Annotated in this window: 53 protein-coding genes and 1 tRNA gene (1 of these 54 running past the window's edge); 44 read left to right on the top strand and 10 right to left on the bottom strand. The window is 63.5% G+C overall.

Annotated elements, in window-relative coordinates; all coding sequences use genetic code 11:
* The 15 genes from rplF to GTP44_RS19960 form a co-directional block, all read left to right on the top strand.
* Positions 1-221 carry the 3' end of a 50S ribosomal protein L6 gene (gene rplF / locus GTP44_RS20030; protein WP_090192439.1) on the top strand. 313 nt of this gene lie to the left of the window's left edge, so only the last 221 of its 534 coding nucleotides appear in the window; its start codon lies off the left edge, out of view; the stop codon is at positions 219-221.
* A gap of 13 nt (positions 222-234) precedes the next feature.
* The gene (gene rplR, locus GTP44_RS20025) at positions 235-597 is read left to right on the top strand and encodes a 50S ribosomal protein L18 (RefSeq protein WP_090192438.1); all 363 of its coding nucleotides are present in this window, start codon (positions 235-237) and stop codon (positions 595-597) included.
* Between the two features lie 9 nt (positions 598-606).
* Positions 607-1,125 (top strand): 30S ribosomal protein S5, encoded by a 519-nt coding sequence (rpsE, locus tag GTP44_RS20020; RefSeq protein ID WP_090192437.1) that lies wholly within the window; start codon positions 607-609, stop codon positions 1,123-1,125.
* A gap of 10 nt (positions 1,126-1,135) precedes the next feature.
* Entirely contained in the window at positions 1,136-1,318 is a 183-nt protein-coding gene (gene rpmD, locus GTP44_RS20015) for a 50S ribosomal protein L30 (RefSeq protein WP_090192459.1), read from the top strand.
* A gap of 25 nt (positions 1,319-1,343) precedes the next feature.
* Positions 1,344-1,775, top strand: coding sequence for a 50S ribosomal protein L15 (rplO, locus tag GTP44_RS20010; RefSeq protein ID WP_090192436.1), 432 nt, complete (start codon positions 1,344-1,346; stop codon positions 1,773-1,775).
* A 30-nt stretch (positions 1,776-1,805) separates the two neighbouring features.
* The gene (secY, locus tag GTP44_RS20005; RefSeq protein WP_090192435.1) at positions 1,806-3,140 is read left to right on the top strand and encodes a preprotein translocase subunit SecY; all 1,335 of its coding nucleotides are present in this window, start codon (positions 1,806-1,808) and stop codon (positions 3,138-3,140) included.
* A gap of 20 nt (positions 3,141-3,160) precedes the next feature.
* On the top strand, positions 3,161-3,379 hold the full coding sequence (gene infA / locus GTP44_RS20000) for a translation initiation factor IF-1 (RefSeq protein ID WP_005663428.1): 219 nt from the start codon (positions 3,161-3,163) through the stop codon (positions 3,377-3,379).
* A 34-nt stretch (positions 3,380-3,413) separates the two neighbouring features.
* Positions 3,414-3,527 (top strand): 50S ribosomal protein L36, encoded by a 114-nt coding sequence (gene rpmJ / locus GTP44_RS19995; RefSeq protein ID WP_005663407.1) that lies wholly within the window; start codon positions 3,414-3,416, stop codon positions 3,525-3,527.
* 27 nt (positions 3,528-3,554) lie between these two features.
* Entirely contained in the window at positions 3,555-3,920 is a 366-nt protein-coding gene (gene rpsM / locus GTP44_RS19990; protein ID WP_090192434.1) for a 30S ribosomal protein S13, read from the top strand.
* 14 nt (positions 3,921-3,934) lie between these two features.
* Positions 3,935-4,339, top strand: a complete 405-nt coding sequence (gene rpsK / locus GTP44_RS19985) for a 30S ribosomal protein S11 (RefSeq protein ID WP_072786827.1) — start codon at positions 3,935-3,937, stop codon at positions 4,337-4,339.
* A 201-nt stretch (positions 4,340-4,540) separates the two neighbouring features.
* Positions 4,541-5,164: a 30S ribosomal protein S4 gene (gene rpsD / locus GTP44_RS19980; protein ID WP_092280154.1), complete on the top strand. Its 624-nt coding sequence runs from the start codon at positions 4,541-4,543 to the stop codon at positions 5,162-5,164.
* 110 nt (positions 5,165-5,274) lie between these two features.
* Positions 5,275-6,252 (top strand): DNA-directed RNA polymerase subunit alpha, encoded by a 978-nt coding sequence (locus GTP44_RS19975; protein ID WP_160992638.1) that lies wholly within the window; start codon positions 5,275-5,277, stop codon positions 6,250-6,252.
* 175 nt (positions 6,253-6,427) lie between these two features.
* Entirely contained in the window at positions 6,428-6,823 is a 396-nt protein-coding gene (gene rplQ / locus GTP44_RS19970) for a 50S ribosomal protein L17 (RefSeq protein WP_090192432.1), read from the top strand.
* 155 nt (positions 6,824-6,978) lie between these two features.
* Complete coding sequence (locus GTP44_RS19965) at positions 6,979-9,105, top strand: TonB-dependent siderophore receptor (protein WP_229256995.1); 2,127 nt, start codon at positions 6,979-6,981, stop codon at positions 9,103-9,105.
* A gap of 28 nt (positions 9,106-9,133) precedes the next feature.
* Positions 9,134-10,375 (top strand): PepSY-associated TM helix domain-containing protein, encoded by a 1,242-nt coding sequence (locus GTP44_RS19960; RefSeq protein WP_161020798.1) that lies wholly within the window; start codon positions 9,134-9,136, stop codon positions 10,373-10,375.
* A gap of 51 nt (positions 10,376-10,426) precedes the next feature.
* On the opposite strand, the gene GTP44_RS19955 is transcribed toward GTP44_RS19960, so the two are convergent.
* Positions 10,427-12,091, bottom strand: a complete 1,665-nt coding sequence (locus tag GTP44_RS19955; RefSeq protein WP_161020797.1) for a M20/M25/M40 family metallo-hydrolase — start codon at positions 12,089-12,091, stop codon at positions 10,427-10,429.
* Between the two features lie 135 nt (positions 12,092-12,226).
* Between GTP44_RS19955 and dsbD the strand changes: the two genes are divergently transcribed.
* Positions 12,227-14,161 carry a protein-disulfide reductase DsbD gene (gene dsbD, locus GTP44_RS19950; RefSeq protein ID WP_161020796.1) on the top strand — a complete coding sequence of 645 codons (1,935 nt, stop codon included), beginning with the start codon at positions 12,227-12,229 and terminating at the stop codon, positions 14,159-14,161.
* On the opposite strand, the gene GTP44_RS19945 is transcribed toward dsbD, so the two are convergent.
* On the bottom strand, positions 14,162-14,692 hold the full coding sequence (locus GTP44_RS19945) for a Spy/CpxP family protein refolding chaperone (protein ID WP_160992634.1): 531 nt from the start codon (positions 14,690-14,692) through the stop codon (positions 14,162-14,164).
* Between the two features lie 214 nt (positions 14,693-14,906).
* On the opposite strand from GTP44_RS19945, the gene GTP44_RS19940 reads away from it, so the two are divergent.
* From GTP44_RS19940 to GTP44_RS19920, 5 genes are all read left to right on the top strand, one after another.
* The gene (locus GTP44_RS19940; protein ID WP_160992633.1) at positions 14,907-15,635 is read left to right on the top strand and encodes a response regulator; all 729 of its coding nucleotides are present in this window, start codon (positions 14,907-14,909) and stop codon (positions 15,633-15,635) included.
* Complete coding sequence (locus GTP44_RS19935) at positions 15,632-16,987, top strand: ATP-binding protein (RefSeq protein WP_371867279.1); 1,356 nt, start codon at positions 15,632-15,634, stop codon at positions 16,985-16,987. The genes GTP44_RS19940 and GTP44_RS19935 overlap by 4 nt, the downstream gene beginning before the upstream one ends.
* 148 nt (positions 16,988-17,135) lie before the next feature.
* Entirely contained in the window at positions 17,136-18,290 is a 1,155-nt protein-coding gene (locus tag GTP44_RS19930; protein WP_160992632.1) for an efflux RND transporter periplasmic adaptor subunit, read from the top strand.
* Positions 18,291-18,293: 3 nt separating this feature from the next.
* On the top strand, positions 18,294-21,443 hold the full coding sequence (locus GTP44_RS19925; protein ID WP_161020795.1) for an efflux RND transporter permease subunit: 3,150 nt from the start codon (positions 18,294-18,296) through the stop codon (positions 21,441-21,443).
* Positions 21,444-21,760: 317 nt separating this feature from the next.
* Complete coding sequence (locus tag GTP44_RS19920; protein ID WP_161020794.1) at positions 21,761-22,663, top strand: cell envelope integrity TolA family protein; 903 nt, start codon at positions 21,761-21,763, stop codon at positions 22,661-22,663.
* 35 nt (positions 22,664-22,698) lie between these two features.
* On the opposite strand, the gene hemB is transcribed toward GTP44_RS19920, so the two are convergent.
* Both hemB and yihA read right to left on the bottom strand, forming a co-directional pair.
* Positions 22,699-23,700 (bottom strand): porphobilinogen synthase, encoded by a 1,002-nt coding sequence (gene hemB / locus GTP44_RS19915; RefSeq protein ID WP_161020793.1) that lies wholly within the window; start codon positions 23,698-23,700, stop codon positions 22,699-22,701.
* Complete coding sequence (yihA, locus tag GTP44_RS19910; RefSeq protein WP_160992628.1) at positions 23,693-24,406, bottom strand: ribosome biogenesis GTP-binding protein YihA/YsxC; 714 nt, start codon at positions 24,404-24,406, stop codon at positions 23,693-23,695. Before yihA ends, hemB begins: the two co-directional genes overlap by 8 nt.
* A gap of 159 nt (positions 24,407-24,565) precedes the next feature.
* On the opposite strand from yihA, the gene GTP44_RS19905 reads away from it, so the two are divergent.
* From GTP44_RS19905 to msrQ, 5 genes are all read left to right on the top strand, one after another.
* On the top strand, positions 24,566-25,234 hold the full coding sequence (locus GTP44_RS19905; RefSeq protein WP_161020807.1) for a c-type cytochrome: 669 nt from the start codon (positions 24,566-24,568) through the stop codon (positions 25,232-25,234).
* Between the two features lie 148 nt (positions 25,235-25,382).
* Positions 25,383-27,476 (top strand): cytochrome c biogenesis protein ResB, encoded by a 2,094-nt coding sequence (locus tag GTP44_RS19900; RefSeq protein WP_161020792.1) that lies wholly within the window; start codon positions 25,383-25,385, stop codon positions 27,474-27,476.
* 13 nt (positions 27,477-27,489) lie between these two features.
* Positions 27,490-28,653: a c-type cytochrome biogenesis protein CcsB gene (gene ccsB / locus GTP44_RS19895; protein ID WP_160992626.1), complete on the top strand. Its 1,164-nt coding sequence runs from the start codon at positions 27,490-27,492 to the stop codon at positions 28,651-28,653.
* A 69-nt stretch (positions 28,654-28,722) separates the two neighbouring features.
* Positions 28,723-29,700, top strand: a complete 978-nt coding sequence (gene msrP / locus GTP44_RS19890; RefSeq protein WP_161020791.1) for a protein-methionine-sulfoxide reductase catalytic subunit MsrP — start codon at positions 28,723-28,725, stop codon at positions 29,698-29,700.
* Positions 29,700-30,293, top strand: a complete 594-nt coding sequence (msrQ, locus tag GTP44_RS19885; protein ID WP_161020790.1) for a protein-methionine-sulfoxide reductase heme-binding subunit MsrQ — start codon at positions 29,700-29,702, stop codon at positions 30,291-30,293. The genes msrP and msrQ overlap by 1 nt, the downstream gene beginning before the upstream one ends.
* 86 nt (positions 30,294-30,379) lie before the next feature.
* Here msrQ and lysA read toward each other — a convergent pair whose 3' ends face one another.
* The gene (gene lysA / locus GTP44_RS19880) at positions 30,380-31,657 is read right to left on the bottom strand and encodes a diaminopimelate decarboxylase (protein WP_161020789.1); all 1,278 of its coding nucleotides are present in this window, start codon (positions 31,655-31,657) and stop codon (positions 30,380-30,382) included.
* 5 nt (positions 31,658-31,662) lie between these two features.
* Positions 31,663-31,836: an LPS translocon maturation chaperone LptM gene (lptM, locus tag GTP44_RS28270; RefSeq protein WP_371867278.1), complete on the bottom strand. Its 174-nt coding sequence runs from the start codon at positions 31,834-31,836 to the stop codon at positions 31,663-31,665.
* Positions 31,837-31,878: 42 nt separating this feature from the next.
* Here lptM and cyaY point away from each other — a divergent pair, with 42 nt between their 5' ends.
* Positions 31,879-32,217 carry an iron donor protein CyaY gene (gene cyaY, locus GTP44_RS19875; protein ID WP_160991283.1) on the top strand — a complete coding sequence of 113 codons (339 nt, stop codon included), beginning with the start codon at positions 31,879-31,881 and terminating at the stop codon, positions 32,215-32,217.
* Here cyaY and GTP44_RS19870 read toward each other — a convergent pair.
* Complete coding sequence (locus GTP44_RS19870) at positions 32,214-34,553, bottom strand: penicillin-binding protein 1A (protein WP_160991284.1); 2,340 nt, start codon at positions 34,551-34,553, stop codon at positions 32,214-32,216. The genes cyaY and GTP44_RS19870 overlap by 4 nt on opposite strands.
* A gap of 252 nt (positions 34,554-34,805) precedes the next feature.
* On the opposite strand from GTP44_RS19870, the gene GTP44_RS19865 reads away from it, so the two are divergent.
* From GTP44_RS19865 to GTP44_RS19825, 9 genes are all read left to right on the top strand, one after another.
* Entirely contained in the window at positions 34,806-35,888 is a 1,083-nt protein-coding gene (locus GTP44_RS19865; RefSeq protein WP_161020788.1) for a pilus assembly protein PilM, read from the top strand.
* Positions 35,888-36,490: a PilN domain-containing protein gene (locus GTP44_RS19860; RefSeq protein WP_161020787.1), complete on the top strand. Its 603-nt coding sequence runs from the start codon at positions 35,888-35,890 to the stop codon at positions 36,488-36,490. Before GTP44_RS19865 ends, GTP44_RS19860 begins: the two co-directional genes overlap by 1 nt.
* The gene (locus GTP44_RS19855) at positions 36,490-37,167 is read left to right on the top strand and encodes a type IV pilus inner membrane component PilO (protein WP_161020786.1); all 678 of its coding nucleotides are present in this window, start codon (positions 36,490-36,492) and stop codon (positions 37,165-37,167) included. Before GTP44_RS19860 ends, GTP44_RS19855 begins: the two co-directional genes overlap by 1 nt.
* Positions 37,164-37,700 (top strand): pilus assembly protein PilP, encoded by a 537-nt coding sequence (locus GTP44_RS19850; protein WP_160991288.1) that lies wholly within the window; start codon positions 37,164-37,166, stop codon positions 37,698-37,700. The genes GTP44_RS19855 and GTP44_RS19850 overlap by 4 nt, the downstream gene beginning before the upstream one ends.
* A complete protein-coding gene (locus tag GTP44_RS19845; protein WP_161020785.1) occupies positions 37,697-39,871 on the top strand; it encodes a type IV pilus secretin PilQ in 2,175 nt (724 codons plus the stop codon). The genes GTP44_RS19850 and GTP44_RS19845 overlap by 4 nt, the downstream gene beginning before the upstream one ends.
* Before the next feature lie 28 nt (positions 39,872-39,899).
* Positions 39,900-42,074, top strand: coding sequence for a beta strand repeat-containing protein (locus GTP44_RS19840; RefSeq protein ID WP_161020784.1), 2,175 nt, complete (start codon positions 39,900-39,902; stop codon positions 42,072-42,074).
* 12 nt (positions 42,075-42,086) lie between these two features.
* Positions 42,087-43,730 (top strand): bifunctional shikimate kinase/3-dehydroquinate synthase AroKB, encoded by a 1,644-nt coding sequence (aroKB, locus tag GTP44_RS19835; protein ID WP_161020783.1) that lies wholly within the window; start codon positions 42,087-42,089, stop codon positions 43,728-43,730.
* 5 nt (positions 43,731-43,735) lie between these two features.
* Complete coding sequence (locus GTP44_RS19830) at positions 43,736-44,872, top strand: deoxyguanosinetriphosphate triphosphohydrolase (protein WP_161020782.1); 1,137 nt, start codon at positions 43,736-43,738, stop codon at positions 44,870-44,872.
* Positions 44,873-44,985: 113 nt separating this feature from the next.
* Positions 44,986-45,249 carry a CCDC90 family protein gene (locus tag GTP44_RS19825; protein ID WP_161020781.1) on the top strand — a complete coding sequence of 88 codons (264 nt, stop codon included), beginning with the start codon at positions 44,986-44,988 and terminating at the stop codon, positions 45,247-45,249.
* Here GTP44_RS19825 and mutY read toward each other — a convergent pair.
* The 3 genes from mutY to mutM are packed head-to-tail and all read right to left on the bottom strand — an operon-like array spanning position 45,246 to position 49,186.
* Positions 45,246-46,376: an A/G-specific adenine glycosylase gene (gene mutY / locus GTP44_RS19820; RefSeq protein ID WP_161020780.1), complete on the bottom strand. Its 1,131-nt coding sequence runs from the start codon at positions 46,374-46,376 to the stop codon at positions 45,246-45,248. The two genes, GTP44_RS19825 and mutY, sit on opposite strands and share 4 nt — an antisense overlap.
* A 13-nt stretch (positions 46,377-46,389) precedes the next feature.
* Entirely contained in the window at positions 46,390-48,318 is a 1,929-nt protein-coding gene (locus GTP44_RS19815; protein ID WP_161020806.1) for a dynamin family protein, read from the bottom strand.
* 34 nt (positions 48,319-48,352) lie between these two features.
* On the bottom strand, positions 48,353-49,186 hold the full coding sequence (gene mutM / locus GTP44_RS19810; protein ID WP_160991295.1) for a bifunctional DNA-formamidopyrimidine glycosylase/DNA-(apurinic or apyrimidinic site) lyase: 834 nt from the start codon (positions 49,184-49,186) through the stop codon (positions 48,353-48,355).
* Positions 49,187-49,309: 123 nt separating this feature from the next.
* Between mutM and GTP44_RS19805 the strand changes: the two genes are divergently transcribed.
* The 8 genes from GTP44_RS19805 to GTP44_RS19770 all read left to right on the top strand — a co-directional run bounded on the left by GTP44_RS19805 (position 49,310) and on the right by GTP44_RS19770 (position 56,534).
* Positions 49,310-51,115 carry a tetratricopeptide repeat protein gene (locus tag GTP44_RS19805; protein WP_202424154.1) on the top strand — a complete coding sequence of 602 codons (1,806 nt, stop codon included), beginning with the start codon at positions 49,310-49,312 and terminating at the stop codon, positions 51,113-51,115.
* Complete coding sequence (locus GTP44_RS19800) at positions 51,116-51,724, top strand: outer membrane lipoprotein LolB (protein WP_161020779.1); 609 nt, start codon at positions 51,116-51,118, stop codon at positions 51,722-51,724.
* A gap of 10 nt (positions 51,725-51,734) precedes the next feature.
* On the top strand, positions 51,735-52,613 hold the full coding sequence (gene ispE / locus GTP44_RS19795) for a 4-(cytidine 5'-diphospho)-2-C-methyl-D-erythritol kinase (RefSeq protein WP_161020778.1): 879 nt from the start codon (positions 51,735-51,737) through the stop codon (positions 52,611-52,613).
* A gap of 85 nt (positions 52,614-52,698) precedes the next feature.
* A tRNA-Gln gene (locus tag GTP44_RS19790) sits at positions 52,699-52,775 on the top strand.
* A gap of 150 nt (positions 52,776-52,925) precedes the next feature.
* Positions 52,926-53,876 (top strand): ribose-phosphate pyrophosphokinase, encoded by a 951-nt coding sequence (locus GTP44_RS19785; RefSeq protein WP_154360328.1) that lies wholly within the window; start codon positions 52,926-52,928, stop codon positions 53,874-53,876.
* A gap of 134 nt (positions 53,877-54,010) precedes the next feature.
* Positions 54,011-54,613 (top strand): 50S ribosomal protein L25/general stress protein Ctc, encoded by a 603-nt coding sequence (locus GTP44_RS19780; RefSeq protein ID WP_160991299.1) that lies wholly within the window; start codon positions 54,011-54,013, stop codon positions 54,611-54,613.
* 76 nt (positions 54,614-54,689) lie between these two features.
* Positions 54,690-55,271 carry an aminoacyl-tRNA hydrolase gene (gene pth, locus GTP44_RS19775; protein WP_161020777.1) on the top strand — a complete coding sequence of 194 codons (582 nt, stop codon included), beginning with the start codon at positions 54,690-54,692 and terminating at the stop codon, positions 55,269-55,271.
* Between the two features lie 9 nt (positions 55,272-55,280).
* On the top strand, positions 55,281-56,534 hold the full coding sequence (locus GTP44_RS19770; RefSeq protein ID WP_161020776.1) for an amidohydrolase: 1,254 nt from the start codon (positions 55,281-55,283) through the stop codon (positions 56,532-56,534).
* Positions 56,535-56,708: the final 174 nt, after the last annotated feature.

The raw sequence follows: 56,708 nt of genomic DNA, 5'->3' as shown, positions 1-56,708 counted from the left end.
TGTCGCTGGGTTTCTCGCACCCGGTCGTCCACGCCATGCCAGAAGGCGTGACCGTGACCACCGCCACCCCGACCGAGATCGTCATCAAAGGCATCGATCGTCAAAAGGTGGGTCAGGTTGCCGCAGAAGTTCGTGCTTACCGCGCTCCGGAGCCTTACAAAGGCAAGGGCGTCCGTTATTCGGACGAAGTGGTTAAGATCAAAGAAACCAAGAAGAAGTAATTAGGGGCTGACGATGGATAAAAAAGAATCTCGTCTGCGTCGCGGACGTCAAACCCGGATCAAGATTGCTCAGATGAAAGTGAACCGCCTGTCGGTTCACCGCACCAACCTGCACATCTACGCAAACCTGATCAGCCCGGAAGCCAAAGTACTGGTTTCGGCCTCGACCGCGGAAGCGGAAGTGCGCGCCGAACTGGCTGGCCAATCGGGCAAGGGTGGCAACGCCGCCGCCGCCGCACTGGTGGGCAAACGCGTAGCAGAAAAAGCACTCAAAGCCGGTATCACCGAAGTCGCCTTCGACCGTTCCGGTTTCCGTTATCACGGCCGTGTGAAGGCGCTGGCTGAAGCCGCGCGTGAAGCCGGTCTGAAGTTCTAAGGAACGATCATGGCAAAAATGCAAGCAAAAATGGCAAGCGACAAGCCGGATGATGGCATGCGCGAAAAAATGATCGCGATCAACCGCGTGACCAAAGTGGTCAAGGGTGGTCGTATCATGGGTTTCGCCGCGCTGACCGTAGTCGGTGATGGCGATGGCCGCATCGGCATGGGCAAGGGCAAGTCGAAAGAGGTACCAGTCGGTGTGCAGAAGGCAATGGAAGAAGCCCGTCGCAACCTGATCAAAGTACCGCTGAAAAACGGCACGCTGCACCACACCGTCCTGGGTCGCCACGGCGCCTCGAAAGTCATGATGTCGCCTGCTAAACCAGGTACCGGCGTCATCGCTGGCGGCGCGATGCGCGCGATCTTCGAAGTCATGGGCGTGACCGACGTGGTCGCGAAATCGACCGGTTCGAGCAACCCGTACAACCTGGTTCGCGCCACGCTGGACGGTCTGGCCAAACTGCACACTCCTGCCGACATCGCTGCTAAACGCGGCAAGTCGGTCGAAGAGATCCTGGGTTAAGGTGAACGACATGACTACGAAAACCGTCAAAGTACAACTGGTGAAGGGCCTGATCGGCACGCGTCAAGACCACCGCGCCACCGTGCGTGGCCTGGGCCTGCGTCGCGTCAACTCGGTCGCCGAGTTGCAAGACACCCCATCGGTACGCGGCATGATCAACAAAGTGTCGTATCTCGTTAAAGTAGTTGCGTAAGCCCCGGCTTACTCACGGAGAAATCATGGAACTGAATACCATTCAACCAGCCGAAGGCGCCAAGCACTACAAGCGTCGCGTCGGCCGCGGTATCGGCTCCGGCCTGGGTAAAACCGCGGGCCGCGGCCACAAGGGTCAAAAATCGCGTTCGGGCGGCTTCCACAAAGTCGGCTTCGAAGGCGGTCAGATGCCCCTGCAACGTCGTCTGCCTAAGCGCGGTTTCAAGTCGCTCAACGCCACCTTCAAAGCTGAAGTGCGTCTGTCCGACCTGAACAACCTGGCCGTTGGCGACGTCGACATCCTGGTGCTGAAGCAAGCTGGCGTACTGAGCGTGCTGGCACGCGACGTGCGCGTCATTCTGTCCGGCGAGATCACCAAAGCGGTGAACCTCAAAGGCCTGAAAGTGACCGCTGGCGCGAAAGCCGCCATCGAAGCCGCCGGCGGCTCGGTAGCCTGAGCAACCGCACACAGCTGATCGGAGCGAAAATTGGCGACTAATCCACAATTGGCAAAAAGTGCCGCGGCTGGTTTCCCTTGGGGCCGGCTCTGGTTCCTGCTTGGCGCATTGGTGGTTTATCGTATCGGCGCTCACATCCCGGTTCCCGGGATCGATCCGGTACGATTGGCAGAGCTGTTCAAGTCGCAAGAGGGCGGCATCCTGGGCATGTTGAACATGTTCAGCGGTGGCGCGCTGTCGCGCTTCACGGTGTTTGCGCTCGGCATCACGCCTTACATCTCGGCCTCGATCATCATGCAGTTGGTGTCGATCGTCTCGCCGCAGATGGAAGCGTTGAAAAAAGAGGGCGAGGCAGGCCGTCGCAAGATCACCCAGTACACCCGGTATTTCACGGTGGTGCTGGCGCTGTTCCAGGCGTTCGGCATCGCCGTCGCGCTGGAGTCGCAGCAAGGTCTGGTGCTGGATCCAGGCATTGCCTTCCGTTTCGTGACGGTCGTTACGCTGTTGACCGGCACCATGTTCGTGATGTGGTTGGGCGAGCAAATTACCGAGCGTGGTCTCGGTAATGGCATCTCGATCATCATCTTCGCAGGTATCGTGGCCGGCTTGCCGGGCGCGCTGGGTGGCCTCGGCCAGTCGGTGTCGACCGGTCAGATGGGCGCGCTGTCGGCGATCATCATCATGATCCTGGTGGTGGCGGTGACGTTCCTGGTGGTATTCGTGGAACGTGGCCAACGCAAGATCCTGGTCAACTATGCGAAACGTCAGGTGGGTAACAAGATTTACGGTGGACAAACGTCGCACCTGCCATTGAAGTTGAATATGGCCGGCGTGATCCCACCGATCTTCGCTTCGTCGATTATCTTGTTCCCGGCAACGATCGTGGGCTGGTTCACGACGGGCGCCGACACGGCCAACCCGGTCGTCCGGTTCCTGAAAGATTTGGCTGCATCGATGGGGCCAGGCGAGCCCATCCACGCACTGTTGTACGCCATTGCGATCGTGTTTTTCTGTTTCTTCTATACAGCGCTGGTCTTCAACAGCAAGGAAACAGCGGATAACTTGAAGAAGAGCGGGGCCTTTGTGCCAGGGATTCGTCCCGGTGAGCAGACTGCCCGTTACATCGACAAGATTCTGACCCGATTGACACTGGCTGGCGCCCTCTACATCACTTTGGTGTGTTTGTTGCCGGAATTCATGCAAGCCGAGTGGAAGGTACCGTTCTATTTTGGTGGTACCTCTCTGTTGATTATTGTGGTTGTGACCATGGACTTCATGGCCCAAGTACAAAACTACGTGATGTCGCAGCAATATGAATCGCTGCTGCGCAAAGCAAACTTCAAAGGCGGAATTCCGACGCGATAAGCGCGGTTTCAATACACCGAATGGCAAAAGACGACGTCATACAGATGCAGGGCGAGATCCTGGAAAATCTCCCTAATGCAACATTTCGAGTAAAGCTGGAAAACGGCCACGTGGTGCTGGGGCATATTTCAGGTAAAATGCGGATGAACTATATCCGCATCCTGCCTGGCGATAAGGTGACGGTCGAACTGACACCTTACGACCTGTCCCGCGCCCGCATCGTGTTCCGGACCAAGTAAATTTAGATAATCGAACCTTAGAAGAGAGTTCATCATGAAAGTTAACGCCTCAGTCAAGCGGATCTGCCGCAACTGCAAGATCATCAAGCGCAAAGGCGTTGTTCGCGTAATCTGCGTCGAACCACGTCATAAACAGCGTCAAGGTTAATAACCGTTATTTATCGAGGAATAACGAATGGCACGTATTGCAGGGGTTAATATCCCAAATCACCAGCACACCGTTATCGGCCTGACGGCCATCTACGGTGTAGGCCGCCCACGCGCGAAGTTCATCTGCGCGCAAACGGGTATCGCGACCAATAAAAAGGTCAAAGATCTGGACGACAGCGAACTGGAAAAGCTGCGCGATGAAGTCGGTAAATTCATCGTCGAAGGCGACCTGCGTCGCGAACTGTCCATGAACATCAAGCGTTTGATGGATCTGGGTTGCTACCGTGGTATGCGTCACCGTAAGGGCCTGCCGGTCCGCGGTCAACGCACCCGCACCAATGCACGTACCCGCAAGGGCCCGCGCAAAGCCGCTCAATCGCTCAAGAAATAATCTAGGGAAATCACATGGCTAAGCAACAAAGCAGCGCAGCAGCAGCTCGCGTACGCAAGAAGGTCAAGAAGAACGTCGCCGAAGGTATTGCGCACGTTCACGCTTCCTTCAACAACACCATCATCACCATCACCGACCGTCAGGGCAACGCTCTGTCGTGGGCGACCTCCGGTGGTGCTGGCTTCAAGGGTTCGCGTAAATCGACCCCGTTCGCGGCGCAGGTTGCTGCTGAAGCCGCTGGTAAAGTCGCGATCGAATGCGGCGTGAAGAACCTGGAAGTGCGCATCAAGGGCCCAGGCCCGGGCCGTGAATCGGCAGTGCGCGCGCTGAACAACCTGGGCATCAAGATCACCGAGATCCAGGACGTGACGCCAGTTCCGCACAACGGCTGCCGCCCGCCAAAGCGTCGTCGTATCTAATGGCGTGACCGGCGAAGTTCTCGTAACTTCCCGGTCGTGCTGTTACACAATTCAGCTGGTGCAGGAAGCCGGGAACGGCTATACTGCCCGGCTATTGTCGTCTGTCTCCATGGCAGATGCCGCCACCGTCTGGCTCGCCGCAGACCAGACTAGCGTTCACCCGTGTGGGTTGGGACGTCATTATTTTAAAAGGAAAGCACCGTGGCACGTTATATCGGACCAAAAGCAAAACTCTCCCGCCGTGAAGGCACTGATCTGTTCCTGAAAAGCGCCCGCCGCTCGCTGGACAGCAAATGCAAACTGGACGTCAAACCAGGTCAGCACGGCGTCAAGTCGGGCGCCCGTACCTCGGACTACGGCAACCAACTGCGCGAAAAACAAAAAGTCAAACGTATGTACGGCGTGCTGGAACGTCAGTTCCGTCGCTACTTCGCCGAAGCCGACCGCCGCAAGGGCAACACCGGCGAAACCCTGCTGAAGCTGCTGGAAGCCCGTCTGGACAACGTCGCCTATCGCATGGGCTTCGGTTCGACCCGCGCTGAAGCACGTCAGCTGGTATCGCACAAAGCCTTCACCGTGAACGGCAATGTGGTCAACATCGCTTCGTACTCGGTCAAAGTCGGCGACGTCATCGCCGTGCGCGAAAAAGCCAAGAAACAAGTGCGGATCGTGGAAGCGCTGTCGCTGGCTGAACAAGTCGGCATGCCAGCCTGGGTATCGGTTGACGCCAAGAAAATGGAAGGCACCTTCAAGTCCCTGCCAGAGCGTAACGAAATCGCCAACGACGTCAACGAATCGCTGATCGTCGAGCTGTACTCGCGTTAATCTGTAGTCTAAGTAGCATCAAAACCCGCCCGCTTTTTCAAGCGGGCGTTTTCACTAATGCCATCAGCCTTATCGGCCTAACGCGCCGAGGGTATTGAAGAGGACATTTCATGCAAAACAGTTTGTTGAAACCACGTATTATCGATGTCGAGGCGCTGGGCGCCGGTCACGCCAAAGTCGTGATGGAGCCGTTCGAACGCGGCTACGGCCACACCCTGGGTAACGCGCTGCGTCGCGTGCTGCTGTCGTCGATGGTCGGCTACGCGCCAACCGAAGTGACGATCGCCGGCGTGGTGCACGAGTACTCGTCGCTGGACGGCGTGCAAGAAGACGTGGTGGACCTGCTGCTGAACCTGAAGGGCGTTGTGTTCAAAGTGCACAACCGTGACTCCGTCACCCTGACCCTGAAGAAAGAAGGCGAAGGCGCCGTGCTGGCTTCGGACATCGATCTGCCACACGACGTGGAACTGATCAACCCGAACCACGTGATCGCCCACCTGACCGCCGGCGGCAAACTGGACATGCAGATCAAGGTCGAAAAAGGCCGCGGCTATGTGCCGGGCAACGTCCGTCGCCTGTCGGAAGACACCAACAAAACCATCGGCCGCATTATCCTGGACGCGTCGTTCTCGCCAGTGCGCCGTGTGTCGTACTTCGTTGAGTCGGCTCGTGTGGAACAGCGTACCGACCTGGACAAGCTGATCATCAACATCGAAACCAACGGCGTGATCTCGCCGGAAGAAGCGATCCGCCAGTCGGCCCGCGTGCTGGTTGACCAACTGAACGTGTTCGCCGCGCTGGAAGGCACCGAAGCCGCCGCCGAAGCGCCATCGCGCGCTCCGCTGGTCGATCCGATCCTGCTGCGTCCAGTGGACGACCTGGAGCTGACCGTGCGTTCGGCCAACTGCCTGAAAGCCGAAAACATCTACTACATCGGCGACCTGATCCAGCGTTCGGAAAACGAGCTGCTGAAGACCCCGAATCTGGGCCGCAAGTCCCTGAACGAGATCAAGGAAGTCCTGGCTTCGCGCGGCCTGACCCTGGGCATGAAGCTGGAAAACTGGCCGCCTGCAGGTCTGGAAAAGTAAACAGCTTGGTGACAGTGCTGGACATCGCCTGGCGATGTTCTGCCCTGGCGCCAACTGATTAGAATTTTGCACCACCGCCCCGGCATTTCGCCGGAGCGTTCATCACTAAAACCGGTCCGCGCTCATGTTGAGCGATCGAAGAACTCGGATTTAAACATCATCGAAAGGAAGTACCATGCGTCACCGTCACGGCCTCCGTAAACTGAACCGTACCTCGTCCCACCGTCTGGCAATGCTGCGCAACATGACCGTTTCGCTGCTGCGTCATGAAGCCATCAAAACCACGCTGCCAAAAGCCAAAGAACTGCGCCGCGTGGTTGAGCCGATCCTGACCCTGGGCAAGACCGACACCCTGGCTAACAAGCGTCTGGCATTCGCCCGTCTGCGCGACCGCGAAATCGTAGGCAAACTGTTCTCGGAACTGGGCCCACGTTTTGCAAACCGTAATGGCGGCTACCTGCGCATCCTGAAAATGGGTTTCCGCGTTGGCGACAACGCTCCAATGGCTTACGTTGAGCTGCTGGACCGTCCAGAAGTCACCGCCATCGAAGACGCACCAACCGCTGAGTAATCAGCCGGTCGTCCCGTAGCACTGAAGAGCCAGGCCTAGCCTGGCTTTTTTTTCGTCTGTTAGTCAGATTCCATTGACATAAAAATGCGAATCATTATCATTACCGTTTCGATGAGGGTATCACGACTGGGGAAATGATGAATAAGCAGTTGAAAATGAGGCGACTGACCGTGCTGGTCAGTCTGGCCCTGCCGTTGCTGGCGCAGGCGGAAGCCGACGGCGGCGCGGTGTTGCCAACGGTGCAGGTCACCTCGCAGAAGCTGGGCGAGACCAGCTATACGGCCGCCAAAGCCAAGGGCGGCACGCCGCTGGACCTGTCGCTGCGCGATACGCCGCAGTCGGTCAGCGTGGTGACGCAGCAGCGCATGCAAGACCAGGGTCTGCAAACCGTGACCGACGTGGTCAACAACGTGGTCGGCATTTCCGTCAACCAGTATGAAACCAACCGCGCCGGCTTCACCGCGCGCGGCTTCGACATCGACAACCTGCAGATCGACGGCGTGCCGACCACCTGGGAGCAGTCGTGGAGTTCGGGCGAAGTGGCCAGCAGCCTGGCGCTGTACGAGCGGGTGGAGGTGGTGCGCGGCGCCACCGGCCTGATGACCGGCGCCGGCAATCCGTCGGCCGCCATCAACCTGGTGCGCAAGCGCGCGACCGCGAGGGAACTGACCGGCTCCGCCGAGATCGGCATCGGCAACTGGAACGCGCGCCGCGCCCAAGCCGACGTCTCCACCGCGTTGACCAAGGATGGCTCGGTGCGTGCCCGCGTGGTCGGCGAGTATACCGATGCCGACAGCTGGGTCAACTTGCTGGGCAATAAGAGCAAGACCCTCTACGCCACCGTCGAAGCCGACCTGACGCCAAACACCGTGCTGGACGTCGGCTTCAGCCGTCAGGAAAACAACGTCAAGAGCCCGATGTGGGGCGGCCTGTCGTACTGGTACACCAACGGCAAGCAGACCAACTGGGACGTCTCCAAGACCGCGGCGGCCGGCTGGACGCACTGGAACAACTCCTACAACAACGCTTTCGCCAATCTGCGGCACACCTTCGACAACGGCTGGAAACTGGATGCCAGCCTCACGCGCGGCGACCGCCGTGGCGACTCGCAGCTGCTCTATCTGTATGGCTACGCCGACGCCACCACCGGCGTTGGCCTGTCCCCGTTCGCCGGCTCGTATCTGACCCGCACCGAGCAGACCAATGCCAACCTGCAGGTCTCCGGCCCGTTCCAGTTGGGCGGACGCAAGCATGAAGCGGCGTTCGGCTATATGTACTCCAAGGCGGACTTCACCTCTGACCGCCGTCCGGAAGGCGCGCTGGCCGACATCGGCAATTACAACAACTGGAACGGCGCCGCCTATCCGGAGCCAACCTGGGGCGCGGCCATCCGCTACGCGGACAGCGTCACCAGGCAGGAGGCCGTGTACGGCGTCGCGCGCTTGTCGATCACCGATCCACTGAAACTGATCGTCGGCGCCCGTGTGACCAACTACAAGAAAACCGGTCAGGAGACTGGAAGCGCCGCCTACGCGCTGAAGAACGATAACGAGATCACGCCGTATGGCGGTCTGGTCTATGACATCAACGATACCTACTCCGCCTACGCCAGCTACACCAGCATCTTCCAGCCGCAGAATTACCGGAGCAGGAGCGGCAAGACGCTAGATCCGGTCACCGGCAAAAGTGGCGAAGTCGGCGTCAAGGGCGAATACCTCGACGGCAAGGTGAATGCCTCGCTGAGTGTGTTTCACATCAAGCAGGACAATCTGGCGCAGTCCGATGGCCTTGGCACCGATGGCAACCCGGTCTACAAGGGTGTGGACGGCGCCACCAGCCGTGGCCTTGAGCTGGAGCTGAACGGTGAATTGGCACGCGGCTGGAACGCCAGTGCCGGCTACAGCATCTTCCGCGCCAAAGACGCCACTGGCGCCGATTTCAACAGCATTTATCCGCGCAAGCTGCTCCGTGTCTTTACCACGTATAACTTTGCCGGCGAGCTGAGCCGGCTGACCGTGGGCGGCGGCGTCAACTGGGAAGGCCGGACTTACACGACCGACCCGAATGCGCCGGACTTCGCCGCCAACCATGGGCTGATCAACCAAGACAGCTTTGCGACGGTGAACCTGATGGCGCGCTACGACATCAGCAGCAAGCTGTCGGCCCAGCTGAACGTGGCCAACGCGACCGACAAGCAGCACTTCGGCATGTTTGCGGCCTATGGCGCCATTACTTATGCCGCACCGCGCACCACCTCGCTGACCTTGAAATACAAGTTCTAACGCCAACGCCAATTTTTGAGGATGACCCATGCGCGCCTTTTGGACCTTGGTACACCGATATCTCGGCCTGCTGACCGCAGGGTTTTTGTTTATCAGCGGCGTGACCGGCGCCATCATCTCGTGGGATCACGAGCTGGACGACGTGCTCAACCCGCACCTGATGGAAGCCCATACGCCCGGCACGCCGCAACCGTCACTGGCGCTGGCCAGGCAGGTCGAGGCGCGCTATCCGCAGATTCTCGTCTCCTTCATTCCGATTCAGATCGAGAAGGGTGACGCGATCGCCTTTGGCGTATCGCCACGATTGAACCCGGCCACCGGCAAGCTGTACGAGCCTGGTTTTAACCAGATATTCATCGATCCGGTTAGTGGCGCCGAGTTGGGCAAACGGGAATGGGGCGCGGTGTGGCCGATTACCAAGGAAACGTTTGTCTCGTTTCTGTATCGCCTGCATTACACACTGCATATTCCAGAAATATGGGGCATCGACCGCTGGGGTATATGGCTGATGGGTGGTATAGCGATGATCTGGGTGGTGGATAGTTTTGTTGGTTTCTATCTGACTCTGCCATTGCGCCGTAAAGAGGCCAGCAAACCATGGCTACAACGCTGGAAACCCGCCTGGAAAGTCCGCTGGAAGGGCGGCAGCAATAAACTGAATTTCGATTTGCATCGCGCATTCAGTTTATGGACTTGGGGATTGCTGATTATTTTGTCCTTTACCGCATTCTCGCTGAATCTGTATAGCGAGATTTTCTATCCGGTCATGAGCAAAATATCCAAAGTCACGCCTACGCCTTTCGATACCATTCCCATGGCTCCATTAGATCAGTTGCATACGCCAAAAGTGAGTTATGCCGTGGTGGTGGAAACGGCGGCGCAGGAAGCCGCACAGCGCAAATGGGAAGAGCCGGTCGGCGCGGTTTTCTATGCCAACGCATTTAATGTATATGGCGTGAGTTTCTATAAACCAGGTGACGATCACGGCGCCGGCGGCGTTGGTCCGGCTTATTTATATTATGACGGCGCCAACGGCAAGCTACTGGGTGAACGTCTGCCGTGGAAAGGCACGGCGGCGGACATCTTTGTGCAGGCGCAATTCCCGCTGCATTCGGGCCGCATCCTGGGAATGCCGGGCCGCATCCTGATGTCGGTAATGGGCGTCGTGGTGGCGATGCTGAGCGTGACGGGCGTGATCATCTGGTGGCGCAAACGCGCATCGCGTGTGGTTACGGCAGAGCGACGCGCCGGTGATTTGGCGGAGGCTTAATGCAGAGTGCGTGCCAGAAATTGGCACGTACTCGCTAATTTTGAGCGTGAATTACTTCAGGCGGCGGTCGCCGGCGGCTTTGAACTCGGAGCCGGCATGCCACGTTGGCGTGACGCCCTGGGCAATATCCAGCCCGACCTGGAACAACAGCTGGATATCTTGTACGCCGCCGCTGAAGTCCCAGTCGGTGCGGAAGCTGTCAGTCACCTGATGGTAATCGTGCGTGAAATAGTTATTCACCACTTCGGTGGCGTAGTTATCCGGCTTATTCAAATAGCCGCTGCGCGCCTTGGTATATAAAACCGGCACGCCGGCGCGCGCAAATTCCAATTGATCCGCGCGGTAGAAACTTCCCAATTCAGGACGCGAATCTTTTTCCATTAAACGGCCCTGCGTTTTGGCGTATTTTTCCAGTATTCCATCGATGCTGGAATGGCCGGAGGTGACGTTTTCTATCTGTCGCGTTTTGCCCCAGGCGTTGATGCCATCGATATTGATATTGGCGACCGTGTTTTTCAGCGGATAAAGCGGATGTGCGGCATAATATTTCGCGCCGAGCAAACCTTTCTCCTCGGCGGTGGTGGCGATAAACAGGATCGAGCGCTTCGGTGCTTTGGGCAGAGCTTTATATGCCTTCGCCAGTTCCAGTAATGCGGAAACACCGGAGGCGTTATCCAGCGCGCCATAATAGATCTTGCCTGTTTTGCCATCCACGCCTAAATGGTCCCAGTGGGCGCTGTAAATCACATACTCGTTTTTTAGTTTGGGATCGCTGCCTTCGATTTTCGCCACCACGTTATTCGAATTCACGGTGCGCGAAATATTCGCCACGTTGAAATCGGCCGTGCCTTTCAGGCTGACCGGGCGGAAGTCCTTGCTCAGCGCCTGTTTTTTGAGCGTGTCGAAATCGTAGCCGGCGGCGGCCAGCATCGCTTTGGCCTTGTCCAGCTGAATCCAGCCCGGCACCGCCGGCGCGTCCGGATCGTCGCCGTCGCGCAGCAGGCTGAACTGTTCGCTGTTGCCGCCGCTGCGCACCACGTCCCATGGATAGGCGGCCGGTTTGGTTTCATGAATGATGATGGCCGCCGCCGCGCCCAGCTTGGCGGCGATTTCGTATTTGTAGGTCCAGCGGCCGTAGTAGGTCATGGCCTTGCCCTTGAACATGTTCGGGTCCAGCTCGGCGGGATGGTTCGGATCGGGGATGGCGGGGTCGTTAATCAGCATCAGGATGGTTTTGCCGCGCACATCGACGCCCTTGTAATCGTCCCAGCCGTACTCCGGCGCCTGCACGCCGTAGCCGACGAAGACGAGTTCCGAGTTGTTAACGTTGACGGTCGATGGCTGGCTGGTCGAATGCGCGACAAAATCGTCCTCGAACTTCAGCGCGACTTGCTTGCCGCCGATGGTGTAACTGAAGTCCGGCGACGGCTTCTGGCCGCGCATCGGCACCGCCTGCACCCAGCCGCCGTCCGGATTGCCGGGCTTGAGACCCAGTTTCTTGAATTCCTGCCGCAGGTAGGCGACGGTTTTGGCTTCGCCGGGCGTGCCGGGGGCGCGGCCTTCGAATTCGTCGGAGGCCAGGGTTTGGATGTGGGCGGTCAGATCCTGGGCGGAAATGGCGTTCAGGGCCTTGGCCGGCGCCTGCGCGCAGGCGGGCAGGGCGCTCAGCGCGCTCAACGCGAGCATGGTCAATAGCAGGGGACGGCGAGGGGACATGGGCTGGAACTCCTTGCGATGAAAGAAACAAGTTTCGCATATATCAAGCTTTTAAGGCCGCGCTCAGGCGGGAAAAACGTCATCGGTGTACTATGCGGTTGCTCCAACGAACAGTTCCCTTGAGAGAAAGCCGTCATGCTCCGTTTCGCCCGATTGTTTGCGCCCCTGCTGGCGCTGATTGCGCTGCTGTTGCAGCCCGCCCATGCCGCTGATGAATTCCTGGATCCGTCGGAGGCGTTCAAGTTTTCGGCGCGCATGGTGGATGGCCACACGGCGCAGGTGACGTTCCAGATCGCCGACGGCTACTACATGTATCGCGAGCGTTTCAAGTTCAGCGCGCAGGGCGCCAAGCTGGGCGCGCCGCAAATCCCGCCGGGCACGGTGCACTATGACGAAACCTTCGCCAAGGATGTCGAGACCTATCGCAAGAGCGTGACGATCACGCTGGCGGTGGACGGCAACGGGCCGTTCACGCTGCTGGTGGGCGGGCAGGGATGTTCCGAGAAGGGGCTGTGTTACGCGCCGCAGGATTACAAGGCTTCGCTGACCGCCAGCGGCGCGGTGCCGATTCCGGCCGCCGCCCCGGCCGTTCCAGCCGCGACAGTCGCTTCTGAGGCGGCCGCGACGCCGCCCGCCACGCCCGCCAAGGTCGCCGCAGGGCAGGGCGCCGTCAACGAGGGCGTCAATGGCGGCAAGGCCGCCGCGCTGACGCCGGGCGTCAAGATTTACACCATCCCCAACCCGACCGCGACCGACATCGTGCCGCCAGCCCCCGCCGCCGTCGCGCCGGCGCCGGCGCCGGTCAACGAATCCGGTCGCCTGGAGGCCGCTCTGAAATCCGGCAAGCTGCTGGTGATCCTGCCGCTGTTCGCCCTGCTGGGCCTGGGGCTGTCGTTCACGCCCTGCGTGCTGCCGATGGTGCCTATCCTGTCGTCGATCATCGTCGGCGAAGGCGCCAATACCACCCGCGGCCGTGGCTTGGCGCTGTCGGCGACGTATGCGCTGGGCATGGCGCTGGTCTACACCGCGCTGGGTGTGGCCGCTGGTCTGGCCGGCGAAGGCCTGGCCAGCGCGCTGCAAAATCCATGGGTGCTCGGCGCGTTCGCCCTGCTGATGGCGCTGCTGTCGCTGTCGATGTTCGGCTTCTACGAGCTGCAAGTTCCGGCGGCGCTGCAAAGCAAGCTGAGCGCGGCGTCCAATCGTCAGGCCTCCGGCAAGCTGGCCGGCGTGTTCATCATGGGCGCGATTTCCGCGCTGATCGTCGGCCCGTGCGTGGCCGCGCCGCTGGCGGCCGCGCTGGTCTACATCAGCCAGTCGCGCGACGTGGTTATTGGCGGCGCCGCGCTGTTTGCCATGGCGGTCGGCATGAGTGTGCCGCTGTTGCTGGTCGGCGTTTCGGCCGGCACGCTGCTGCCCAAAGCCGGCGTGTGGATGGACAACGTCAAGCGCTTCTTTGGCGTGCTGATGCTGGCGGTCGGTTGGTGGCTGGTGTCGCCGGTCTTGCCGGGCGCCGTGCAGATGATGGGCTGGGCCGCGCTGCTGGTCGGCTACGGCATGTATCTGCTGCTAAACAAAGGGCAATGGATCGCCAAATCGGTCGGCCTGATCGCCGCCGTGCTGGGCCTCATGCAACTAGTCGGCGTGGTCAGCGGTGGCCGCGATCCGCTGGCGCCATTGGCCCACCTCGGCGGCGCGAACGCCGCGCACGAAGCGCCGCTGGCCTTCCAGCGCGTCAAGACCGTGCAGCAACTTGACGCCGTTCTGGCGCAGACCAACGGCAAAACCGTGATGCTGGACTTCTACGCCGACTGGTGCGTGTCCTGCAAGGAAATGGAAAAACTGACCTTTGTCGATCCGGGCGTGCGCGCCAGGCTGGCCAACACCCTGCTGCTGCAAGTCGACGTCACCGCCAACGATGACGACGACAAGGCGATGCTGAAACGCTTCGGCCTGTTCGGCCCGCCGGGCATCATCCTGTTCGACCGCCAAGGCAAGGAAATCCCGAACTCGCGCGTGATCGGCTTCCAGGATGCGGCGAAGTTCGCCGCATCCCTGTCCGTGCTGAACTGATCAGCCCTGACGCGGGGCCGAGCCACCCCAGCCTTCGTGATGCTCGCCGCGACCCCAGCCGCGATGGCCGTGATGTTTCCAGTGGCCGCGCGGGTTGGCCAGGCCGTGTTCATCGAACAGCGTCTGCTGCGCTGGATTCAACTGGCTGTAGAAGGCGCTCACGGCTTTCACGCGGGTTTCCAGGAACGCTACACGCTTCTTGGTCATGTCCAGCGCCAGGTTCAGGCGCTCCGGCGCGGTCAGCTGGTTCATTGGTTTGCGCTCGGGACGCTGGCCGTCGAACGCCGCCGGCTTGATGGCGGCCTGATAGTTGGCCCAGGCCGATTCCTGTTGCGTGGTCAGTTTCAGCAGATCATGCAGGCGCGCCTGGCGCTTGGCGTACATATCGGCCATCTTGGCCTGCATTTGCTCCCTGGTCGGATGTGGCTTGGCGCCATGCGCCTGCGGTGCTGGCTGCGTTTCCTGAGCGTGCGCGGCGGCCATGCCCAGTACGGTGAAACCGATCAGTATGCTTTTGCGTAAGATGTTCATGGTCGTTCCTTCATCGTTGAGAGTTCATCAATCGCCGCACAAGTGTGCCGCGTTGGAACCATCTTGATCGCCGAAGGTTGCTCTTACGTTGCGCCGACGCCGGTTTTTGTATCCAGATGTTAAGCAGCGGGTTCAACCAAGTCCAACCAAGTCCAACTAGGCCGATATACAAGACGATACAATAGCCGCATGGTCTTCAATGGATAATGACGGCATGGAACCAACATCTACTATCTTGATTGTCGACGATGATCGCGACATCCGCACCTTGCTGGCCGATTACCTGGAATCGAACGGCTACCGCGCCCTGTGCGCCGCCGATGGCACCGCCATGTGGAAACTGCTGGACGAGGGCCGGCCGGAACTGGTCGTGCTCGACCTGAACCTGCCGGGCGACGACGGCCTGACGCTGTGCCGCAAGCTGCGCGCCCACTCGACACTGCCGGTGATCATGCTGACCGCCCGCAACGAGCCGCTGGACCGCATCCTCGGCCTGGAGATGGGCGCCGACGATTACCTGCCGAAGCCGTTCGAGCCGCGCGAGCTGCTGGCGCGCATCCGCAGCGTTCTGCGCCGCAGCAACGCCATGCCGGTCGGCGTCGGCGCCGACAAGGCGCAACAGATGAAATTCTCCGGCTGGACACTGGACCTGACCGCGCGCCATCTGCTCAATCCGGACGGCATCGTCATCATGCTGTCGGGCGCGGAATTCCGCCTGCTGAAGGTGTTCCTGGAGCATCCGAACCGCGTGCTCAACCGTGACCAGCTGCTGAACCTGACGCAAGGCCGCGACGCCGATCCGTTCGACCGCTCGATCGACATCCAGATCAGTCGCCTGCGCCAGAAGCTGGGCGAGGACGCGCGCATGCCGCAAATCATCAAGACCGTGCGCAACGGCGGCTACGTGCTGGCCGGCCAGGTCAGCGTGGAGCCGCAAGCGTGAAAACCTTCGTCGGCTCGATGACCGGGCGCGTGTTTCTGGTGCTGCTGTTGGGCATCGTCGCCTCGGCGGCGCTGACCCAGTGGCTGGCCGTCAACGAACGCACCCGCGCGCTGGAGCGCTACCGCGATTTCCACGCGCTCGAACGCGCCGAGCAGTTGATCACCACCGCCGACGTCATGCCGGAAAGCGCCCGCCCGACCTTTCTGGTGGCGGCCGCGCGCGGCACCGTCAAGCTGGAGTGGAGCGACGCCGGGCAGGCGCCGGTCTTGCCGCCGACCGAATTCTCCAGCGCGCTGCAGCAGCGCCTCGGCGAGCGTTACAAGCTGACCCCGCTGGACGAGCATCCGGCCGCCTGCGACCAGCCGCGCCAGACCGCCACCCTGTTCGCTTCCAGCCAATGGAAGGGCACCTGCGAAACCATGAACGTGCGCCTGTTCGACGGCCAGCTGCTCAAGCTGTCGGTGCTGCCGCCGCGCCAGGCGCCGGCCTCGACCAACAGCGAGCTGCTGTCGCTGACGCCGTTCCTGCTGTCGATCGCCTTCCTCGCCTACTGGGTGGCGCGCATGTCGATGCGTCCGCTCAAGCGGCTGGCGCAGGCGGCCAAGGACCTCGGCAACGACATCAACCACCCGCCGGTGGTGCTGAGCGGCGCGGCCGAGATCCGCCAGGCCAGCGCCGCCTTCAACGCCATGCAGGCGCGCATCCGCCAGCACATCACGCAGCGCACGCAGATGCTGGCCGCCATCACCCACGATTTGCAGACGCCGCTGACGCGGCTGCGGCTGCGGCTGGAAAAGGTCAACGACGACGAGCTCAAGCAGCGGCTGATCGACGACCTGTCGGCCATGCAGCAAATGGTCAAGGAGGGACTGGACCTGGCGCGCAGCATGGACTCGACCGAGACCATGCAGGCGCTGGACCTCGACGCGCTGCTCGACAGCGTGTGCAGCGACGCCACCGACGTCGGCCAGCAGGTCGAGTTGCGTGGCCGCGCGGCGATGGCGCTGATGGGCCGGCCGCTGGCGATCCGCCGCTGCCTGGTCAACCTGATCGACAACGCCGTCAAGTACGGCCGCTACGCCCATGTGACGGTGGAGCGGCTGGCGGGCGCGGCGCGCATCCGTATCCGCGACGGCGGTCCCGGCATAGCGCCGGACCAGATGGCGCGGGTCTTCGAGCCGTTTTATCGGATCGAAACCTCGCGCTCGCGCGAATCCGGCGGTACCGGGCTGGGCTTGACGATCGCCCGCAACATCGCCGAACAACATGGTGCCGCCGTCACCTTGGCCAACCATCAGGATGGTGGCCTGGAAGTGACGCTGGTGGTGCCGGAGTACTACGCCGGCCACTGATCCGGCCAACAATGCGCCGACCCGCCCGGCCACCGCGCAAAAAAGCGTGCGCCGGTAAGACAGGTGCGGTTTTTCTTGTGGATACTATGCGACAATATTTCGCCCATGCGCGGCGGCAATATTTTTCGACGCTGAGAATATTATTAAAATGAAAAAATCTTCGATAGCATCCCTGGTCGGCATGACGCTCGTTGTGGGTGGCGGCATCTGGTACGCCCTGCACGGCGGCGGTCATGCGCCGGCCGGCGGCAAAATGAACGGCAACGCGCCGCAAGGGCCGACCACCGTCAGCATCGTGGCGCCGAAAACACAGGATGTGCCGGTCACGCTGCAGGCCAACGGCACGGTCACGCCGATCAGTACGGTCGACCTGCATCCGCAGACCACCAGCACCATCGCCAAGGTGCATATCCAGGAAGGGCAGTTCGTCAAATCCGGCGAGCTGATGTTCACGCTGGATGACCGCAGCGAGCGCGCCAACCTCGACAAGGCGCAGGCGCAGGTCGAACGCGACCGCGCCGCGCTGGCCGATTACCAGCGCCAGTACCAGCGCGCGCTGGAATTGCTGGAGAAAAAATTCATCGCCCAGGGCGCGGTCGACACGCTCAAGTCGCAGGTCGATTCGGCGCGGGCGCTGCTGCAGGCCGACATCGCCGCCGCGCGCGCCGCCGGCGTCGACGCCAGCTACACCGCGATCCGCGCGCCGATGAACGGCCGGGTCGGCGCCATCAACGTCTATCCGGGCAGCCTGGTGCAGATGACCACCTTGCTGACCTCGGTCACCCAGCTGGACCCGATCACGGTCGCCTTCACGCTGCCGGAAACCGCGCTGGCCGGCCTGATGGCGGCGCAGCGCGCCGGCGCGGTGCCGGTGCAGGCGACGCTGGACAATTCGAGCGTGGCCGTCAACGGCAAGCTCAGCTTCATCGACAACACGGTCGATCCGGTGGCCGGCGTGATCCGCGTCAAGGCGCAGTTCGATAACAAGGACACCGCGCTGTGGCCGGGCCAGTACGTCAACACCCGGCTGATCGCGCAGGTCCTCAAGGACGCCACGGTGATCCCGCAAAACGCTATCATCAGCAACACGCGCGGCACGTTTGTGTACGCGGTGGACAAGGACCAGTCCGCCAAAGTGGTCCCCATCAAGCGCCTGTACGCCTTTGGCGAGCAGGCCGCCGTGTCCGGCCTGAACGGCGATGAGCAGGTGATCGTCGACGGCAAGCAGAATCTGCGGCCGGGCGGCAAAGTGCGCATCGCCGCCGCCGACAAGCCGGCCGATGGCCCCAAACAGAAAGGCTAAGCAATGAACCTTTCCGAACTGTGTATCCGCCGACCGGTGATGGTGGTGCTGCTGTCGGCCACGCTGATCCTGGCCGGCGTGCTGGCCTATTTCTACATTCCGGTGGCGGCGCTGCCGAGCTACAACACGCCAGTGATCAACGTCTCGGCCGACCTGCCGGGGGCCTCGCCCGACACCATGGCGTCGTCGGTGGCGTTGCCGCTGGAGAAGCAGTTCTCCACCATCGCCGGCCTGTCGCTGATCACCTCCACCAACACGCTGGGCAATTCCTCGTTGACGTTGGAGTTCGACCCGAGCATCAACGTCAACGAGGCGGCGGTCGATGTGCAGGCGGCGCTGCTGCGCGCGCAGCGCCAGTTGCCGATCGAAATGACCGACCTGCCGTCGTACCGCAAGGTCAACCCGGCCGACGCGCCGGTGCTGTTCATGACGATGAACTCGCCGTCGCTGAGCCTGTCGGAACTGAATGATTACGCGGAAAACCTGATCGCCCCCAGTCTGTCGACGCTGCCCGGCGTGGCGCAGGTGACGGTCAACGGGCAGAAGCGTTTCGCGGTGCGCATCCGCGCCAAGTCCGACCTGATGAACGCGCGCAACCTGACGCTGGACGAGCTGCAGCAGGCGATCAAGTCGGCCAACGCCAACACGCCGCTGGGCATTCTCGACGGGCCGGCGCAGACGCTGACCATCACCGGCAACGCCCAGCTGATGAAGGCCGCCGATTACGCTGAGCTGATCATCGCCCAGCGCAACGGCCAACCGGTGCGGCTGAAGGACGTGGCCGAGGTGCAGGACAGCTTCCAGTCGATCAAGGCGGCCGGCAGCTACAACGGCGAGCGCTCGATCGTGCTGCTGGTGCAGCGCCAGCCGGACGCCAACACGGTGCAGGTGGTGGACGGCGTGCGCCGCCTGCTGCCGCAGTTCAAGGCGCAGTTGCCGGCCTCGATCAACATCAACCTGGTCAACGACCGCTCGGTGTCGATCCGCGAGGCGATCCACGACGTCAACCTGACGCTGCTGCTGACGGTGGCGCTGGTGGTGATGGTGATCTTCCTGTTCCTGCGGCGCGCGGCGGCGACCTTTATTCCGGCCATCACCATGCCGATTTCGCTGCTCGGCGCGCTGGCGCTGCTGTACGCCTTCGGCTACTCGCTGGACAACGTGTCGCTGCTCGGCATCACGCTGGCGGTCGGCCTGGTGGTCGACGACGCCATCGTGGTGCTGGAAAACATCGTGCGCCACATCGAGATGGGCAAGCGGCCGCTGGAGGCGTCGCTGATCGGCTCCAAGGAGATGGGCTTCACCATCGTCTCGATTTCGGTGTCGCTGGTGGCGGTGTTCATTCCGATCTTCTTCATGCCGGGCGTGATCGGCCTGATGTTCCACGAATTCGCCGTGGTGGTGGCGCTGTCGGTGCTGGTGTCGGCGGCGGTGTCGCTGATGCTGGTGCCGATGCTGGCCAGCCGCCTGCTGCCGGCCGACGCCATCGATCCGGAACACGACAAGGGCAACTTCATCGGCCGCTGGTTCGAGGCCGGCTTCGGCGCGCTGCGCGACTTCTACGCCCGCACGCTGGACACCGCGCTGCATCACCGCGCCGTTGTGCTGGTGCTGGCGCTGGGCACCTTCGCGCTGACGGCGGTGCTGTACATCACCATTCCGAAAGGTTTCTTCCCGGAGGAGGACCTGGGCCAGATCCGCGTCAACACCGAGGCGTCGGAAGATATTTCGTCGTCCTCGCTGCAGGCCTTGCAGGAGCGCGTGGCGACCGTCATCCGCAACGATCCCAATGTGCAGGACGTGACCTCCTTCGTCGGCGGCGGCAACACCGGCCGCATGTTCCTGGTGCTCAAGCCGCGCGGCGAGCGCCAGAAGATGCCGCAAGTGCTCGACAGCCTGCGCAAGGCCACCAAGCAGGTGCCGGGCATCTCCGTCTACCTGAGCCCGGTGCAGAACCTGCAGCTGGGCGGCCGCCAGTCGAAGTCGCGCTATCAGTACACGCTGCAATCGGTCAGCCCCGGCGCGCTCAACGAGTGGGCCGACAAATACATGGAGCGCATGCGCGCCGACCCGGATTTCCGCGACGTCACCAGCGATTCGCAGAACAAGGGCCTGCAGGCGTCGCTGAAGATCGACCGCGACAAGGCCAACAACCTCGGCGTGGCGATCGGCGACATCCGCACCGCGCTGTACCTCGCGTTCGGCGAGCGCCAGGTGTCGACCATTTATTCGCCGGCGGCCAGCTATTACGTGATCCTGGAGGCGGCCGACGCCGACCGCCAGTTCGACAGCGCGTTGACCCGCATCTCGGTGCGCAACAAGAGCGGCCAGCTGGTGCAGCTGTCCAGCTTTGCCACGGTTGAGCGCACCATCGGTCCGACCGCCGTCAACCACCAGGGCCAGTTGCAGGCGATCACGCTGTCGTTCAACCTGGCGCCGGATGTGCCGCTGGGCACGGCCACCGCCAAGATCGACCAGTGGGCCGCCGACATGCGTCTGCCGCCGTCGATCATCACCAACTACGGCGGCGACGCGGCGGTGTTCCAGAGCTCGCAGGGCAGCCAGCTGATCCTGATCATCGCGGCACTGGGCGTCATCTATGTGCTGCTGGGCGTGCTGTACGAGAGCTACATCCACCCGCTGACGATTCTGGCCGGTTTGCCGTCGGCGGCGGTGGGGGCGTTGATCACGCTGCGGCTGTTCAATCTGGACCTGACGATGATCGCCATCATCGGCATCCTGATGCTGATCGGTATCGTCAAGAAAAACGCCATCATGATGATCGACTTCGCGCTGCACGCGCAGCGCAAGGAGGGGCTGACGCCGGAGGTGGCGATTCGCCAGGCCTGTATCCTGCGCTTCCGTCCGATCATGATGACCACCATGGCGGCGCTGATGGGCGCGCTGCCGATCGCGCTCGGCCTGGGCGCCGGCGCCGAGCTGCGTCAGCCGCTGGGCTTGGCGGTGGTGGGCGGCCTGATCTTCTCGCAAGTGATCACGCTGTACATCACGCCGGTGATTTACCTGTTCCTCGACAAGTACAGCGGCAGCGGTCCGATGCGCGACGAGGACATCGCCGCCGACGCCGCCATCGCACCGCCGGCGCGCGAGCACGCGCCGGCGGCGCCGCTGAAGGCGGTGAACCAGCATTAAGCGGCGGTTGCGGGCCGAGCCGAGACATTCTTACGCATCCGTAATATGTGAAAGCCCGGCGGTGTGGGGCGCCCAACACAGCCGGGCCGCCACGCCCGCTAGAATGGTGTCAGGCCAGCGTCGCGCGGCGCGCCACGCAACAAAACGTTAATACTCTGAAAAGAAATTGATACACACAGTAACACCCATAAAGAGCCGGAACTTGTAAAGTGAACAGCCTGATGCCGTGGTAATCGCATTGGGAGCGGTTCCCAAAATAGCGGGACTCTGGCACTATGGCCCCATTTTGATGACTCGCGTTCCACAAGGTTGGTATTTTGCACCACGATTCCCACATCCTCTCTGCGCACTCTGATTACTGCGAGACTTGCGGCCAGCGCCTGCCGGTTGCGCAGGACAGCTATGCCACCTGGGAACGCAAATCCAAGAACAACCGCATCGGCATCGGCATCTCGATCGGCCTGCATGTGCTGGGCGTGCTGTACTACCTGTTCGCGCCGGCCCACAAGATGCCGCTGAAACCGCCTACGGTCAAGGGCGGCCAGATGGTCTACATCGCCCCGCTGGAAAAGCAGCCGAGCAAGCCGAAGCAGCAACCCAAGCCGGACACGCCGAAAGCCAAGCCGAAGACGCAGCCGCCGCGCAAGCCGTCCGAGGCCAGGAAGGCGGCTGTGGCGCCGCGTGAAAAACTGGAAACCTATGTGCCGCCGGTGCAGGCCACGATGACGCCGCCACCGCCGGAGCAGGATATGTCGGAAATGATCGCCAAGCGCCGCGCCGCGCGCGAAGCGCAGAATCCGCCGGCGCCGCCCACCCCGGCGGCCGAGAGCGAAGGCGATCGCGCCAAGCGGGTGGCGATGGCCAATATCGCGCGCGCCAACAGCGCCGCGACGGCCGACGAAAGCGGCGGCCTGTTCACGGTCAAGAAGATCAGTTTCAACAGCGCCGAGATCAAATTCCGCGGCTTCAACAACAACTTCAAGCGCAACTGGCTGAAGCAGGTGAATGTCGAGCGCGGCGCCGAGCAGGATATTGAAACGGCGACGATCAAGGAAATGATCAAGATCATCCGCAGCGAGAAGACCGGCGATTTCGACTTTGAATCGCGCCGCCTGGGCCGCACCGTGCCGCTGAGCGCGCGCAAGGAAGACGAGAAGACGCTGTTCGAGTTCCTGATGCGCGAAGTCTTCCCGGACTACTACAACCCGCTGCGCCGCTGATCGTCCTTCCCGCCCGCGCGGGAAGGACGGGGGGCTTATTTGAGTTTGCGGGCGATGTCGAGGGCGAAGTAGGTCAGCACGCCGTCGGCGCCGGCGCGCTTGAAGGCCAACATCGATTCCATCATCACCTTGTCGTGGTCCAGCCAGCCGTTTTGCGCGGCCGCCTTGAGCATCGCGTACTCGCCGCTGACCTGGTAGGCGAAGGTCGGCACCTTGAATTCATCCTTGACCCGGCGCACGATGTCCAGATACGGCATGCCCGGCTTGACCATCACCATGTCGGCGCCCTCGGCCAGGTCCAGGCCCACTTCGCGCAGCGCTTCGTTGCCGTTGGCCGGGTCCATCTGGTACTGGTTCTTGTCGCCCTTGCCCAGGTTGGCCGACGAGCCGACCGCGTCGCGGAACGGGCCGTAGAAGGCCGACGCGTACTTGGCCGAGTAGGCCATGATGCGGGTGTGGATGTGGCCGGCCTCCTCCAGCGCCGCGCGGATGGCGCCGATGCGGCCGTCCATCATGTCCGACGGCGCCACCACGTCGACGCCGGCGTCGGCGTGGCACAGCGCCTGGCGGACCAGCATGGCGGTGGTGACGTCGTTGATGACGTAGCCGTTGTCGTCGATCAGGCCGTCCTGGCCGTGGCTGGTGTACGGGTCCAGCGCGACATCGGTCAGGATGCCCAGCTCGGGGAAGGCTTGCTTCAGCGCACGCACCGCGCGCGGCACCAGGCCGTCCGGATTGGTCGCTTCCACGCCGTCGGCGGTTTTCTTCGACGCGTCGATGACCGGGAACAGCGCCAGCACCGGAATGCCCAGCGTCACGCATTCCTCGGCCACCTTCAGCAACAGATCGACCGACACGCGCTCGACGCCCGGCATCGAGGCCACCGGCTCGCGCTGGTGCGTGCCTTCGAGGATGAAGACCGGGTAGATCAGGTCCGCCGCCGTGACCACGTTTTCGCGCATCAGCGCGCGCGAGAACGGATCGCGGCGCATGCGGCGCATGCGGATGGCGGGGAATTGGGCGGAAACTTTACTCATTGCTATCACTTCCTAAATCGGGTGTGGGGGCGTTCTCTGCGTCTTCCGCCAGGCCGCACAGCGCGAGGATTTTGTCATTGGCCTCGTCGATACCGACCCGTTTGAGCGCGGAGAACAGTTGGACGGTGAAGGGGAAGCCTTCGCCGTCTTCGTCGACGTAGCTTTCCAGCTTGGCTTTGGCCTGGCGCAGCACGTTGACGGACTCATTCCGGTTTAGTTTATCAACTTTCGTCAAAATGCAATGAATAGGCTTGCCGGTGGGGGCGAACCACTCCAGCATTTGCACGTCCAGCTCGGTGAACGGGCGGCGCGAATCCATGATCAGGACCAGCGCGGCCAGCTGGTCGCGGCGCTGCACGTAGTCGCCCAGCAGGCGCTGCCAGTGCAGCTTGGCCGAGCCGGACACCTCGGCGTAGCCGTAGCCCGGCAAGTCGACCAGCAGGGCCTGGATTTCATCGACGATGGTCGGGTCCTTGCGGTGCTGCGCCACGTGGGCGCCGCCGATCGAGAAGAAATTGATGTGCTGGGTGCGGCCAGGGGTTTTGGAAGCGAACGCCAGCCCCTTCTGGTTGCACAGAATGTTAATGGCGGTCGATTTACCGGCATTGGAACGGCCCGCGAAGGCGATTTCCGGCACGCTGGTGTCGGGAAGGTCGCGTAATTGGTTAACGGTAGTGAAAAAGCGGGCTTGCCAGAGTTTAGACATGGGGAAGTGGGGGAAAATGCAACACGTTAAGGCAGGTATTTTTTTAAGCTATTGTACAATGAGTAGTTACCTGGTGCCTCTTAGCACGGTTTAGTGCTGCTCCGGCACTCTCGATACAAAAACTTTTTAGACTCCTCCAAGGGTGCTTGAATGAATAGTGTGAATAGTGTGTTCTCACCGCTGGTTAAATCCTTGCTCGTCGCCTTGCTGGCCGTAACGGCCACCGCCCATGCCGAAGACAAGAAGGCCGCCCCACCCGCCGCCCCGAAAATCGATGCCGCCAAAGGCGCCGCGCTGTTCACCGACGGCGACGCCGCCCGTGGCCTGCCGGCCTGCGTGTCCTGCCATGGCGCCGGCGGCAATTCCACCATCACCGTCAACCCCAAGCTGGCCGGTCAGCACGAGGGCTATCTGTACAAGCAGCTGGTGAACTTCACCACCGCCGACCGCAGTCAGCCGGTGATGACCACCTACGCCAAGATGTTGAGCGATGAGGAGAAGCACAACGTCGCCGCCTGGCTGGTGACCCAGAAGCCGACGCCGGGCGCCGCCAAGAACAAGGATACGGTTGAGCTGGGCAAGAAGATCTACCGTGGCGGCATCGCCGAGAAGAGCGTGCCGGCCTGTGCCAGCTGTCACGGCGCCAACGGCGCCGGTATCCCGATCCAGTATCCGCGTCTGTCGGGTCAGCATCAGGACTACACGGTCGCGCAGCTGGGTCTGTTCAAAACCGGCGCCCGCAAGAGCGTGGAAATGGCCGCGATCGCCAAGCGCATGTCCGACGAAGAGATGAAGGCGGTCGCGGATTACGTGGCAGGCCTGAAATAAAGTTGATTAAATCGCATCACGCGATTGCGGACCAGGCATAAACAAGGGGCGGCTGCGCGAGCAGGCTGCCCTTTTTGTTGGTATGCTCCCGCCTGCCATCCCTGCCATGATTAATTACACCGATATTAATTACACCGATTGAATCCGCATGAGTAGCCCCAGCACCACCGGCATCGAGCTGAAAACCCGCCGCCCCCTCGTGGCCGAAATCGTCGAACTGATTTCGTCCATGCGTTTCGCCATCGCCCTGCTGGCGATGATCGCGATCGCCGCCGTCATCGGCACGGTGATGAAGCAGGGCGAGGCCTCGTCCAACTATCTGAACCAGTTTGGCCCGTTCTGGTACGAGGTGTTCCGCAAGGTCGGCTTGTACACCGTGTACTCGGCCTGGTGGTTCCTGCTGCTGATGGCGGCGCTGGTCATCTCGACCTCGCTGTGCATCGTGCGCAACGCGCCGAAGATGTTGAAAGACATGCGCAGCTGGCGCGAGAACGTGCGCGAGCAGTCGCTGCTGAATTTCCATCACAAGACGCAGTGGCGCTCGCCGCTGTCGCGCGCGGCGCTGGCGCGGCAGAGCATGGCGCGGCTGAAGGACGCCGGCTACCAGGTCAAGCTGGTGGAGAAGGATCACGGCACGCTGGTGGCCGCCAAGCAGGGCGCGGCCAACAAGTTCGGCTACATCTTCGCCCACGCGTCGATCGTGGTGATCTGCATCGGCGGCCTGCTGGATTCGGACGTGCCGATCCGCCTGCAGGAATGGTTCTTCGGCAAGACGCCGTTCACCGGCAGCGGCCTGATCGCGCAGGTGCCGCCGCAGCACCGCCTCGGCATCGGCAACCCCACCTTCCGCGGCAACACCATGATCCCGGAAGGGCAGGCCAGCAACACCGCCATCCTGACCCGCCCGGACGGCGTGCTGATCCAGGAACTGCCGATCACCATCGACCTGAAAAAATTCACCATCGATTTCTACAGCACCGGCATGCCCAAGCTGTTCGCCAGCGACGTCGAGGTGCGCGACAACGCCACCGGCAAGGTGACCAAGGGTACGATCGAGGTCAACAAGCCGCTGATCGTCAACGGCCTGGCCATCTACCAGTCCAGCTTTGAAGACGGCGGCAGCAAGCTCAAGCTCAAGGGCTACGCCATGCTGGGCGGCGAGGACCAGCGCTTCGACATGGATGGCGTGGTGCAGGGCACCACCAAGCTGAATGACGACTACACGGTCGAATGGACCGGCTTCCGCCCGTTCAACGTCGAGAACGTCGGCGCCACCGACGACCCGCGCGCGGTGAAGAAAGGCCGCAGCCTGCAGGAGGAACTGGCGCAGAGCCTGGACAAGCACACCGGCTCGGCCGGCAAGAACGCGGTCAACAAGGACCTGAAGAACATCGGCCCGAGCGTCAGCTACAAGCTGCGCGACAAGACCGGCCAGGCGCGCGAGTTCAACAACTACATGCAGCCGGTCACCATCGACGGCGCCACCGTGTTCCTGGCCGGCATGCGCACCAATCCCGCCGATAACTACAGCTATCTGCGCATTCCCGCCGACGACGCCCATGGCCTGAACGAATGGATGCGCTTGCGCGCCGCGCTGCAAAATCCGGCACTGCGCAGCGCCGCCGCCACGCGCTACGCCGAGCGCGCCACCGTCAATGCCAGCAACAGCGCCATGCGCGAGACGCTGCAGGCCTCGGCCGACAAGAGCCTGAGCATCTTCGCCGGCAACCAGCAGGGCGGCGGCTTCATGGCCGTGTCGCAGTTCCTGTCCAAGGTGCCGGCCGAGGCGCAGGAGAAGACCGTCGACGCCTTCATGAAGATCCTCAACGGCAGCCTGTGGGACCTGTGGCAGATCGCCCGCGCCAAGGACGGCCTGGCGCCAGTGAGTGAGGACGAGCGGCACGCGCGCTTCCTGCAGCTGGCCACCAACGCGCTGTCGGATGTGGCGCTGTACGGCGCGCCGGTGTTCCTGCAACTGGATGAATTTACCGAGATCAAGGCCTCGGTCTTCCAGATTACCCGCTCGCCGGGCAAGAATGTGGTGTATCTTGGCTGCCTGTTCCTGGTGTTGGGCGTGTTCGCCATGTTCTACATCCGCGAACGCCGCCTGTGGATCTGGCTGAAGGACGACGCCAACGGCGGCGCCGACGCCCTGATGGCCATGAGCACCCAGCGCAAAACGCTGGACTTTGAGCGGGAATTTGAAACACTGAAGGAAAAGCTGCCGCAATCGGCGGCATAAGCAGGAGAAAACCATGGAACTGATGCAATCCCAGCCAGCCACGCAGACCTATCAGCAGGCGCCCGGCTACTTCAAGCGCCTGACGGCGGTCGACTGGCTGTTCGCGCTGGCGCTGCTGGCCGCCGCCATCTTCGGCCTGAACCGCTACGGCCATTACATGGACATCTACGAGCAGGGCATCCTGCTGCTGAGCGCGCCGACCTTCGCCGCGCTCGGCTGGCACTGGAAGCCGGTGCGCTGGCTGATGCCGCTGATCGCGCTGCTGTCGCTGTGGGCGGTATCGATGTACGGCGGCCAATTGGACAACGGCTCGCAGAAATTCTGGCTGCGCATGATGTTGTCGAGCCAGTCGGCGGTGTTGTGGATGAGCGTGATGTTCGTCATCTCCACCGTGTTCTACTGGATCGGCTTCATCGGCCGTTCCGGCGCGGCCGCCAGCCTCGGCACCAAGCTGAGCTGGGCCGCCGTGGTGCTCGGCTGGACCGGCATGATGGTGCGCTGGTACGAGTCCTACCTGATCGGCGCCGACGTCGGCCACATTCCGGTGTCGAACCTGTACGAAGTGTTCATCCTGTTCTCGCTGATCACCGCCATGTTCTACCTGTACTTCGAGCAGCGTTACGCCACTCGCCAGATGGGCCCGTTCGTGCTGCTGGTGATTTCGGCGGCGATCGGCTTCCTGATGTGGTACACCACCTCGCGCAACGCGGCCGACATCCAGCCGCTGCTGCCGGCGCTGCAAAGCTGGTGGATGAAGATCCACGTGCCGGCCAACTTTATCGGTTATGGCAACTTTGCCCTGGCGGCCATGGTCGCCTCGGCCTACCTGCTGAAAACCTCGGGCTACCTGAAGGACCGGCTGCCGTCGGAAGAAGTGTTGGACGACGTCATGTACAAGGCCATCTCGGCCGGTTTCGCCTTCTTCACCATCGCCACCATCCTGGGCGCGCTGTGGGCGGCCGAGGCGTGGGGCGGCTACTGGTCGTGGGACCCGAAGGAGACCTGGGCGCTGATCGTCTGGCTCAACTACGCCGCCTGGCTGCACATGCGCCTGATGACCGGCCTGCGCGGCCGTCCGGCGGCGTGGTGGGCGCTGGTGGGGCTGCTGGTGACGACCTTCGCTTTCCTGGGCGTCAACATGTTCCTGTCCGGCTTGCACTCCTACGGTAAATTGTAAACAGAAGTTTAAAACTGGCCGCGGTAGATTCGTGTAAGGTGTAAGCCATACGAATCTACCGGAGCCATCATGCTGATCAAGCGCAGTCCCAACGGCATCGACCTGCCGACCTCCTCGGAAATCACGCCCCGCGCGCTGTACGAATCGCGCCGCGGCTTCATGAAGCAGATCGCCCTCGGCGCGGTCGGCGGCGCCGCGCTGCTGGAGATGGCCCAGCGCGAAGCGTTCGCGCAGGGCGGCGGCGCCAGGCTGCCGGCCAGGCTCAACCCGGCCTTCTCGGCGCTCGACAAGCAGACGCCGTTCAAGGACGCCACCACCTACAACAACTTTTACGAGTTCGGCACCGACAAGAGCGAGCCGGCGATGTATGCCGGCACGCTGAAGACGCGGCCGTGGACGGTCGCCATCGAAGGCGAGGTCAAGAAGCCGATGACGCTGGACATCGACGCGCTGCTGAAGCTGGCGCCGCTGGAGGAGCGCGTCTACCGCCTGCGCTGCGTCGAGGGCTGGTCGATGGTGATTCCGTGGATCGGCTACTCGTTCTCCGAGATCATCAAAAAAGTCGAGCCGACCGGCAACGCCAGGTACGTGGAATTTGTCACGCTGGCCGACAAGCAGCAGATGCCCGGCGTGGGCAGCCGCGTGCTGCAATGGCCGTACACCGAAGGCCTGCGCATCGACGAAGCCAATCACCCGCTGGCGCTGCTGACCTTCGGCATGTACGGCGAAGTGCTGCCGAACCAGAACGGCGCGCCGGTGCGCATGGTGCTGCCGTGGAAATACGGCTTCAAGTCGGCCAAGTCGATCGTCAAGATCCGCTTCGTCAAGGAGCAGCCGCGCACCTCGTGGAATTTGTCGGCGCCGGACGAATACGGCTTCTACTCGAACGTCCATCCGGGCGTTGATCACCCGCGCTGGTCGCAGGCGTCCGAGCGCCGCATCGGCGAAGACGGCTTCCTGTCGCGCAAGCGCAAGACGCTGATGTTCAACGGCTATAACGACGTCGCCTCGCTGTACGCCGGCATGGACCTGAAGAAATTCTACTGATGCTGACGACCCGGCAAGTCAGCTGGCTGAAGGGCGTCGTCTTTGCCGCGGCGCTGATCCCCCTGCTGCGCATGGTGTACCTGACGCTGACCGACCAACTGGTCGACCCGCTGGAATTCATCACGCGCGGCACGGGCGACTGGACCTTGTACTTCCTGAGCATCACGCTGGCGGTGACGCCGTTGCGGCGGCTGAGCGGCTGGAACTGGCTGATCAAATTGCGCCGCATGCTGGGGCTGTACACCTTCTTCTACGGCCTGCTGCACTTCATCACCTTCCTGTGGTTCGACCATTTCTTCGATCTGGCCGAGATGTGGAAAGACGTGCTGAAGCGGCCCTTCATCACGGTCGGCTTCATCGCCTTCGTCCTGCTGATTCCGCTGGCGGCGACCAGCACCAACGGCATGATCAAGCGCCTGGGCGGCAAGCGCTGGCAATGGCTGCACCGGCTGATCTACGTGATCGCGCCGCTGGCCGTGTTGCACTTCTGGTGGATGAAGGCGGGCAAGCACAACTTCACCGAACCCATCCTGTTCGGCACGCTGCTCGGCGCGCTGCTATTGCTGCGCCTCTGGTGGCGCGTCCGCAAGTAAAAACGGTGTCAGGTCTGACAAAAGCACACGGGCTCAACTGCTACGCAGTTGAGCCCGTGTGCTTTTGTCAGACCTGACACCGTTTTTTATTTCAGCACGGACTCCAGCGCGTACAGGTCGGCCGGGTTTTCGCGCTGGCGCACCAGGTGCGGCGTGGCGCCGTCGACCATCACTTCGGCCGCGCGGCCGCGGGTGTTGTAGTTGGACGCCATCGTCATGCCATAGGCGCCGGCGGTGTGCATCACCAGCAGCTCGCCCGCCGTGATCGCCAGCGCGCGGTCGCGCGCCAGCCAGTCGCCGGATTCGCAGATCGGCCCGACGATGTCGTACACGGCCGCCTCGGCGCCGTCTTGCACCACCGGCTGCATGTCCATCCAGGCCTGGTACAGCGCCGGACGCGCCATGTCGTTCATCGCCGCGTCGACGATGCAGAAGTTCTTCTCTTCGCCATGCTTGAGGAATTCCACGCGCGTCAGCAGCACGCCGGTGTCGCCGACGATCGAACGGCCCGGCTCGAAGATCACCTTGATCGGCTTGCCGTTGTGGCGGGCGGCGCGCCAGGCGTCCACCCGCGCGAACACGCGTTCCAGGTAGTCGCCCACCGGCACCGGCGGCGCTTCGCCTTGCTCGCGGTAATCGATGCCGATGCCGCCGCCCATGTCCAGATGGTGCAGTTCGATGCCTTCGGCGCCCAGCTGGTCGATCAGTTCGATCAGGCGGTCCAGCGCCTCCAGCAGCGGCACGTCGTCCAGCAACTGCGAGCCGATGTGGCAGTCGATGCCGACCACGTCCAGATGCGGCAGCTGGGCGGCGGCGCGGTAGGTGGCCAGCGCGTCGTCAAACGCCACGCCGAATTTGCTGGCCTTCAGGCCGGTGGCGATGTACGGGTGGGTCTTCGGATCGACGTTCGGGTTGACGCGCAGCGAGATGCGGGCTTGCTTGCCCAGCGCGCCGGCCACCTCGTTCAGGCGGTGCAGCTCGGGAATCGATTCGACGTTGAAGCACAGGATGTCGTGGCTCAGCGCCAGGCGCATTTCGTCGACGCTCTTGCCGACGCCGGAGAAGATCACCTTGCGCGGATCGCCGCCGGCCGCCAGCACCCGCAGCAGCTCGCCGCCGGAGACGATGTCGAAACCGGCGCCCTGGCGCGCCAGCAGGTCGAGGATGGCCAGGTTGGAGTTGGCCTTCATGGCGTAGCACACCAGCGCGTCGCGGCCGCGGCAGGCGTCGGCGTAGGCGGCGAAATTGGCCAGCAGCGCGGCCTTCGAGTACACATAGGTCGGCGTGCCGAACTGCTCGGCGATCACGCTCAGCGAAACACCTTCGGCGTGCAGCACGCCGTCTTGATACGAAAATTGCGACATAGGATTTATTGTTGAGGGGCAGCGGTTTCAGGAGTCGTGGCAGGGGCGTTGCCGCTCTTGGCAGGCTTGGCCGCTGGAGGCTTGGGCAGGTATAGCGGGCCGGGTTGGCCGCAGCCGCTCAGCAATATGGTCAGGCACAGGGTAGATGCGCCGATAATCAAACGGAAAGTGGACTTCACGATAGAATCACGAATTATTAAGTGCAGATACTGGAGTGTAGCATGGGCGAATCAGAATTCCTGGCGCAAGCCGAAGCCACCTTGAACGCCATCGAGGCGGCCCTGGACCGGTTGAACGACGCCGACATGACCGATGTCGAGTGCAGCCGCAGCGGCAACGTGCTCGAAATCGAGTTCATCGACAACGGCAGCAAGATCATCGTCAACAGCCAGGCGGCGATGCAGGAGCTGTGGGTGGCCTCGCGTTCCGGCGGATATCACTACCGCCAGAAGGACGGCCTGTGGCGCAACACCCGCGACGGCTCCGAGCTGTTCGCCACCCTGTCGGCGGAAGTCACCAAGCAGGGCGGCGCGCCGGTGGTGCTGGCGCCCGAGGCTTAAAACAGCTCGTTCTTGACGGCGTCCTTGGCCTTTTCCTCGGCCGGGGTGCCGTGCCCCGGCGCGTCGAGGTTGTTGACCCCCATGCCCGGCGGATTTTCCGTGTAGTAGTACTCGTCACCGACCAGCATCACGCCGTCCGGCACCGCGCGTTCCTCGATCGGAATGCTCTTCAGCGCTTTTTGCATGTAGTTGATCCAGATCGGCAGCGCCAGGCCGCCGCCGGTTTCGCGGTTGCCCAGGTTCTTCGGCTGGTCGTAGCCGATCCAGGCGATGCCCACCAGCTTCGGCTGGTAGCCGGCGAACCAGGCGTCGATCGAGTCGTTGGTGGTGCCGGTCTTGCCGGCCAGGTCGCGCCGGCCCAGCGCGTTGGCCTTGGCGGCCGTACCGTAGCGCACCACGTCCTTCAGCATCGAATCCATCAGGAAGGCGTTGCGCTCGTCGATCACGCGGTTCTTCTCGTCGCCGGCCAGGTCGGGATGGGCTTGCGACAGGATCTTGCCGTCGGCGTCAGTCACTTTCGAGATCAGGTACGGGCTGACCTTGTAGCCGCCGTTGGCGAACACCGCGTAGGCGCCGGCCATCTGCAGCGGCGTGACGTTGCCCGCGCCCAGCGCCAGCGTCAGGTAGGGCGGATTCTTGTCGGCGTCAAAGCCGAAGCGGGTGGCGTATTCCTGGCCGTACTTGGCGCCGATGCGGTGCAGGATGCGGATCGAGATCATGTTCTTGGACTTGGTCAGGCCCTTGCGCATGGTCATCGGCCCTTCGTACTTGCCGTCGTAGTTCTTCGGTTCCCATGCCTGGCCGCCGGTCTGGCCGGCGTCGAACGAGATCGGCGCGTCGTTGATGACGGTGGCCGGCGACAGGCCGCGCTCCAGCGAGGCCGAATAAATAAACGGCTTGAACGACGAGCCCGGCTGGCGCCAGGCCTGGGTCACGTGGTTGAACTTGTTGCGGTTGTAGTCGAAGCCGCCGACCATGGCCTTGATCGCGCCGTCGGTGGTGCTGGCCGAGACGAAGGCCGCCTCGATTTCCGGCATCTGCGCCACCAGCCAGTCCTTGCCGTCCTGCAGCACGCGGATCACCGCGCCACGGCGGATGCGCTTGTTCGGCGGGTTCTTGTCCGACAGCCACGAGCGGCCTTGCTCCAGGCCGCCGCCGCTGATCTTGATTTCCTCGCCCGAGGCGGTGACGGCGGTGATCAGCTGCGGCGTGGCCGACAGCACCACGGCGGCCATCAGGTCGTCGTTGTCCGGATGCTCGGCCAGCACGGTTTCGATGGCGTCGTCGGCCTCTTCCTTCTTGGCCGGGATGTCGATATAGGCCTCCGGGCCGCGATAGGCGTGGCGGCGCTCGTAATCCATGACGCCCTTGCGCAGCGCCAGGTAGGCGGCGTCCTGGTCGGCCTTGGTGATGGTGGTGAACACGTTCAGGCCACGGGTGTAGGTGTCTTCCTTGAACTGCTCGTAGACCAGCTGGCGCGCCAGCTCGGCCACGTACTCGGCGTGCACGCCGAATTCGCTGCTGTCGGTCTTGACCTTCAGATCCTCGGCCTTGGCCGCCTCGTACTGCTGGTCACTGATATAGCCCAAATCATGCATGCGCTGCAGGATGTATTGTTGGCGGGTGCGTGCGCGTTTCGGGTTGACCACCGGATTGTAGGCCGACGGCGCTTTCGGCAGGCCGGCCAGCATGGCGGCTTCGGCCACGCTGATGTCGCGCAGGTTTTTACCGAAGTAGATTTGCGCGGCGGACGAGAAACCATAGGCGCGCTGGCCCAGGTAGATCTGGTTCATATAGACCTCCAGAATCTGGTCCTTGCTCAGATTCTTCTCGATCTTCCACGCCAGCAGCATTTCGTAGACTTTGCGCTTGATCGTTTGTTCGCTGGACAGGAAGAAGTTGCGCGCCACCTGCTGGGTGATGGTCGAGGCGCCCTGCTTGCCGCCGCTGCCGACCGCGTTGTGCAGCGTGGCGCGCAGGATGCCGGTGTAGTCGACGCCGCCGTGCTCGTAGAAGCGGTCGTCCTCGATCGCCAGCACGGCTTTCTTCATCACGTCCGGGATGTCCTTGATGCGCACCAGGTTGCGGCGCTCTTCGCCGAACTCGCCGATCAGCACATTGTCGGCCGAGAAGATGCGCAGCGGCATTTTCGGCCGGTAGTCGGTCAGTGTGTCGATCTCGGGCAGGTTGGGGTAGGCGATAGCCAGACCGAACACCAGCAGCAGCACGCCGGTCACCCCCAGGCCGGCGACGGACAGGCCGGCCAGCAGGAAGAAACGGGAGGCGGATGGGCGCGGTTTCGATGGGCTTGGGGGGGCCGAATTAGTGGAGGTCATGCAGTTCGATCTTTCGGTTAATAGTCGCGGCCATTATAAGCGAGCCGGGGCCGTGCCCAAGTGTGGTGAAACCCGCACACCGGCGCAATTGTGCACAATAGAAATACCTTTACACTTAAATTGCCGCGATTTAATGTACAGGCAGATATAAACCCTCTAAAACGCCGTTTTTAGCGAGTTTCCTTTTATGCAAACAGTTCCGATGCGAATGGGTTGCAGCACGGGTGGCCAGCAGGGCGCCGGAGGACTCGCATGATCGACCTGAAGCGCTTGCTGGGCCAGCGCCAGCCGCCATTGGTCGGCCTCGACATCTCCACCTCCAGCGTGCGGCTGGTGGAGCTGGTGGCGGCCGGCAAGGGCGCCGCTGGCTACCGGCTGGAGCGCTACGCCGCCGAGCCGCTGCCGCGCAACGCCGTCACCGACGGCAATATCGAGAATCTGGACCAGGTGGTCGACACCGTGCGCCGGGTGTGGAAGAAAAGCGGCACCCGCGCCCGCCACGCCGCGCTGGGCATGCCGCCCGCGTCGGTGATTACCAAGAAAATTATCCTGCCGGCCGGCATGTCGGAAGAGCAGCTGGAAATCCAGGTCGAGTCCGAGGCCAGCCAGTACATCCCGTTCGCGCTGGACGAGGTCAGCCTGGATTTCGACGTCATCGGCCCGGCCGCCAATGCCGCCGACGATATCGAGGTCATGCTGGCCGCCTCGCGCCGCGAGAAGGTCGAGGACCGGGTGGCGGTGGCCGAGGCCTCCGGCCTGAAGGCGACCGTGATGGACATCGAATCCTACGCCGCCCGCGCGGCGCTGGCGCGCGTGGTGGCGCAACAGCCGGATGGCGGCGCCGGCCGTCTCGTTGCGCTGTTCCAGATCGGCGCCCAGGTCACGCATATCTCGGTCTTGCTCGACGGCGCCGCCGTCTACGAGCGCGAGCAACCCTTCGGCGGTGACACACTGACCGAGGACATCGGACGCGCCTACAGCCTGTCCTTCGATGAAGCCGAGGCGCGCAAGAAGACCGGCGAGCTGCCGGCCAACTACCACGCCGAACTGCTGACGCCGTTTCTGGACAGTGCCGCGCTGGAAATCACCCGCGCCATCCAGTTCTTCTACACCTCCACCCCCTACAGCCGTGTTGATCAACTATTCCTGGCCGGCGGCTGCGCGCTGGTGCCCGGTCTGCTGGAGCTGGTGGCCAGCCGCACCCGCATCGCCAGCGCGGTCATCTCGCCGTTCGACGGCATGCAGATCGGTGCCTCGGTGCGCGCGGCGCAGTTGCGGCTGGAGGCGCCGGCCTATCTGGTGGCCTGCGGCCTGGCCTTGCGGAGGTTCGGCTGATGATCCGCATCAACCTGCTCCCGCACCGCGAGGAAACGCGCAAGCAGAAGCGACAGGCCTTCTACGCGCTGCTGGCGCTGGGCGGCGTGATCGGCGTCGGCGTCGTGCTGCTGGTGGGCGGCTACAACGCGCGCGCCATCGGCATTCAGGACGCCCGCAACCAGGAGCTGAAAACCGCCATCTCCGGCCTGGACAAAAAGATCGCCGAGATCGCCACGCTGAAGCAGGAAATCGAGGCGCTCAAGGCGCGCCAGCAGGCGGTCGAGGATTTGCAGGGCGACCGCAACCAGCCGGTCTACCTGCTCGATGAACTGGTCAAGCAGACGCCGCCCGGCGTCTACCTGAAGGCCTTCCGTCAGGACGGGCAGCGGGTCGCGGTCAACGGCTATGCGCAGTCGCAGGAGCGGGTGTCCGAGCTGTTGCGCAATCTGGCCGGCGTGTCGCCGTGGCTGGAACGGCCCGAGCTGATCGAAGTGAAGTCGACCGCGCTGGGGCAGGGCAAGACCGCCACCAAGGTGGTCGAGTTCAACCTGAATGTGATGATCAGGCGTTCGCGCGACCGCGACCAGCCCACCGCCGGCAAGCACGGGGAGCGCAGCTGATGGCATCTCTTGCGAACCGCAATCCCGGCCTGCGGCTGGACGCGCTGCGCGGCCAGTTCCTCGACCTCCACGGCCGCCATCCCGGCCAGTGGCCGCTGGCGCCGCGGGTGCTGTGCGCCGTCGGCGTGGCGGTGGCGGTGTGCGTGGCCGGCTACTTTGGCTACTGGAGCGCGCAGTTCGAGGAACAGGAGGCCGGCGCGCTGGCCGAAACCCGCTGGCGCGAAGAGTACAAGCTCAAGACCGCGCAGGCGATCAACCTGGACGCGTTGCGCGCACAAAAGGTCCAGGTCGACCGCTATGTCGAACGTCTGCAGAAGCAACTGCCCAGCAAGGCGGAGATGGCCTCGTTGCTGACCGACATCAACCAGGCCGGCGCCGGCCGCGGCTTGCAGTTCGACCTGTTCAAGCCGCAGCAGGTGGTGATCCGGGATTACTACGCCGAGCTGCCGATCGACATCAAGATCACCGGTCGCTACCACGACATCGGCGCCTTCACCGGCGACATCGCCAACCTGCCGCGCATCGTTACGCTCAACAACCTGGCGCTGTCCACCGGCAAGGACGGCACGCTGACGCTGGAGGCGGTGGCCAAGACCTTCCGCTACCTCGATCCGGAGGAAGTGGCGGCTCAGCGCAAGGCCGCCGCCGACAAGAAAAAGGCGGCGAAAAAATCATGAGAACGCCGACCGCCACCCTGGCCTTGCTGTTGCTGGCCGCCTGCGGCGACAGCGACGTGCAGGCCGTGCGCGCCTGGATGAAACAGGTGGACGCCAGCACGCAGGTGCGGGTGCCGCCGCTGGCCGAGCCCAAGACCTTCATCCCCTTCGCCTACGCCAGCCAGGAGCAGCCGGACCCGTTCACCCCCGACAAGCTGATGACCGAACTGGCGAGGCAGGGCGCGCGCGGCGGCGCCAACGGCATCCGTCCGGACACGCGGCGCCGCAAGGAACTGCTGGAAAGCTATCCGCTGGACACCATCCAGATGGTTGGCACCATCGAGAAAAGCGGCGTGATTTACGCTGTGCTGCAAGTCGACCGCGCCGTGCACCAGGTGGTCAAGGGGCAGCATCTGGGGCAGAACGACGGCCTCATCACCCACATCGGCGAGCACAGTGTCAGCATCAGGGAAATCGTCCAGGACGCCACCGGCGACTGGGTCGAACGCATGTCCCGGCTGGAACTGCAGGAAAGCAAGGAGACCTCCAAATGACCGCTCATCCCCTGGCCCGGCGGGCCTGGTCCGCCGCCGTTTGGGCCGCTTTGCTGGTCATGGCGCTCGCCGGGCAAGTGGCTGGCGGCGCGCGTGCCCAGCCAGCCGCGACCAACGCCATCGAATCGGTCACCGCCAGCCAGCAGGGCGCCAACGTCATCGTCAAGATCGCGCTGCGTGAGGCGCCACTGGCGCCGCCGATCAGCTTTGCCATCGCCAATCCGGCGCGCATCGCGCTGGACTTTGGCGCCACCGTCAACGCCACCGGCAATAACCTGCTGCAGCTCAACCTGGGCGAGCTGCGCGGTGTGAACCTGGTGCAGGCCGGCGAGCGCTCGCGGCTGGTGTTCAATCTGAAGCGCCCGCTGAACTACGCCACCGCCATCGACGGCAAGGCGGTGATCCTGACCATCGACGGCTCCGGCGGCGTGGCCACGGCGGTCGACGCCAGCGGGCTGCCCGTCGCGCGCGCGGCGCCGGCACCGGCCGGCCGGCCCGAGCTGCGCGATCTCGATTTCCGGCGCGGCGCCAACGGCGAGGGCCGGGTGGTGGTCGACCTGCCCAGCCAGCCGGTGGCGGTCGATGTGCGGCAGACGCCGACCGGCGTGGTGGTCGATTTTCTGCGCACGGCGATGCCGGAACGCCTGCGCCGCCGGCTGGACGTCGGCGACTTCGGCACGCCGGTGGCGCTGGTGACCACCGCGCCGCAGGGCGAGAACACGCGCCTGACCATCGAGGCGCGCGGCCTGTGGGAGCAGAGCGTCTATCAAAGCGACACGCAACTGGTGGTCGAGGTCAAGCCGCTCAAGGAAGATCCGAACAAGCTGACGCAAGGCTCGCAGGGTTATCGCGGCGAGAAGCTGTCCTTCAATTTCCAGAACGTGGAAGTGCGCGCGGCGTTGCAGGCGATCGCCGACATCTCCGGCCTCAACATCATCACCAGCGACAGCGTGGCCGGCAGCCTCACCTTGCGCCTGCGCGACGTCCCGTGGGACCAGGCGCTGGATGTGATCCTGCAAGCCAAAAGCCTGGACATGCGCAAGAACGGCACGGTGATCTGGATCGCGCCCAAGGAGGAATTGCTGACCAAGGAAAAGCTGGAGCTGGAACAACGCGCGCAGATCGCCGACCTGGAGCCGCTGAAGTCCGAGATCTTCCAGCTCAACTACCAGAAGGCCGAGGCCTTCAAGCTCGTGTTCGGGCTGGAGGGGGGCGACGCCCGCAACCGCATCCTGTCCAAGCGCGGCAGCGCCATCATCGAGCCGCGCACCAACCAGCTGTTCGTCACCGACATCGCCGCCAAGCTGGAGGACGTGCGCCGGCTGATCGCCAAGACCGACGTCGCCACCAGGCAGGTGCTGATCGAGGCGCGCATCGTCGAGGCCAGCGACACCTTCACCCGCAATCTTGGCGCCAAGCTGGGCTTTTCCGACATGCGCACCATCCGCGGCGGCGATGCCGGCTACCAGGTCGGCAATGGCAACACCCGCTTCGCCATCGGCGGTAACCTGACCGGCGTCGGCCAGACCACCGGCCAGGTGGCGGTCTCCGACAACAGCTACAACAACACCCAGTTCATCAATCTGCCGGCCGCCAACATCAACGGCGCGCAGGCCGGCAGCCTGGCGATCAGCCTGTTCTCGTCGGCGGCCAACCGCTTCCTCAACCTGGAACTGTCGGCGCTGGAGGAGGATGGCAAGGGCAAGATCATTTCCAGCCCGCGTGTGATCACCGCTGACAAGGCGGTGGCGCTGATCGAGCAGGGCATCGAGCTGCCCTACCAGGTGGCCACCAGCAGCGGCGCCACGTCGATCCAGTTCCGCAAGGCCAATCTGCGGCTGGAAGTGACGCCGCAGATCACGCCGGACGGCAATGTCGTCATCGATGTCGACGTCAACAAGGACAGCGTCGGCCAGGAAACCCGTTCCGGCTTCGCCATCGACACCAAGCACGTCAAGACCCAGGTGATGGTCGACAACGGCGGCACCGTGGTGCTGGGTGGTATCTATCAGCAAACCGAGCGCAACACCACCGACAAGGTCCCGCTGCTGGGCGATATCCCGGTGCTGGGCTACCTGTTCCGCAGCAACCGACGCACCAACGACAAGACCGAGCTGCTGGTCTTTATCACACCGAAGATCGTGACGGAGCGCCAGTCGACGGCGCGCTGACTGCACTTATTCTGGAGGGAGGCGCTTGATGAACAACTTCAAGGGATGGCTGGCGACGCTGGCCTGTGCGGGTCTGTTGGCGGCCTGCGGCGGTGGCGGCGGTTCGCCCGGCGCCACCAGCAATGGCGCGACGCCGTCCAAGGCCGCCACGGTGACGCTGACGGCCAGCGCCGCCACCATCGCCTCGTCCGGCCTGGACGGCACCGAGGTGACGCTGACCGCCATCGTCAAGGACGCCGGCGGCAATGCGCTGGCCAACGAGACGGTCAGTTTCAGCGCCAGTTCCGGCACCATCAGCAGCAGCAACCGGGTGACCAACAGCGCCGGCCAGGTGGTGGAAAAGCTCAGCGTCAAGGGTGACGCGTCGCAGCGCGACATCAGCATCACCGCCAGCGCCGGCAGCGCCAGGTCCAACAGTGTCACCGTCAAGGTGGTGAGCGCCGTGCCGACGCTGACGCTAACCAGCGACAAGGGCACGCTGGCCTCGGCCGGCATCGCCGGCAACGAGGTGGTGGTGACGGCGCTGGTGCGCGATGCCAACAACACCGTGATGCCGGGCGTGACCGTGAGCCTCGGCACCGACGCCGGCAGCCTGACGCTGACCAACCGCGTCACCGGCGCCACCGGCATCGTCACCGAGCGGCTCGGCACCGGCGGCGACCCGACCACGCGCGCCATTCGCGTCACCGCCAGCGTGCCGGGGGCCAACCCGGCGAGCATCGTGGTCAACGTCAGCGGCAACCGCTTGACGGTCAACACCATCCCCACCGTCAACATCGGCTCCACCACCGACGTCACCGTCAAGCTGGTGGACTCGGCCGGCAACGCGCTGGGCAACCGGCCGGTCACCTTCAGTTCCAACGCCAACGCGCTGACGGTCAAGGGCGGCGGCGCGGCGATCACCGACGCCGGCGGCCAGCTGGTGCTGAGCTACGCCGCTTCCGGCGGTACGGCCGACGTGATCGCCGTGCGCGCCATGGGCGAGATCGCTTCGACCGGCCTGACCATCAATTCCTCGGCTTTCGCGGTGCGGGTGCTGAATGGCGCCGGCAATGTGATCGGTTCGGCCGCCATCGGCGGTTGCCAGCAGGTGGCGGTGACCAGCGCGCCGGGCGCCAGCGTCGCCCTCAGCACCTCGCGCGGCACGGTGTACAGCGACGCCGCCTGCGGCGTGCCGCTGGTCGGCGCGCTGAGCCTGTCCGGCGGCGCCGCCAGCGCCTATCTGAACGCCACCGGCCCCGGCGTGGCCACGCTGACCGCCAGCGCCGGCGGCCAGACCGCGCAGACCCAGCTGGAATTCGTGGCGCCGGTAACGCCGCAGTCGACCATCACGCTGCAGGCCGATCCGGCGGTGGTCGCCGCCAACACGGCCGGCAGCACCAGCCAGCAGGCGACGCTGCGCGCCATCGTGCGCGACGGCACGGCGCAGAACAACCTGGTCAAGAACGCCGCCGTGGTGTTCTCCATCATCGCCGATCCGAGCGGTGGCGCGCTGACGCAGCCGTCCGAGGTGCTGACCGTCGCCGATGGCGCCGCCACCACCAGCTTCGTCGCCGGCACCGCGTCCACCGCCACCGACGGCGTGCAGATCCGCGCGCAACTGAAAGACGTGCCGGGCGCCACCGCGATCGCGCGCCTGACGGTGGCGCAGAAGTCGCTGTTCATCAGCGCCGGCACCGGCAACACCATCGGCACGCCGAGCGCGGCCACCTACCAGGCCGACTACGTGGTGATCGTCACCGACGCCGCCGGCAACGCCGTGCCCGGCGTGAACGTGACCGCCTCGGTGCTGCCGGTGTCGTACTACAAGGGTGTCATGGACTACACGCCGCCGGGGCCGTGGGCGCCGGTGATCGCCGCCCGCTGCGACAACGAGGACAGCAACAACAACGGCATTCTCGACCCCGGCGAGGACCTCAACGGCAACGGCACGCTGCAGCCGGGCATCCCGGTCACGGTCACGTCGGCGGCCACCACCGACGCCGGCGGCCGCGCCGTGGTGTCGCTGGTGTATCCGCGCGACCGCGCCAACTGGCTGGATGTGAACCTGACGATCCGCGGCCAGGCCAGCGGCACCGAGTCCCGCTACACCTCTCTGGTACACTTGATGGGATTAAGCACCGATTACTCTACACAGAACGTCAACCCGCCGGGGAAGACGAGTCCTTACGGGGTGTCGACTCAGTGCAGTAACCCGTTATAAGTTGGATCGTGCATGCAAAATGTGTTTTTAGTCGGCCTGATGGGGGCGGGAAAAACCACCATCGGCCGCATCCTGGCGCGCAAGCTGGGGCTGAACTTTATAGATTCCGATCATGAGATCGAGGCGCGCACCGGCGCCTCGATCCCGTGGATCTTTGAAATCGAGGGCGAGGCGAGCTTCCGCCGGCGCGAGGCCGAGGTCATCCGCGATTTGACCGGTCAGCAGGGCATCGTGCTGGCCACCGGCGGCGGCGCCATCCTGAACGCCGACAACCGCGCCTTTCTGAAGGCGCGCGGCACCGTCATCTACCTGCGCGCCTCGGTCAACAGCATTCTGCAGCGCACCGCGCACGACAAGAACCGGCCGCTGCTGCAAACCGCCGATCCGCGCAAGAAGCTCGAAGAGTTGATGGTGGTGCGCGATCCCTTGTACCTGGAAATCGCCGATCTGGTCATCGATACCGGCCGTCCTAACGTACAATCGATGGTTCAGACCATTTTGAACCAGATGGAAACGCGCGCCTGCGAGGCCGCACCCAACTGTTCCACTCACGCCGAACCATCGATGAACGAACAATCCAACATTCTGTTAAACGTAGACCTGGGCGAGCGCAGCTACCCGATTTCCATCGGTCCGGCGTTGCTGCAAGACAGCGCCGCGCTGGCGCGCCATGTGCACGGCAGCAAGGTCGCCATCGTCAGCAACACCACCGTGGCGCCGCTGTACCTGGAGCGGGTCGAGGCCGGCTTGCGCAATGCCGGCAAGCAAGTGACCACCGTGATCCTGCCGGACGGCGAGGCGTTCAAGAATTGGTCCAGCCTGATGCGGATCTTCGATGCGCTGCTGGAAAACAAGGCCGACCGCAAGACCACGCTGATCGCGCTCGGCGGCGGCGTCATCGGCGACCTGACCGGCTACGCCGCCGCCAGCTATATGCGCGGCGTCGACTTCATCCAGGTGCCGACCACCTTGCTGTCGCAGGTGGATTCGTCGGTGGGTGGCAAGACCGGCATCAACCATCCGCTGGGCAAGAACATGATCGGCGCCTTCTACCAGCCGCGCGCGGTGATCGCCGACACCTCGACGCTGGAAACCTTGCCGGCGCGCGAGCTGTCGGCCGGCCTGGCCGAGGTGATCAAGTACGGCGCGGTGATCGATCTGGCGTTCTTCGAGTGGATCGAAGCGAATATTGAAAAACTGATGGCGCGCGATAAGGGCGCGCTGGCGTATGCGATCGCCCGTTCGTGCGAAATCAAGGCCGACGTGGTGCGGCAGGACGAGCGCGAGGGCGGCCTGCGCGCCATCCTCAACTTCGGCCACACTTTCGGCCACGCGATCGAGGCCGGCATGGGCTATGGCGCCTGGCTGCACGGCGAGGCGGTCGGCTGCGGCATGGTGATGGCGGCCGATCTGTCGCACCGCATGGGCCTGATCGATGCCGAGACCGTGGCGCGCGTGCGCAAGCTGATCGCCGCCGCCGGCCTGCCGGTCAAAGCGCCGGACCTGGGCGTGGACCAGTGGCTGGAGGCGATGGAGGTCGACAAGAAGAACGAGGGCGGCGCCATCAAGTTCATCCTGATGCATCCGCTGGGGGCGCCGAAGATCAGCAACGCGCCGCACCAGCTGCTGCTGGCCACGCTGGCCGCCTGCGTGTAAGCGGCATGGCGCCGGAAGACTACCTCGCCCCGTATGCCGCCCACTCCGAGGGCGGCCGCGGCCGTCTTCACGCGGAGACGGCGCATGCGTCGCGCAGCCAGTTCCAGCGCGACCGCGACCGCATCATTCACTCGTCGGCCTTCCGCCGGCTGGAGTACAAGACGCAGGTGTTCCTCAATCACGAGGGCGACCTGTTCCGCACCCGGCTGACGCACAGCCTGGAGGTGGCGCAGATCGGCCGCTCGCTGGCGCGCAACCTGCGGTTGAACGAGGATCTGGTGGAGGCGATTTCGCTGGCGCATGATCTGGGCCACACGCCGTTCGGCCATGTCGGCCAGGACGTGCTCAACGAGTGCATGCATGATTACGGCGGCTTCGAGCACAACCTGCAAAGCCTGCGCGTGGTCGATGAACTGGAAGAGCACTACGGCGCGTGGAACGGCCTGAACCTGATGTTCGAGACGCGCGAGGGCATCCTCAAGCACTGCTCGCTGAACAATGCCAAGCTGCTGGGGCCGGTGGCGCAGCGCTTCATCGACCGCACCCAGCCGTCGCTGGAGGCGCAGCTGACCAATCTGGCCGACGAGATCGCCTACAACAGCCACGACATCGATGACGGCCTGCGTTCCGGCCTGATCACCATCGAGCAGCTGGAGCAGGTGGACTTTTTTGCCCGGCTGTGGCGCGATGTGCAGCAGGCTTATCCCGGCTTGTCGGGCCGCCGGGCGATCTATGAAACGCTGCGCCGCCTGATCACCGCGCTGGCGGACGATCTGATCGTCACGTCGAGCGCGCGCATCGCCGAGGCGGCGCCGCAACATATCGACGACGTGCGCGCGGCGCCGCCGCTGATCCGCTTCTCGGACGGCATGCGCAAGGACGCGACCGAGCTCAAGCGCTTCCTGTACGCCAATCTGTACCGTCACTACAAGGTCAACCGCATGCGGGTGAAAGCCAGCCGCATCGTGCGCGAACTGTTCGACAGCTTCATGGCCGAGCCGGTGTTGCTGCCGCCGGATTACCAGGAGCCGTCGGGCGACATCCACAAGCAGGCGCGCAAGATCGCCGACTACATCGCCGGCATGACCGACCGCTACGCCATCCGCGAACACCGCCGCCTGTTCTCGCTGGACGAGCTCTGATCCGTCTCAACCTCCGCCAGCGTTCAGCTTGACCTGCCTCCATGCGCGGCCGATGATGGAGTAGGCCCTATCGCGCTGGCGATAGCCCGTTATTTCTCTTGAGGTGACGCATCATGGATGAGCATATCGGTGAACGGGTCTGCACACTGGAAACGGACGTTGCCGTCATCCATTCCAATTACGTGCGCAGGGATGAATTTGCGGACTTGCGTACCGAAGTGCGCGTTGGCTTCGCCCAGGTGGATGCCAGGATCGAGACCGGCATCGCAAAACTGGATGCCCAAATCGATAAATCGACAGCCACCTTGCTCAAGTGGCTGTTCGCCTCGCAATTGAGCGTGGCTGCGCTGGTGCTGGCGGCCATCAAATACCTTTAGAACATGCGCTGCTGCGCCGCGCTTCGATTGCCCAGCAGTTCCAGCAGCAGCTTCTTCACCGGCGCCGGCAGCGCGGCGTCGGGGAGGGCGGCGGCGTCGAGCCAGACGTGGTGGCTCTGCGCGGCCAGCATCTGCCGGCGCGCCAGCGTGATCCGGTAGGGCGCGATGTGCAGCTTGTAGTGCGTGAACCCATGCGTCACCGTCGACAGCCGCTCGTATGACTCCATCTCGCCAAACCGGCTCACCGCCAGCGCCAACGCGTCGTGATCCGCGGCCGGCGCCGCGTCCTCCCCGGTCGCCATATGGCCGTCCAATTCCGGCAGCGACAGCAGCCCACCCCAGATGCCGCTCGGCGGACGCTGCTCCAGCAGCACCTGCCCGTCATCGACGATCGCCAGCATCACCGCATGCCTTTCCGGCGTGGCCTTCTTCGGCTTGCGCACTGGCAGATCCTTGGTGCGGCTGGTGGCAAAGGCCACGCAGCGCGGCTGCATCGGACAGCGCTCGCACGACGGGCTGCTGCGCGTGCACAGCGTCGCCCCCATGTCCATCAAGCCCTGCGTGTACGCCTCGATGCCTTCCTCCGGCAACAGCGCCTCGGCCCGGCGCCACATCGCTTCCTCGGTCTTCCGCTCGCCCGGATAGGTGTCGATGCCGAACACCCGCGCAAACACGCGCTTGACGTTGCCATCCATGATGGCGGCGCGCCGACCACTGGAAAACGCCGCGATCGCCGCCGCCGTCGAACGGCCGATGCCCGGTAGTTCCGCCAGCAGCACGGGATCGGACGGAAACACGCCGTCATACTCCGCCGCCACCCGCTGCGCGCACTTGTGCAGATTGCGCGCCCGCGTGTAGTAGCCGAGGCCGCTCCACTGCGCCATCACGTCCTCGACCGGCGCGGCGGCCAGGTCGCGCAGCGTGGGGAAGCGTTCCAGGAAACGCGCGTAATAGCCCAGCACCGCGGATACCTGCGTCTGCTGCAACATGATTTCCGACAGCCACACCAGATAGGCGTCGCGGGTGTTTTGCCACGGCAGCGTGTGGCGCCCGTGGATTTTTTGCCAGCCGATCAGATCGGCCGAGAACGTGGGATCGGCAAAATTCTCTACTGCTACAACTTTCATTCTTTTCCTAAATCTAGGCGGCGGCGTCCAGCGCCACCAACTCCGCATCGATGGCGATGCGGATCGCATCGGCCAATTCATTCAAACGGGCCTTCTGCGCTTCCAGCTCGCGCTGGCTGCGTTCGAAGGCTTCTATCTTTTGCTCCAGGCTGTCGGTGGCGTCGTGAATGCGCTGGATCGACGCCTGCCGTTGCTTCAGCTGATCCTTGTGCTGGCGGATCTGCGCCTCCAGCGGCGCCATGATCACCTTCAGCCACGCCTCCGCGTCGTTGTTGGCCGACTTGAAGCAGCCGCGCACGCGCGAGGCGATGGTGTCGAAGAATTTCTCCATCAGCGTCACGCGGCTGGTGGTGATCAGCGTGGCGGTGCCGAAGGTCTTGTAATAAATCGCCTCGATGGCGGCCAGTTCCTCGCGGTAGCGCGCCAGCGAAAACGGCATCGGCAGCGCCAAGGTCAGCCCATGCTCGGTCGCAAAGCGGCGATACATCACGCCCATCATCTCGGCGATCTCGCCGGTTTTTCGCTCGGCCGCGTCGAGGTTGGCGCGGGTGCGCTCGAAGTAGCCGCGCACCGCGTCGCGCACGCCGAGGAAGAAGCGGCCACGCTGCATTTCCTCGCGCACCAGTTCGATATTGTCGCGCACGATGTCCATGCCCATGCTGGTGTACAGCTCGGTCGAAAGGCGCGTGAACACCGCGCGCGTGGCCTGCAGCTTGAACAGGCTGGCGTCGAACTCGCGCTTCTCGACGTCGATGCGGCGCATCATGTGCGCGATGACGTTCTGGTTCTTGCCGCGCAGGCTGCGCAGCTCGTGCAACTGTTCGACGATGCCGCGCGCCCGCGTGTTCAGCATGCCCACCTGCGCCGTGGTCAGCGCCTGCAATTCCTCGCGCAACTGCTTGCGCACGATGTGCTGCTTGGCCGGAATCAGCTCGTTGAACAGCGCGTCCTCCAGCGCGTGCAGGCGGCTGCGCGCCTGCAACGCGATATCCTGGTTGATCTTGCCCACCAGCGCCTTCTGCGCCGACACCGGAAACACCGCGCCCGGCTCCAGCGACAGCATGTGCGCCACATTGGCCTGCTGCCGTGCGATCTCGGCGTTGACATCGTCCTCGCTGCGCAGCTCGTCCCACATGCTGTCGATCTTGTTCAGCACCACCAGCCGGCCGGCGCCGGCGCCGATGTGGTTGCGCCAGACTTCGATATCGCTCCGGGTCACGCCGGTGTCGGCGGCCAGGATGAACAGCACCGCGTGTGCGTTCGGAATCAGGTTCAGCGTCAGTTCCGGCTCGGTGCCGATGGCGTTCAGGCCCGGCGTGTCGAGGATCACCAGCCCCTGTTTCAGCAGCGGATGCGGGAAGTTGATGATCGCATGGCGCCACAGTGAAATCTCCACCATGCCGTGCTCGTCCAGCGTGGCCGGCAGGTCGGGATCGTCCTCGTCGTACAGGCCGTAGCGCTTGGCTTCCTCGACCGTCACCTGGCGCGTCTTGCTGACCTGCTTGAAGGCCTCGTGCATTTCGGCGCCGGCGTCCAGGTTCAGCGGCAGCACGGTCCACGCCGCCGGCTGGTCGCGGTAGTCGCCGGTGGACAGGTTGTCGGCCCGCGTCTCGATCGGCAGCAGCCGGATCGATGGCGCCAGACGCGCGTCCCATTGCAGCTCGGTCGGGCACATGGTGGTGCGGCCGGCCGCCGACGGCAGGATGCGCTGGCCGTACTCGGCAAAGAAGATGGCGTTGATCAGTTCGGATTTGCCGCGCGAGAATTCGGCCACGAAGGCCACCGACAGCTTGTCGTCCTCCAGCCGCGCCAGGGTGCGCACGATGCGCTGCAGGGGGGCGGCATCGGCCAGGGAAGCCGCCGTCATCCACGTCTGATAGTTCTTCAGCGCGGTGACCACGCCCTGCCGCCAGGCGCTGTACTGTTCAAAATCCCTGACCATCATTTGCCGGCCCTTATCCCTTATGTTTGGCAACTCATTTCTGACAATTGACGCAATAGAAAGTGGAGCGCTGGCCTTGCTTGATCTGGCGTATCGGCGCCGCGCACACGCGGCAGGGCACGCCAGCCCGATCATAGACGAAATACGTCTGCTGGAAATAGCCGGACTGTCCGTTGACGCTAATAAAATCGCGCAGCGTGCTGCCGCCCTGGATGATGGCTTCGGCCAGGATCTCGCGCACCGCCTGCGCCAGCTTCTCGTAGCGCGCCAGGCTGATGCGCTTGGCCGGCGTCTTCGGATTGATGCCTGCGCGGAACAGGGATTCCGATGCGTAAATATTGCCCACGCCGACCACGATATCGCCCGCCAGCAGCACCTGCTTGACCGGCGCGCTGCGCTGCCGCGTCTGATCGTACAGCAATTTGCCGCTGAAGCCGGATTCCAATGGTTCGACGCCCAGCTCGCGCAGCAGCACGTGGTGCTCCAGTTCGCCGTCGGCGGCGTCATGCCACAGCACCGCGCCGAAGCGGCGCGGGTCTTTCATGCGCAGCACCTGCGGGCCGTTCGTTCCCTCGACCTCCAGGTCGAAATGGTCGTGCTTTTCCGGCGCCAGGCCGGGCGCCATTACCCGCAGGTGGCCGGACATGCCGAGGTGGATGATCAATGTGCCGTGCTCGAAATGCACCAGCAGGTACTTGCCGCGACGCCCGGTGCGCAGCACCTTGCGCCCGGCCAGAAGCTGCGGCAGCGCCGGCGGGAAGGGCCAGCGCAGGCCTGCGCGGCGCAGCACCACGTTGCGCACGATACGGTCTTCGATATGGGGCGCGACGCCGCGCCGGGTCACTTCTACTTCTGGTAATTCTGGCATCTGTGTCGTCTGGGTGAGTGGGCAAATCTGGCTGTGGCGGAATATTTGGTTACACTAGTCAAACTCCGCCCGTGCTGCGATCGGCGTAGAATCTGACCGTACTTTGCTGACCAGGAACCGCTCTTGAAAAATGCTTTCGCCATTGTAACCCTCTCTGCCTTGCTGTCGGCGTGCGCTACGGCGCCGCAGAAGCCGGACGCGCCCGCCGCCGAGTCGCGGCCCGCCACGCCTGCCGCGCCGGCTTCGCCGTCCGATGCGACCGACGCCGACGCCGCCGCCCCGGCGCCGGCGCCGTCCGACGAGCCGCTGCCGAACACCGAGCTGACGGGCGACCTGCTGTTCCGCATCACCAAGGCCGAGCTGGAATTCAAGCAAGGCAACTGGCAAGGCCCGTACATCACCATGATGGCGCTGGCCCAGCAGACCCGCGATCCGCGTCTGGCGCGCCGCGCCGCCGAAATGGCGCTGACCGCCAAGCAGCCGGAAGAGGGCCTGGCGGCGATCCGCCTGTGGCGCGCGCTGGCGCCGGACTCGGACGAGGCGACGCAGTTGTTCCTCGGTTTCGCCGTCACCGCCGACGATTTGAGTGAAGCGGAAGCCCTGTTCGAGCAGCGCCTGAAAAAGGCGCAGCCATCCGCGCGGCCGATGGTGATGTTCCAGATGCAGCAAATGCTGCTGCGCGCCAAGGACAAGAATGCCGCCTTCACGCTGCAGGAGCGCGTGCTGATGCCGTATGACGCGATGCTGGAGCCGCATCTGATTCTGGCGCAGGGCGCTTTCGGTCTGGGCGACCAGGCCCGCGCCCGCGCGGAGGCCGCCAAGGCCCTGGCGATCAAACCGGACTCCGAGCTGGCCGCGCTGACCAGCGCCCAGGTGTCCGGCGACATCGATAGCGCCGTCAAGCAGCTGCAAGGCTTCCTGGCCACCTACCCGAAAGCCAGCGAGGTGCGCGCCGCCTACGGCCGCATCCTGGCCGACAACAAGCAGCCGGATGCGGCGCGCAAGCAATTCGAACTGCTGCTGAAGGACCAGCCGGACAATATCGCCACGTTGTACGCGCTGGGCGTGATCGCCATGCAGGCCAACGACCTGCCGGGCGCCGAGAAGTATTTCAGCCGTTTCGTCAGCGTGTTGCAGGACCATCCGAACGACGAGCGCGATCCGTCGAAGGTGCTGCACATCCTGGCGCAGATCGCCGAGCAGCGCGGCGATCTGGACGCGGCCTACAAGTGGCTGGAAAAGATCGACCAGAGCGACGAAAAGATTTACCTGGCCGCCCGCATGAAAATGGCCGTAATGACCGCCCGCAAAGGCAATCTGGACGAGGCCCGCAAGCAGCTGGAGGAACTGAAGCCGTCCGATCCTGACGACCAGGCGCAAGTGTTCCAGACCGACGCCCAACTGCTGCGCGACGCCGGCGACCACCGTGCCGCCTACATCGTGCTGGAGAACGCCATCAAGCGCTATCCCGGCCAGCCCGACCTGCTGTACGACTTCGCGCTGGTGGCGGAAAAGCTGGGCGAGGTGGATCTGATGGAAAAAACGTTGCGCCAGGTGATGATCGCCGCGCCGGACAACCAGCACGCCTACAACGCGCTGGGCTACTCGCTGGCCGAGCGCAACGAGCGTCTGCCGGAAGCCTATGCGCTGATCGACAAGGCGCTGCAGATGGCGCCGGGCGACCCCTTTATCATGGACAGCATGGGCTGGGTGCAGTTCCGGATGGGCAACCTGAACGAAGCGGAATCCTACCTGCGCCGCGCCTACGCCGTGCGCAACGATCCCGAGATCGCCGTCCACCTCGGCGAAGTGCTGTTCGCCAAGGGCGATGTCGCCGGCGCGCAAAAGCTGTGGAAAGAAGCCCACAGCAAAGATCCTAAAAACGACGCGCTGAAAAGCACCCTGGCGCGCCTGAACCAAAGCCTATAAATGATAAGACCACTACTGATCGCCGCCGCCATCGCCACGCTGGCCACGCTGTCCGGCTGCGCCACCACCGCCTCGGCGCCGCGCTCCAGCGCCGCCGTCGCGGCCTACCAGGACAATATCGAACTGGCCGGCGGCATCTTCATCAGCTATACCCGCGACGGCAAGCGCGAGCCGCTGAACGGCAGCTTCACCTGGCGGCAGACGAAGAGCACGACCGACGTCAGCCTGATCTCGCCGACCGGGCAAACGGTGGCGGTCATCAACGTCACGCCGCGCGCGGCCACGCTGACCGAAGGCGGCAAGCGGCCGCAAACCGCGCCCGACCTCGATACGCTGACCGCGCAAACGCTGGGCTGGACACTGCCGGTCTCCGGCTTGCGCGACTGGCTGCAAGGCTACGCCACCGACCGCGACGGCAAGCGCTTCGTCGCCTCGCCGGCCAACGACAATGTCATCACCCGCGACGGCTGGAAGCTGGAGTATGTCAGTTGGCAGGATGAGACCGCCGCCGTGCCGCGGCCGAAGCGCATCGACGCCACCCGCATCGTGCTGGGCGAGGCGGTCGATGACATGCAGATCCGCATCGTCATACGCCCGCAGCAACAGTAAAATGCCGGCCATGACCGAACTGAAAAATTGCCCGGCCCCGGCCAAGCTTAATCTCTTCCTGCATGTCAACGGCCGCCGTGCCGATGGCTACCACTTGCTGCAGACCGTGTTCCAGATCCTCGACCACGGCGACACGCTGCACTTTACGCTGCGCGACGACAGTGCGCTGCGCCGCGTGACCGACCTGCCCGGCGTGCCGGAGCAGAGCGATCTGATCATCCGCGCCGCCCGGCTGTTGCAAGCCGAGGTGCTGCGCCGCACCGGCGCCTTGCCGCGCGGCGTCGATATCGCCATCGACAAGGTGCTGCCGATGGGTGGCGGCGTCGGCGGCGGCTCGTCCGACGCCGCCACCACGCTGATGGCCTTGAACCGGCTGTGGAATGCCGGCCTGAACAAGCAGGAGCTGATGGACCTGGGCCTGCCGCTGGGCGCCGACATCCCCTTCTTCATCTTCGGCGAGACCGCCTTTGCCGAAGGCGTGGGCGAGACGCTGCAGCCGGTGAGCGCGCCGGAATGTTGGTATGTGGTTATCGAACCCGGCGTGATGGTGCCCACCGCCGCAATTTTTGGTTCAGAACATTTGACAAGGAGCACGCCGGTCGTTAATATAACGGACTTTTCCAGCCACTCCATCACGTTGGGGTTTGGAAGGAACGACTTGCAACAGGTAGCCACGAAGTTATTCCCGCAGGTAGCGGAAGCGGTAGAATGGCTCGGTGCTTACGGTGATGCCAGGATGACTGGCTCAGGTGCATGTGTGTTCAGTGCGGTAGCAACCGAGGCGGACGCCGACGCGGTACTTGCAAAAGTGCCGGCGCGGTGGCAGGCCTGGAAAGCCAAAGCATTGCACCGGCATCCGCTGAATGAAATACTCGGCGCGCGGTTGTAGGGCAAAAGTAAGGCAAAAAAAGATTTTGCGAAGCGTGAAAAAGCCAGTATAATGCTGGCCTGTAACGACAAGCAGTCAGTTGCGTAGGGGAATCGCCAAGCTGGTTAAGGCACTGGATTTTGATTCCAGCATACCAAGGTTCGAATCCTTGTTCCCCTGCCATTCGTTTGTATCTGGAACCGTCGAGGCGCGTGTCTCCGGCCAGGTAGGGCAAAAAGTGAGGCGCGTGATGCGCCTCATTCCTTTTATTTCAGTGCCGCGCTGCTTGTGCTGGCTCTTCAAAGAATCTTCTACAACTTCTCTGGAATCCCCATGGCTTACGAAAACCTGATGGTTTTTACCGGTAACGCTAATCCCGCGTTGGCAGAAGGAGTTGCAAAAAATCTCGGTATCCCCCTCGGCAAGGCCAACGTTTCGAAATTCTCGGACGGCGAGGTGATGGTGGAGATTAACGAAAACGTCCGCGGTAAAGACGTCTTCGTACTGCAATCGACCTGCGCGCCAACCAACGACAACCTGATGGAACTGATCCTGATGGTGGACGCCCTGAAACGCGCCTCCGCTGGCCGTATCACCGCCGCCATCCCTTACTTCGGTTACGCCCGTCAAGACCGCCGCCCACGTTCGGCGCGCGTCGCGATCTCGGCCAAGGTGGTCGCCAACATGCTGGAAGAAGCCGGCGTCGAGCGCGTCCTGATCATGGATCTGCACGCGGACCAGATTCAGGGCTTCTTCGATATCCCGGTCGACAATATTTACGCTTCGCCAATTCTGCTGGGCGACCTGCAGAAGAAGCACAATGAAGACCTGCTGGTCGTGTCGCCGGACGTCGGCGGCGTGGTCCGCGCGCGCGCGCTGGCGAAACGCCTGGGCTGCGACCTGGCCATCATCGACAAGCGCCGTCCGAAAGCCAACGTTTCCGAAGTGATGAACATCATCGGTGACGTCGAGGGCCGCAACTGCGTGATCATGGATGACATGGTCGACACCGCCGGCACGCTGGTCAAGGCCGCCGAAGTGCTGAAAGAGCGCGGCGCCAAGAAAGTGGTGGCGTATTGCACCCACGCGGTGCTGTCCGGTCCGGCAATCGACCGCATCAACAGCTCGTCGCTGGACGAACTGGTGGTGACCGACACGATTCCGCTGTCCGACGCCGCCAAGCAATGCGCCAAGATCCGTCAACTGACGTGCGCGCCGCTGCTGGCAGAGACCTTCAAACGCATCATCAAGGGCGATTCCGTGATCTCCCTGTTCGTCGACTAAGTCGTCGCGACACCCCAGTTTTTCAGGCGGCGCGCCCGGTTTGATGCCAGGCGCGCCGTTTTTCCCGAAGCGCGCCTGGTCGCGGGGCGCTTCATCACACGGGGCGCGAGCCCTGTTATTTATTGGAGTTTCACATGAAAGTTGTTGCATTCAAACGCGAATTGCAAGGTTCCGGAGCGAGCCGCCGCCTGCGTAATTCGGGTCAAACCCCTGGCATCATCTACGGTGGCACCGAAGCCCCGGTAGCGATCGCCCTGGACCACAACGCGCTGTACCACGCGCTGAAAAAAGAAGCGTTCCACTCGTCGATCCTGGACCTGGAAATCGACGGCAAGGCACAGAAAGTGCTGTTGCGCGACTTCCAGATGCACGCATTCAAACAACTGGTGCTGCACGCTGACTTCCAGCGCGTTGACGCGAACAAGAAGATCCACGTGAAAGTGGCGCTGCACTTCGTGAACGCCGACGTTTCGCCAGCGGTCAAGCTGCACGGCGCGACCATCAGCCACGTTGCCAACGAACTGGACATCGAATGCCTGCCGGCCGACCTGCCAGAATTCGTCACCGTCGACCTGACCAACGTTGATGTGGGCCACTCGGTGCACGTTGCCGACCTGGTCCTGCCAAAAGGCGTGACCGCTGTTACCCACGGCAACAACCTGACCATCGCTACCGCATCGGTACCGGCTGGCCACGTTGCCGCTGAAGCTGCCGCCACCGAAGAAGCCAAGAAGTAATTCTTGATTTCTCTGAAGAAAACCCGCCTCCGGCGGGTTTTTTTTTGCCATAATTGTTTTATTTGCCTGTTTCCCCATGCCTATCCGTCTCATCGTTGGTCTCGGCAATCCCGGTCCCGAATACGAACCAACCCGCCACAACGCCGGCTTCTGGCTGGTGGACAACCTCGCCAACGACACAGGCGCGCGCCTGCAGCGCGAAACCAAGTACAACGCCCTGTTCGCCAAGGCCAGCATCGCCGGCCAGGAAGTGTATCTGCTGGAACCGCTGACTTTTATGAACCGTTCCGGCCAGTCGGTCGGCGCCTTGTGCCGCTTCTTCAAGATCGGCGCCGATGAAGTGCTGGTCGTCCACGACGAGCTGGACCTGATGCCCGGCGTCGCCCGCCTGAAGAAAGGCGGTTCCTCGGGCGGCCACAACGGCCTGAAGGACATCACCGCCGCGCTCGGCACACAAGACTACTGGCGCCTGCGCCTCGGCATCGGCCACCCGCGCACGCTGAACCTGGCGCAGCAGGTCGCCGACTTCGTGCTGCATCGGCCGCGCCGCGAGGACCAGGAACTGATCGAGCGGGCGATCGACAAATCGCTGCTGATCCTGCCGCAGATGATCCAGGGCGAATTCGCCGCCGCCACCACCAAGCTGCACACCGACTGAAAGGACGTGATGAAACTCTTACCGATCATTGCATTGCTGGCCGCTGCCGCCGGCGCCCAGGCGCAGGATGCCGGCACCGTCATCAACGGCATCTACCCGCAGCTGGACGCGGTCTACAAAGACTTGCACGCCCACCCGGAAATCGCCTTCCAGGAAACCCGCACCGCCGCCCGGCTGGCCGCGGAAATGCGCAAGATCGGTTTTGAGGTCACGGAAAAAGTCGGCAAGACCGGCGTGGTGGCCCTCTACAAAAACGGTCCCGGCCCGCTGGTGCTGGTGCGCACCGAGATGGACGGCCTGCCGATGGACGAAAAATCCGGCCTGCCCTACGCCAGCAAGAACGGCGCCGCCCACAGCTGCGGCCACGACGTTCACATGACCGCCTGGCTGGGGGCGGCGCGCACGCTGGTCACGCTCAAGTCGCAATGGCGGGGCACGCTGATGTTCATCGGCCAGCCGGCCGAGGAAACCGTCGCCGGCGCCAAGGCCATGCTGGACGACGGCCTGTTCAAGCGCTTCGGCAAGCCGGACTACGCCTTCGCGCTGCACTCGTGGCCGCTGGCCTATGGCACCATCGGCTACAACAGCGGAGCGGTGTCGTCGAACTCCGACGCGATCGAGATCACCTTCAAAGGCCGTGGCGGGCACGGCTCGGCGCCGGACAAGGCGCTGGACCCGATCGCCATCGCCGCGCGCTTCGTGGTGGACGTGCAGACCGTGATCAGCCGCGAAAAAGATCCGAAGGAATTCGGTGTGGTGACGATCGGCGCCATCCACGGCGGCACGGTCGGCAACATCATCCCGGACACGGTGAAAGTGCGCGGCACGATCCGCAGCTACAGCCCGGCGGTGCGTGAGAAGCTGTTGGCCGGCGTGCGCCGCGTCGCCAACGCCGCCGCCGCGATGGCCGACGCGCCGGCGCCGGACGTCGAGCTGATTGCCGGCGGCGCCGCCATCGACAACGACGACGCGCTGGTCACCCGCACCGAGGGCGTGCTGAAAAAAGCCTTCGGCGACGCCAACGTCGCGCGGATGCCGGCGATGACCGCCAGCGAAGATTTCTCGCAATACATCAATCAGGGCGTGCCGGGCATGTTCTTCTTCACCGGCGTGTACGCCCCGGACGTGGTGGCCGCAGCGGACAAGGGCGGCAAGCCGGTCGCCTTCAACCACTCGCCGTACTACGCCCCGGTGCCCGAACCCTCCATCAAAACCGCCGCGCAAGCGATGACGCTGGCCGTCATGAACGTGATGAGCAAGTAAAAAAAACCGGTGTCAGGTCTGACATTCGCACACGGGCTCAACTGCGTAGCAGTTGAGCCCGTGTGCGAATGTCAGACCTCGTATATTGAACCTACCGCGCCATCGCCGGATAATGTGGAGGTGGCAACGGTCAGGCAGGGTGACGCCGACCAGACTTTGGGTAGTTGAACCCGT

The organism is Duganella lactea (assembly GCF_009857505.1).
GTDB lineage: Bacteria > Pseudomonadota > Gammaproteobacteria > Burkholderiales > Burkholderiaceae_D > Rugamonas > Rugamonas lactea.
This window is presented reverse-complemented; position numbering and strand designations above follow the sequence as displayed.

Excerpts from the sequence above, each read along its gene's own strand:
- rplO (WP_090192436.1), top strand. The coding sequence starts at position 1,344 with ATGGAACTGAATACCATTCAACCAGCCGAAGGCGCCAAGCACTACAAG.
- rpmJ (WP_005663407.1), top strand. The coding sequence starts at position 3,414 with ATGAAAGTTAACGCCTCAGTCAAGCGGATCTGCCGCAACTGCAAGATC.
- GTP44_RS19945 (WP_160992634.1), bottom strand. The coding sequence starts at position 14,692 with ATGAACATCTTACGCAAAAGCATACTGATCGGTTTCACCGTACTGGGC.
- rplR (WP_090192438.1), top strand. The coding sequence starts at position 235 with ATGGATAAAAAAGAATCTCGTCTGCGTCGCGGACGTCAAACCCGGATC.
- lysA (WP_161020789.1), bottom strand. The coding sequence starts at position 31,657 with ATGTCGCAATTTTCGTATCAAGACGGCGTGCTGCACGCCGAAGGTGTT.
- msrP (WP_161020791.1), top strand. The coding sequence starts at position 28,723 with ATGCTGATCAAGCGCAGTCCCAACGGCATCGACCTGCCGACCTCCTCG.
- rplQ (WP_090192432.1), top strand. The coding sequence starts at position 6,428 with ATGCGTCACCGTCACGGCCTCCGTAAACTGAACCGTACCTCGTCCCAC.
- GTP44_RS19940 (WP_160992633.1), top strand. The coding sequence starts at position 14,907 with ATGGAACCAACATCTACTATCTTGATTGTCGACGATGATCGCGACATC.
- GTP44_RS19780 (WP_160991299.1), top strand. The coding sequence starts at position 54,011 with ATGAAAGTTGTTGCATTCAAACGCGAATTGCAAGGTTCCGGAGCGAGC.
- ispE (WP_161020778.1), top strand. The coding sequence starts at position 51,735 with ATGACCGAACTGAAAAATTGCCCGGCCCCGGCCAAGCTTAATCTCTTC.
- GTP44_RS19830 (WP_161020782.1), top strand. The coding sequence starts at position 43,736 with ATGGCGCCGGAAGACTACCTCGCCCCGTATGCCGCCCACTCCGAGGGC.
- rpsE (WP_090192437.1), top strand. The coding sequence starts at position 607 with ATGGCAAAAATGCAAGCAAAAATGGCAAGCGACAAGCCGGATGATGGC.
- yihA (WP_160992628.1), bottom strand. The coding sequence starts at position 24,406 with ATGTCTAAACTCTGGCAAGCCCGCTTTTTCACTACCGTTAACCAATTA.
- pth (WP_161020777.1), top strand. The coding sequence starts at position 54,690 with ATGCCTATCCGTCTCATCGTTGGTCTCGGCAATCCCGGTCCCGAATAC.
- GTP44_RS19845 (WP_161020785.1), top strand. The coding sequence starts at position 37,697 with ATGACCGCTCATCCCCTGGCCCGGCGGGCCTGGTCCGCCGCCGTTTGG.
- msrQ (WP_161020790.1), top strand. The coding sequence starts at position 29,700 with ATGCTGACGACCCGGCAAGTCAGCTGGCTGAAGGGCGTCGTCTTTGCC.
- GTP44_RS19975 (WP_160992638.1), top strand. The coding sequence starts at position 5,275 with ATGCAAAACAGTTTGTTGAAACCACGTATTATCGATGTCGAGGCGCTG.
- GTP44_RS19815 (WP_161020806.1), bottom strand. The coding sequence starts at position 48,318 with ATGGTCAGGGATTTTGAACAGTACAGCGCCTGGCGGCAGGGCGTGGTC.
- GTP44_RS19860 (WP_161020787.1), top strand. The coding sequence starts at position 35,888 with ATGATCCGCATCAACCTGCTCCCGCACCGCGAGGAAACGCGCAAGCAG.
- GTP44_RS19870 (WP_160991284.1), bottom strand. The coding sequence starts at position 34,553 with ATGACCTCCACTAATTCGGCCCCCCCAAGCCCATCGAAACCGCGCCCA.
- GTP44_RS19900 (WP_161020792.1), top strand. The coding sequence starts at position 25,383 with ATGAGTAGCCCCAGCACCACCGGCATCGAGCTGAAAACCCGCCGCCCC.
- rpmD (WP_090192459.1), top strand. The coding sequence starts at position 1,136 with ATGACTACGAAAACCGTCAAAGTACAACTGGTGAAGGGCCTGATCGGC.
- GTP44_RS19965 (WP_229256995.1), top strand. The coding sequence starts at position 6,979 with ATGAGGCGACTGACCGTGCTGGTCAGTCTGGCCCTGCCGTTGCTGGCG.
- GTP44_RS19840 (WP_161020784.1), top strand. The coding sequence starts at position 39,900 with ATGAACAACTTCAAGGGATGGCTGGCGACGCTGGCCTGTGCGGGTCTG.
- infA (WP_005663428.1), top strand. The coding sequence starts at position 3,161 with ATGGCAAAAGACGACGTCATACAGATGCAGGGCGAGATCCTGGAAAAT.
- mutY (WP_161020780.1), bottom strand. The coding sequence starts at position 46,376 with ATGAAAGTTGTAGCAGTAGAGAATTTTGCCGATCCCACGTTCTCGGCC.
- GTP44_RS19855 (WP_161020786.1), top strand. The coding sequence starts at position 36,490 with ATGGCATCTCTTGCGAACCGCAATCCCGGCCTGCGGCTGGACGCGCTG.
- ccsB (WP_160992626.1), top strand. The coding sequence starts at position 27,490 with ATGGAACTGATGCAATCCCAGCCAGCCACGCAGACCTATCAGCAGGCG.
- rpsM (WP_090192434.1), top strand. The coding sequence starts at position 3,555 with ATGGCACGTATTGCAGGGGTTAATATCCCAAATCACCAGCACACCGTT.
- hemB (WP_161020793.1), bottom strand. The coding sequence starts at position 23,700 with ATGAGTAAAGTTTCCGCCCAATTCCCCGCCATCCGCATGCGCCGCATG.
- dsbD (WP_161020796.1), top strand. The coding sequence starts at position 12,227 with ATGCTCCGTTTCGCCCGATTGTTTGCGCCCCTGCTGGCGCTGATTGCG.
- cyaY (WP_160991283.1), top strand. The coding sequence starts at position 31,879 with ATGGGCGAATCAGAATTCCTGGCGCAAGCCGAAGCCACCTTGAACGCC.
- aroKB (WP_161020783.1), top strand. The coding sequence starts at position 42,087 with ATGCAAAATGTGTTTTTAGTCGGCCTGATGGGGGCGGGAAAAACCACC.
- GTP44_RS19955 (WP_161020797.1), bottom strand. The coding sequence starts at position 12,091 with ATGTCCCCTCGCCGTCCCCTGCTATTGACCATGCTCGCGTTGAGCGCG.
- GTP44_RS19825 (WP_161020781.1), top strand. The coding sequence starts at position 44,986 with ATGGATGAGCATATCGGTGAACGGGTCTGCACACTGGAAACGGACGTT.
- mutM (WP_160991295.1), bottom strand. The coding sequence starts at position 49,186 with ATGCCAGAATTACCAGAAGTAGAAGTGACCCGGCGCGGCGTCGCGCCC.
- GTP44_RS19850 (WP_160991288.1), top strand. The coding sequence starts at position 37,164 with ATGAGAACGCCGACCGCCACCCTGGCCTTGCTGTTGCTGGCCGCCTGC.
- GTP44_RS19960 (WP_161020798.1), top strand. The coding sequence starts at position 9,134 with ATGCGCGCCTTTTGGACCTTGGTACACCGATATCTCGGCCTGCTGACC.
- GTP44_RS19865 (WP_161020788.1), top strand. The coding sequence starts at position 34,806 with ATGATCGACCTGAAGCGCTTGCTGGGCCAGCGCCAGCCGCCATTGGTC.
- GTP44_RS19770 (WP_161020776.1), top strand. The coding sequence starts at position 55,281 with ATGAAACTCTTACCGATCATTGCATTGCTGGCCGCTGCCGCCGGCGCC.
- GTP44_RS19930 (WP_160992632.1), top strand. The coding sequence starts at position 17,136 with ATGAAAAAATCTTCGATAGCATCCCTGGTCGGCATGACGCTCGTTGTG.
- GTP44_RS19785 (WP_154360328.1), top strand. The coding sequence starts at position 52,926 with ATGGCTTACGAAAACCTGATGGTTTTTACCGGTAACGCTAATCCCGCG.
- GTP44_RS19800 (WP_161020779.1), top strand. The coding sequence starts at position 51,116 with ATGATAAGACCACTACTGATCGCCGCCGCCATCGCCACGCTGGCCACG.
- rpsK (WP_072786827.1), top strand. The coding sequence starts at position 3,935 with ATGGCTAAGCAACAAAGCAGCGCAGCAGCAGCTCGCGTACGCAAGAAG.
- GTP44_RS19925 (WP_161020795.1), top strand. The coding sequence starts at position 18,294 with ATGAACCTTTCCGAACTGTGTATCCGCCGACCGGTGATGGTGGTGCTG.